Origin of the sequence: Arcicella rosea (assembly GCF_014204325.1) — a bacterium.
GTDB classification, from domain to species: Bacteria; Bacteroidota; Bacteroidia; order Cytophagales; family Spirosomataceae; genus Arcicella; species Arcicella rosea_A.
In genome coordinates this window covers 106,496-164,166 of record NZ_JACHKT010000004.1, presented here as the reverse complement: position 1 = coordinate 164,166, position 57,671 = coordinate 106,496, and the positions used below count along the sequence as shown (strand labels likewise).

The following is a 57,671-nucleotide window of genomic DNA, read 5'->3' as shown; positions in this document are numbered from 1 at the left end:
AAGCTAAAGATAAATTACGTAAATATGCTTTCCCAGGAAATATTCGGGAATTGCAACATGCTATCGAAAGAGCAGTAATTATGTCGGATGAACAAGTATTAACGGCTCGTGATTTGGATTTAAGTTCTTCTATTGAAAATCCTATTGCCATAAGTAATGAACCAAATACTTTGCGGATTGATGAAATGGAAAAATCAACTATTTTAAAAGCTATCGAACGGCACGAAGGAAATATCACAAAAGCTGCTCGTGAATTAGGTTTAACTCGCACTGCTTTATACAGACGTTTAGGGAAGTATGATATTTAATTAAATGTCAGCGATTAATGATGTTGGAAAAAATGAAGTGCCATGCACAATTAGACAAAAAACATGAATAAAAACGTAGAAAAACTTTATCAACTAGCTGGAAAAACATCTCGAAAAATTATTGGCTTAATGTCTGGTACTTCAATGGATGGACTTGATGTTGCTCTTTGTGAAATTTCAGGAAGTGGCGAAGATACCGTTGTTAAGCTATTGAATTTTGAAACGGTTGATTATTCAGAAGCCATCAAAACAGAAATTAGGAAAGTATTTGCCAAAAAAACGATTGATTTTCAACATTTAGCTTTACTGAACGAATGGATTGGCTTATTACATGCTGAAATGATTTTGGATTGTTTGAAAATGTGGAAAATTACTTCTGAAGAAATAGATTTAGTCGCTTCTCATGGACAAACAGTGATGCACGCTCCTAAGATTTTGCATCAGCAAGAAATGTTTCCGAATGCCACTTTACAAATTGGTGATGGCGACCATATTGCTGTAAAAACGGGTATTATTACGCTTTCTGATTTCAGACAAAAACATATTGCTGCTGGTGGCGAAGGTGCTCCTTTGGCGGTTTATGGAGATTACTTTATTTTCGGGAAAAAGGGTGAAAATCGTATTATGCTCAACATGGGCGGTATCGCCAATTTCACTTTTTTACCTGCAAGTATGAATCCAGAAGAAGTATTTGTAACGGATACAGGAACTGGAAATACGTTGATTGATGCTTTTACAAGAGTCTATTTTCCTGAATTGGCTTATGATAAAGATGCAGCCATTGCTAAACAAGGAATTGTCAATGCAAGATTGTTAGAAGTATTAAAAGCAGATAATTTCTTTTTTGCACCTTTTCCAAAAACAACTGGGCCAGAATTATTCAGTATTGATTATGTCAGAAATGCACAAGTAATCAGTAAAACAGAAAATATTACTGTGAATGATTTATTGGCGACACTTACTCGATTCAGTGCAGAAACCATTTCAGAAGCTATTCATTGGGCAGTTGGTTCGCAATCGTTAGCAGATTTTAATATTTATCTTTCGGGCGGAGGAATGCACAATCCATTGTTGGTTCAATGGTTGAAAGAATTAATTCCTGCTAATTTCTTTAAAACAGATGATTTAGGAATTTCTGGCGATGCCAAGGAAGCTGTACTTTTCGCCATTTTAGCCAATGAAACTGTTGCGGGAGGAGATTCAGATTTTGGAACAAGAAAAGGAATTCCTTCGGTAGCAATGGGAAAAATTTCTTTTCCAAGCTAGTGCAACCTTTAATTACTCCCTTGCATCTAATGAAATAGTTGCAGGATGTCGGATTTCGGTGGTTTTTAGTTAATTTCAAAAAAGTTATTCACTTAATCACTAACTCGCTCATTCACAATTAGATAATTATCACAATTAGACAATAGGTATCATGAAAAACATCGCTAAATCTCTTTCAATCGTATTTATTACCCTCTTTTCAGTAGTAACTACTTTTGCTCAACTTACTAAAGAAAACCGTTCGGTTGCTGGTTTTAAAACTATTCGTGTAACGAGTGGTATTGATTTGTATATCAAACAAGGAAATACACAATCAGTTACCGTTAATGCAGACAAAGATAAAATCAACGACATCGTTACAGAAGTAAAAGATGGGAGTTTGAGTATCTATGTTGAAAACTCTAAATGGGGTTGGTTCAATTGGAATTCTAAACCTGTAAAAGTGTATGTTACGATAAAAGATTTAGCGGGGATTTCTGCTACAGGCGGTTCGGATGTTTATTCAGAAAATAAATTAGATTTAATTAAACTTAACGTAAGTGCTACAGGTGGTTCGGATGTTAAATTAGAACTAGATGCCGACGAACTTACTTGCCAAACAACTGGAGGTTCTGATGTTACTTTGGTTGGAACAGCTACTGTTTTTAAAGCATCATCAACAGGCGGAAGTGATTTGAAAGCTTCTGATTTAAAAACAAGTTTCTGTAGTGTTTCGTCAACGGGTGGTTCTGATGCTTATGTTTGGGCTGAAAAAGAAATTAGTATTACTGCCACTGGCGGTAGCGACGTTTATCATAAAGGCAATGCAAGAGTTGTGAAATCAAGCTCTTCGGGCGGTTCGGATATTCATAAACGATAGATTTTGACTAAATTAAACATGAGTCATTTCGAATTTTTTCTATGAATAATGAGGTTTAGGACAATTTGAACGGTTTTTATATTTATTATTGTATAGTCCTTACTTTTCTTGTCTTGAAACAAGAAAAGTAACAAAAGAAATTCAAGAATTCCTAAACTCGCTTCGCTCAAACAGTAGGAATTCGTTGTCCATCAATCATAAAAAAGCGGTCGAAAAACTAATTTCGACCGCTTTTTTATGATTTTAAAATTCGGGATGACTCATGTTTTTAATTTTCTTCTTCATCCTCACTTTTCTTTTTCGCTTTGGGAGCTTCGTAAATGATTTTTCCTTTGTTGTCTCGCTCTTGTAACACAACTGTTGCAGAAGTATCAAATTTGTCTTTTGGGTAGAGCGTTTCTTTTTTTAAACGTCCCATTGCTCCAAATTGATGATACTCTCGCCAACGACCTATTTTTACGCTATCATCAAATTTTCCTTCTTCTTTTAGCTGTCCGCCTTCATAAAATGAGCGATATTCTCCCGTTACTTTATTGTATTTTACAGGAATTACTTCTTTGATTTTGGTTTCAGCTTTGTCGTGATAACTAATTTTTGAATCAGCAAAAAAACCTTTTTTATACTTTTCTTTTGTTAGTAGAATATACTCTTGATTGTAAGTTTCCCAACGTCCATCTTTTACTCCAACATAAAAAAAACCTTCTTCTACCAACTCATCGTTTACATATTTTTTATAAGGGCCATGACAAATTTCTCCGTAATTCTTATCTTTTCTAGGAACATTGGTTACTCTTCTAAGTTTTGGGTCGTACCACCAAATTTCCTTGGCATAAATACTTGGTTCAGCTTCGTCTGGGTTTCTCAGTACATGAATTTCTTCAACGGTAAGCCTTACTCCAGAGCCATATTCACCAATGCGTAATTCAAATTTTATATCTTCGTAGCTATCTTTAGGTTGTTTTTTTATTTTACTTTTCTTTTTAGATTTGCTGATTCTCAAACCTAAATCAGCCGTTAAATCATTAACATCGTTACTTAGTCTTTTAAATTCATCTTGATTATTTTTGATGGTTTTCTTCGCATTTTTTACATTATCTAATAAATCAGACTGGATTAATCCGCCTAAAATTCCACCTTTTTTCTTGGCAGAAGTATCAGTTTGTGGTTTGGCATTCGTCTTGAATTCATCATTTTGAGCAAATGAGTATTGCGAAACGAGCGAAAATATAAGTATTAAAAAGAAAACGATAGACTTCATTTTTATAGACGAAAAGATATTATGGAATCGAAAGAATCGAAAATCAGTAGGTTTGCCATCTCAGATTTTCCTGTTATCAACTTGAAATGGTTACCTTTGTGAACGAAAATACGAATAATTTATTTTTATAAGTAAAGATAAGGAATTTCGTTCTATCACAAGAACAGAGTAATTTATACGATACATATCTTGGAAAAAGACGCAAAAATTTACATCGCTGGCCACAGAGGAATGGTGGGTTCGGCAATTCATAGAAAACTACAGGAAAAAGGTTTCACCAATTTTGTATTGAAAACCTCTAAAGAACTTGACCTTCGCAATCAGCAAGCCGTTGCCGATTTTTTTGAAAACGAAAAACCTGAATATGTATTTCTGGCTGCGGCGAAAGTAGGAGGAATTATCGCTAACAATACTTACAGAGCAGTTTTTTTGTATGAAAACTTGTCTATTCAAAACAATGTTATTCATAGCTCCTTTGTGAACAAAGTGAAAAAATTGATGTTTCTGGGTTCTTCGTGCATTTATCCAAAATTAGCTCCACAACCTTTAAAAGAAGAGTATTTGTTGACAGGCTTGTTGGAAGAAACCAATGAACCTTATGCCATTGCCAAAATTGCAGGCATTAAAATGTGTGAGTCGTACAGAAAACAATACGGCTGTGATTTTATTTCGGTAATGCCAACGAATCTTTATGGACCAAATGATAATTATGATTTACAAAAATCGCACGTAATGCCTGCGATGATTCGTAAATTTCATGAGGCTAAATTAGCTGGGAATGAAGCTGTGACACTTTGGGGAACGGGTTCACCAATGAGAGAGTTCTTGCATGCTGATGATTTAGCGGAGGCTTGTGTTTTCTTGATGGAAAATTATAGTGAAGAAGAGTTTATCAATGTTGGAACTGGAACAGATGTAACGATTAAGGAATTGGCAGAAACGGTAAAAAAAGTAGTTGGTTTCACTGGTGAATTGATTTGGGATACTGCTAAACCAGATGGTACACCGAGAAAATTAATGGATGTATCGAAACTTCATGCGAAAGGTTGGAAGCACACAATAGCCCTAGAACAAGGAATTGCTTTGGCATATCAAGATTTTTTAGTTCATCATGATACTTTGAGATTGTAATGAATTCTTCTCTATTTAGGAAATAAATTTTTCCTAAATAGAGAAGAAGAAAATTATACTTTCTTCGCTGGGTTTCCGAAAACTGTTTCACGAGCTTTCACACTTTCAACAACTACCGAACCTGCTCCAATTCTTGCTCCTTTTCCGATTTTCACACCTGAAACAATTGTTACGCCTGAACCGATAAAAACGTTATCGTCTATAGAAACGCCTGCTCCGATGATACTTCCTGCTCCGATTTGTACGAAATCTCCTACTTTGGCATCATAATCCACAATCACACGGCTGTGAAGTAAATTATGGCTTCCGATTTCGGCACGTGCGTTAATAATTGTTCCTGCTGAAATCAAATTTCCATGTCCGATAGTGGCTGTGGCGGCTATGGCAGTTTGTTCGTGAATAGCATTGACAGGTTGTACTTTTTTATCGTTATGCAAAGTTTCTACCAAATTCTGACGCACTTTCAATTCGTCGATAGCGATAAATACTTCACATCTTTTCCCGATTAATTTGGTATAATCATCGTCGTCGGTACTTCCCATCACGATTACATCGTCGATTTCAGTATTATGTAATTCTTTGTTGTCGTCTAAAAAAGCATAAACGACCACATTATTTGTTTTGAAAATATCAAGGGCGACAGCTCCTAAACCGCCTGCACCTAAAATCATTACTGGATTCTCCATACATTTTTCCTGATTCACTGAATCAAGTTACAATTTTACTCCGTTATTAATTTTATAAATTACTTTTCCGTCTTGTACTAATTCAAAATCAGCTTTTTGCCCTAAACCAATTTCTTTTTCTGCATTAAATGTCAAGCCTGTGGCATCAATTTCGTCTGTACCAAAAAACACCGACATATCGCCAATTTCCTCAATTACAGAACTTTGTGTAAAATAGTCTCTACCTTTTACAGCTCTTTCATTTCTATTAATGGCAATATCGGCTTGATAAGTACTATTTCCTTTTTTGATAGTGGCATTTCTGATGATTAAATCAAAAATCACTTTATCGTTTACAGGAATTGTATCGTACTCTTTGATATTTTCTTTTTCGTAAGATTTATCCGAAATCATTTTCAAACCTGTAAGTATCGAAACAAAATTCAGTTTTCGGATGTACTGCTTTTCTGGGTCGCCTTTGAAACCACCCGATTCTATCAAAATCAAGGTAGAACCCCATTTTTGAATATTATCGCCAAAAGCTCGTGGTTCAAAATCAGAAGGCCATTTGCCAATAGCATTCGGAATAAAAGGCTGTAAAGCATGATTCATTCCGACGATAATCAACATGGATTTTTTTCGAGTCTCGTTTACTTCTTGAGCTTCGTTATAAGCCGTTGCTAAAAAAGAAATAGTGGCTAAATTTCCCGTTTTACCAGCCGAGTAACGTCTGCCTTTGTCGTGAAGATTGAATGAAAAATCAGGTTTTAAATCAAAAACTAATTTTTTCAATAAACGTCCTTCTGGACTTTGCAAAGCCAGAGCATCACGATTCATATCAATTCCCAAAGCCGTGTAGCGTGTCCAAGCTTCTGCCCCGTCAGGATTCAACATCGGAACAAAATAAAAAGTGCATTCTTTCAGCAAATCTGTTCGCAATTGCGTCAGGCTTTGGTCTTCGTTGGCAGTACTTTTTTTATTTTCCAAGAAACTAAAAATGTCCATCAAAGCCATTGTTGCCGTAGCTTCATCGCCGTGCATTTGTGACCAAAGCAGTACTTTGGTTTTTCCTGTTCCACATTTTATCAAGAAAATATCTCTTCCTTCACTCGACTGCGTAGCTTTTGACACTTCAAACAAAGAATCTTTCTTCATTTGTTCAATTCGATTTACCAAAGTTTGGTATCCAAATCTACGTTTTGTAACCGTTGATTCACGGAAAATATCGTGATTTTCGTGAAGTACTTTTCCTAAATCTTGAGCGTAATTTTCTGATATTGCATTCATCATAAACAACAATGTAATTAATATAATCTTTTTCATTGGCTTGGAGTTGAAAAGGTTTATAAAAACTTTTCGTCGGGTTCTTCGTATTTTTTCACGGCAATTTTCTGAGCTGAATAAATCCCCGCATGACCCGAAAATGCGTAAGCCATCACGCAAGCCAAAGCCAAATAAATAGCGGCATCTGCCCCAAACAATTCTATGCCCATCAAAGTACAAGCAATTGGCGTGTTGGAAGCTCCTGCAAAAACGCCAACAAAGCCCATTCCAGCCAAAAGAGCTATCGGAAGCGGAATAAAATTCGTCAAGGCATTTCCCATCGTTGCTCCGATATAAAACAAGGGCGTTACTTCGCCACCTTTGAATCCTGAACCTAAAGTAAGCGATGTAAAAAATATTTTTGCTATAAAATCGTAAAAAGGTAATTTTTCGCTAAACGCTTCTACAATTACTGACACGCCCAAACCATTATATTTGGAAGTACCCACTGCAAAAAACAAAATGGCTAAAAGTACGCCACCGACTACGGGTCGTAAAGGTGGATAAGTAATTTTACTTTTGAATAAATTACTCCAAAAATGAGTGCTTTTGGCAAATAACATTCCGACTAAACCAAACAAAATACCTGCAAGCATCGCCCACGAAATTGCTGAAATAGCCAAATGTGGTACTTCTGGAATGGCATAATGTGTATGACCAACATGCCAAAGTTCCTGACAAGTATAATCCGCAGCCAAAGCTGAAAAGAGACTTGGCAAAATGGCTTCGTAACGTACTTTTCCGATAAAAGCCACTTCTAAAGCAAAAATTGTTCCTGCGAGAGGAGTACCAAAAACCGAAGCAAAACCAGCACTTATGCCCATCATCAACAATATCTTTCGGTCTAAGTCGTTGAATTTTAAAGGTTTTGTAAAAAAATCAGCGATTGCTCCGCCCATTTGTACAGCCGTTCCTTCTCTTCCTGCCGAACCACCAAACAAATGCGTCAACAAAGTAGTAATTAAAATCAACGGCATCATTTTAAAAGGAATAGTTTTTTCAGGATGTTGAATTTCTTCAATCAATTGATTATTTCCTTTTGCTACGTCTTGTCCGAAATAATGATAAATAGCACCAACCGCCAAACCACCCAATGGCAAAAACCAAATCAACCAAGGATGATTTTCACGGAAGTGGGTCGTCCAATCGAGTGAAACTAAAAAGAAAGCCGAAGCAGAACCCGTTGCCAAACCGACAAGTACTGCCATTAAAAGCCACGTCAACATGAATTTCAGCACAAAGATTTGTTGATTTATCATTTGTATTTTATTGTTGATTTCAGGTTTCGGCTTTATTAAACGATTTCAGGTTTGTGTATTTTATTAACATAAAGTCGTTTTACTTATTTCAGAAATCTCAAAATACCAAAAATAGCCTTTCAACTTTTGTACACAATCTGTATTGGTGAATTAATCAAACAAAATTACGGAATGTATTTCAATATAATAAGCGTAATGAATGGCGGATTGGAGATTTGGGATTTTGGATGTGAGAATGGGTCGCATTTTATTTTTTTATTATTTTTTCAAGATAAATATAAAACTCTTGAACCTAATTTGCGTTTTAATGTTTTAACATTAAATGTATATACATTAATTAATTTAAAAAGCTTTTAAACTAAAAAGACAATGACAAATGCAACTTGGGCAATCGACCCTTCGCACTCAGAAATTCAATTTAAAGTAAAACACTTAGTGATTACTACGGTAACAGGAAATTTCAAAGAATTCAGCGGTTCAGTAGAAGCTGGAGATGATTTTGATGGTGCTTCTATCGCATTTGAAGCAAATATAGCTTCAATCAATACCAACAGCGAACAACGTGACGGTCACTTGAAAAGTGCAGATTTCTTTGATGCTGAAAAATTCCCAACTTTATCTTTCAAATCTACTTCTTTCACAAAAGATGGTGACGATTTTGAATTAGTGGGCAATTTAACCATCAAAGGTGTTACTTTACCAGTAACCCTAGAAGTAGAATATAACGGAACTGCTACTGACCCTTGGGGAAATGTAAAAGCAGGTTTTGAATTGAAAGGTAAAATCAATCGTAAAGATTTTGGTTTAGCTTGGAACGCAATCACAGAAGCAGGAAGTGCCTTGGTAAGTGAAGAAGTAAAATTGATTGCGAATATTCAGTTGGTGAAACAAGCGTAATTTGAGTTTTGAATGTGGAGTGACGAATGAGGAGTAAGAAGAGTTTTGAAGAGTGAATTTTGAGAGAGGAGAATTTTTTAAATTACTCCTCTCCTCACTCAACATTCACAACTCACTTTACTCCTCATTCGTCACTCAATATTCATCATTCTATTGATGTTCGTCTCTTAATAAATCGTTCACTGTTTTTACAGGATTGAAAGTAATTAAAGGGACTTCTACAAAAATCGTATTCCAATCAGCCATTGCACCATTCCAAAGTCCTGGTAATTCTTGTGCTTTCAAGTCTTTACCATCTTTAGATTTTTGCGTTACAAAGCCAGTTTTAGGGTCACGGAATTTCAATAAATCGAATTTCTCGCCTTTGTTATTTTTCAAAGAACAAATCAAATCAACTGGATTGAAGTGTGTTGAATTATTGAAAATCGCTTTTTGGTCTTCATCGTTTAAATCAACTTGAGCAGATTCTACAATTTGTAAAGAAGTAGTTCCATCTGAATTCTTGCACCAGAATGGTCCTCCACCTGGCTCTCCAGTATTTTTTACCACACCACAAACACGCAATGGACGATTTAGCTTTTTCAGAAAGTATGTTACTTTTTCGTTGTGAGGTAAGTCTGTAAACGCTGAATTCTGCAACACACAAAGTTCTTTTTCAAAGAATTCTGTCAATTCATTAATCAAAGGTTGTGAAGCCCATTCTGTTAATTGATGTTGATAATCAAAAATCTTATCTTGATAATAAAGTAAAACGCCCGCCAAAGCTTTCTTATAATCATAAGTAGTTTGTTTGATGCGGTCTGGCACTACATTGTCGATGTTTTTAATGAACACGATATTGGCATCAATATCATTCAAATTAGCCAACAAAGCTCCATGACCCGCAGGGCGGAACAGTAAAGAACCATCTTTTTCACGGAATGGCGTATTGTCCAAATTCACGGCAATGGTATCCGTAGATTTTCTTTGTTCAGAAAAAGTAATGTCATATTTTACACCGTAGTCTGTTTCATAAGTAGGCAATACTTCATCTAAAAGTGCCTTGAAGCGACTCAAATGCTCTGGAGAAACGGTAAAATGTAATTTCACAATTCCGTCTGTATTCGCATAATTTGCTCCTTCTACTAAATGCTCTTCAATGGCGGTTCTGTTGGCTTTTTCGTATTTATGAAACTTCAAAAGTCCTTTTGGTAAAGTACCGTATTCTAAACCTTTGCTCGTTAAATAGTAGTCTGCAATGGTTTTTTCATCGGCATTTTCAGGGAGAACTTTTTGTAAATCTTCATAAAACGCAAACTCAGATAATCGCTCAAAAAATTGAACTGTTGATTTGTCGGATTTACCTTCTTCTAAAAAAGCAAATAAAGATTTAAACATTCTTGAGGCTGCACCAGAAGCAGGCACAAATTTCAAAGGCGTAATGCTTTTTACTTTACTTTCATAAAGAGCTACAAACTCTTCTAGTTTTTCTTCAGAAAGTTGTGTTACACCATTTTCAGGAGTTGCTGCTTTTTGAAGCTGCATGAATGGAAATCCATCTGTAAAGTCTTGAATTTGTTGCTCAACCGTTGCTAAGTCAATGCCTAATTCTTGAATTTGATTGAGGTCGTTTTTAGTAAACATAGTAATTTGGTTTGCGGTAATCAATTATAATCGATTATTCTTTGTTACAAATATATAAGTAAATCGTTGTCTTCGGCAGTTAGCATTTATTTTTTGTAGATAATACCATTTTTCATGACAAATATCACATTTTTCAGCGTTGAGATTTGCTTTTCGGGTTCTCCTTGAACGGCAATAATATCGGCTAAATAGCCTGCTTTGATATTTCCCAAATCTTTTAGTTTAAATACCTCTGCGTTTACTGAAGTACTCGACTGTAAAACATTTATCGCTTTCATGCCATACTCTACCATCATTTCCATTTCACGAGCGTTTTCTCCGTGTGGAAATACGCCCACATCACCACCCATACAAATTTTCACGCCAGAGGCTAAGGCTTCTTTAAAGCTTTTACGTTTTAGTTGAATGCGTTCAGGCTCTGGCTCTTGTCCTTTTTTCCAGCCTTTGTATTGTGAAGTAGCATCGCCTGCCGCCAAAGTCGGACAAAAGCAAACGTCTTTTTCTTTCATTAACTTAAAAATCTCGGCGGTTGCACCATCGCCGTGTTCGATTGTTTTTACGCCTGCCATAATTGCTCTACGCATTCCTTCTTCGGTGGAAGCATGAGCAACCACATCACGACCAGAACTTTTAGCAATATCTACAACCAGTTTTAACTCTGATGCTAAAAAAGTTGGTTGTGCATCTTTAAAAAGTCCCCAGCGATAATCAGCATAAACTTTTATCACATCTACACCTTTCCCGATTTGGGTTCTCACTGCTTTTGATAAATTATCTGTGCCATCGGCTTCCTCCGCACCTTGAACGACCGTCACGTCCGACTGAAAACCTTTAGGCCCATAGCTACCTGTAACAACCAAAGCACGCCCAGCGACTAACATTCTTGGGCCAGGAATAATACCTTTTTCGATAGATTGTTTTAAACCAATATCGTCATAATCTGCTCCTTCAGTTCCTAAATCTCTGACGGTGGTAAAACCTGCCATCAAAGTATTTTTAGCGTGAACTGTGGCTCTAACGATACGTTCTGCCCTAGATTCTTTTAAAACTTGGTCGTCCCAAGTGGTTTCGTTGTATGGATGAAGTAATAAATGTGAATGTCCTTCAATCAATCCGGGTAATAAAGTAGTATTAGGCAAATTGATAATTTCTGTGTTTTGAGGAATCTTTAGATTCTCTCCGACAGCTATATTTTTTTCTTTTTGAACCAATACTTGCCAATTTTCATGGATACTTTCTCCATCAAAAATTCGGGCAGGTTTGAGTAAATAAATTCCTTGTTGGGCAAAGATTGGGACATTAAAGAATAAAAGGAGACTTAATTTTAGTAAGGATACTTTCATGTTTGTTGAAGAAATTTTGTTGATAAACAAAAATAGCACGATTCCGCAGAGTCGTGCTATTAATTGGGGAAATTGTTTATCTACTAGAACCAAGATGCAAGAAACAAGATGTAAGACTTTAATTACTCATCATGACTTTATCATTTTCTTATATCTCTCATCTTGTTTCTTTTGTCTTACTTCTTGTTTCTTTCTTCTTAGTCCTATTTTATTCTAAAAACGGCTTTTACTTCGTATCTCACTTTTATCTTCTGAACGTCGATAGTACTTTCAGGCATTGCATCGGCAGATTCCATTCTTGCTGATTTTAACATCATATTTGAATACATTGGTGCTGGTGAATAACCATTGTCGATTTCGTAAATCTCTAATGCTTCTCCCAATTGCTCGCCAATTCCTTCTAATAAGTATTTCGCTTTTTCTTTAGCCGCTTGTAAAGCTTTAATTTTCACTTCTTTTCTCAATGCTTCTATTTTAGAGTATTCAAAACGGCTAATGTTTGTTGAAGCAACGCCTTTATCATCTACACGAGCAACGATTCCATCAATTTTGTACAAATTGGCTACTTTCACGATATAAGTTTTACTTTCTAAAAAAGTCGTTGGCTTTTTCTTGCCAAACCATTCACGATAACCATTGATATCGCCCACACTGAAATTTTCTTTGGCAATGCCAGCTTCTTCAACTGCTTTTTGAAGTTGTTTTTCTAAAACCATAATATCAACTTTATTCTTGTTGTTATTATCCTTAAAATATTCTCTTAAAGTAATAGAAACATAGATTTCATCGGGCAATACTTCTTGTTCGGCACTTCCTGTTACTTCAATTTTTTTGGGTTGAGGTTTCTCTACGATTACTTGTTGTGCAGTACTTGCAAAAGCTCCTAATCCGAATGGGATAACAAGCATTAACATTTTAGCTAATTTTTTCATTTGATTGTTTAATTTGATTTGACTGAGAAACGAGGCTTTACTTTTAAAAGTATGGTATTAACAAAAGATTAACATTGAAATAGAAATATGTTTTTCTAGTCGAGTATATTTAAAAATCTATTCCAAACGCAATCTAAACAAAAAAGCCATCATTTAGGAATTACCTAAATGATGGCTTTTCAGAATGTTTTTAAAATAGAGTGAAATTAAATTAATGAAAGCCCAATTTTGTAGATTACTCACTAAATCACTCATTCACTAACTCACTAACTGACTAACTCTCAAAATTATTTATTATACTGCAAAGCACTATCATTCATAGAATACTTTCCAGATTTCATCAATTTCAACATTTCTGCTCCCGCTAATAAAACTGGGCCATAACCGTGAGCAGCCAATACATTCACTGGACGATAATAATAAAAAGCGGGGTCAAAAGCCATTCCTGTTCCTACACAAACGCCTTCTACTTGTCCGCCAGCATTTACTTTGGTTGCTACGGCATTCCAAGCCAATAAAGTAGCGGGGCCATACGCTTTAGCATCAAGCCAACCTTTGTTGATAGCTCTTGCAAAAGAGTAAGCATAAATCGCCGTCGCCGAAGTTTCAAGATATGAATCTGAACGGTCTAATAATTGATGCCAGAAACCGCTTCCTGTTTGGTATGAAGCCAAGCCTTTTGCATGAGCTTTTAATAAAGAAAGTACTTCTGCACGACCAGCATGATTTTCAGGTAAAACATCCAATAATTCAACCATCGTCAACACTGCCCAGCCATTTGCACGAGCCCAGTGAAATTCTGGATGTGTTTCCATATCAGCTACCCAACCGTGCATAAATATGTTTTTCTGACTATTAAACATTCTTTTTGAAAACTGCGAAATCTGTTTTACCGCATCATCAAAATAACGATTATCGCCCGTCAGTTTTCCCATTTGTGCCAAAGCAGGTACGCCCATGAATAAATCATCTAACCAAAGTGTATTCGCTTGTGGGCGATTTCTTGCCAAAGTACCATCCGAAAAACGAAACTCTTTTGTACTGATATAATTTATGTAATTATCAATCAATGGACGTAAATCTGTTTTTACGACATTACTTCTTGTTGCTTTAATCATAGCCGAACAAACAGCACCGCAGTCGTCCAAAGCATGGGGTAAAATTACTTGGCGAAGTCCTTTACTTTTTGGATTTTGCTTCAATACTTCTTTGAAATAAGGCACTTTATCAGCCAAGAAAGTCATTCGTTTACGGGTATAATCATTGAAGCGTTCATCGCCAGTGGCTTCACTAGCGGCTAACATTCCTGAATAAGTTACGCCCCATTCGTAGCTTGTTAAGCTGAATGTTCCTCTTTCTACAACCGCACTGGTATCTATTTTACTAAAGTTGGTAATTTCTTTTTTTGTCGTGTTGCTAATTACTTTCATTGGCGTAACAGCATCTAAATATTTGTGGACTCTATTAAGTACTTGTGTTACTTCTTCCACTTTTGGTGTAGTATAAGCCACTGGATAATCAGGTTGTGCGGTATGCAACATTTCTGAATGAAGCGATGGCTTTTTTTGTTGTGCCAGCGACGGCAAAGTAACTGCCAAACATAACAACGAGATGAAATAGATTTGATTAATTTTTTTCATGCTTTAATTTTATTAAGAGTGATGAAAACATAAAGACAATACTGTCCGAAATCTAATCAATTCATGATAAGATTGGTTATTAAACTTGGTAAAAAGACTTATTTTGGCATAGATAATCTAATAATTTAATAAACAGCCAATGTCCAATTACTCTCAAAAAATCTTCTATGTTATTTTAGGAATCTTTTGCATCAGCTTCGGTATCAATGCCCAAAAGCTGATTACCATTCCTATCGAAACGTCACAAAATGCTTTGGTCTTTCAAACCGATAAAGACAACCGTTTAGGAACTGTTTTTTTCGGAAAAAAGCTAGTTCAATCTTCAGACTACGGCTTTATTTCCAAAGAGTACAAAATCAATGATGAAAATTCAGGAATTTTTAATTCGGTTTACACGCCAAGTGGTACTTGGAATTTGGTAGAACCAGCCATCGAAGTAAAACACGCCGATGGAAATTCTTCTTTGGAACTGAAATATGTTAGTCACGAAGTAAAGAAAATTGATGACAATGTTTCTGAAACCGTAATTGTATTAAAAGACCCAGTTTATGCCCTTGAAGTACGACTTTTCTATAAAGTTTATTATAAAGAGAACGTCATTGAACAATGGTCAGTCATAAAACATCAAGAAGCCAAAAATATTACTTTACAGAAATATGCTTCTGCTAATTTGTATTTTATGGCAGACGATTATTACCTCAATCATTATCACGGTGGTTGGGCAAAAGAAATGAAGCCCGAAGAAACTAAACTGACGGCTGGTATTAAAACGCTAGATTCTAAACTAGGAACAAGGGCGAATTTGTTTCAACCGCCAACCTTTATGTTGTCGTTCGATAAACCAGCTACCGAAGATGCTGGGAAAGTATTATTAGGAACGTTGGCTTGGTCGGGAAATTTTAAGATAGATTTTGAATTGGATACTTATCATAATCTTCGCTTGTTGGCAGGAATCAATTCACATGCTTCGGAGTATTCATTGGCAAGTAATCAAGATTTTAAAACGCCTTCTTTTATTTTTACTTTCTCTGAAAACGGAAAAGGAGAAGCCAGTAGAAATATGCACAATTGGGCAAGAAAGTATAGAATTTTGGATGGCGAAGGCTCAAGACTTACTTTATTGAACAACTGGGAAGCGACCTATTTTGACTTTGACGAAGCTAAATTGACTGAACTTTTTAAAGACGGGAAAAAATTAGGTGTCGATATGTTTTTATTGGATGATGGTTGGTTTGCCAATAAATATCCAAGAAATGGCGATGTTGCTGGTTTAGGAGATTGGCAAGAAAATCGTAAAAAATTACCAAACGGCATTGGTTACTTGGTAAAAGAAGCAACAAAAGCAGGGATTAAATTTGGCATTTGGGTTGAACCAGAAATGGTAAATCCTAAATCTGAATTATACGAAAAACACCTTGATTGGGTAATTCGTGAACCTCAACGACCAGAACATTATTTCAGAAATCAATTGCCTTTAGATTTGTCGAATCCAGAAGTACAAGATTTTGTGTATGGTGTTATTGATAATCTTTTTACCAAAAATCCTGAAATTTCCTTTATAAAATGGGATTGTAATGCGGTTGTCTATAATGCTCATTCTGCTTATTTAGAGAAAAAAGGTTTGCCACAAACGCATCTTTACGTAGAATATGTGCGAGGCTTGTATAAAGTATTAGAAAAAATCAGAGCGAAATATCCTAAAGTACCGATGATGTTATGTTCTGGCGGAGGTGGTAGAGTCGATTATGAAGCCTTGAAATACTTCACTGAATTTTGGGTAAGTGATAATACCGACCCGCTTGAAAGAGTATTTATGCAGTGGGAATATTCCTATTTTTATCCTGCCATTGCTCAGTGTAATCACATCACTGATTGGAGTAAAGTTGGTATCAAATATCGCACTGACGTTGCGATGATGGGTAAAATGGGTTACGATATTGTAGTCAGTCATTTATCTGAAAAGGAATTACAATTTAGTCAGCAAGCATTGGCGAATTACAAAAAAATCAGCGATGTTGTTTGGCATGGTGATTTGTATCGTCTGAAAAATCCTTGGGAAAATCCGTATGCTTCTTTGATGTTTAGCAATGCCACACAAGACCACGCCGTGATGTTTTCTTATTTAACAACCAACCGTTACGACGGTGTGTACAGTGTGACTCCTGTAAAACTGAAAGGATTAGACCCAAAAAAGAAATATAAAATTCAAGAAATAAATGTCTATCCAGATGCAAAATCAAGCATTGCCAAAGACCTTGTGTACTCTGGCGACTATTTGATGAACATCGGTTTGAACCCAGATATTACTTTAAGAAGAACAAGTGTAGTGTTGGAATTGACAGAAGTGAAATAATTTTGTATTTTGAGTAATGAGCTAAAAATCATAGATTCACAATTGGATTAAGAGTAGTTATCTTTTGCGGTTGCGGTTTGATGTGAAAGCAACCGCAAAAGTTACTTACAACAATTAGAAAAAATATCCATTAATCCATTATTTAAACTGAATCGGCAGTTCGTTCACAACTCATCATTCACAATTCACAACTTCTAAATCACGTATGTTAAAACTCAATCGCTATGAAGTCAGTCTGACGTTAAGGGTACTTTTACTTTTGGGAAGTATTACTTTGGCGGCTTTTTGTATCGTAAACAGTAAGTTTACTTTACTCTTTTTTATCGGATTGGTACTGTTTTTTCAGATTTTGAGTTTTGTTCAATTCATCAATAAAACTAATACCGAATTGACTCAATTTATTGAAGCAGTTCAGTATAGAGATTTTTCCCTACAATTTGCCGAAAAAAATGCACCTGTCTCGGTTCGGCAATTGCGAAGAGCTTTCAACCAAATCAATGGTACTTTCAAACAGCTTTCTTCCGAACGAGAAGAACAATATCAATACCTTCAAAAAATATTAGAGCTGGTGGATACTGGAATACTGTCTTACGACCAAAATGGAGAAGTAGGCTGGATGAACGAAGCCTTTAAAAAGATGTTGGGTATTCCTTATTTAAGAAATATTTCTTCTTTAGAAAAACGTAATCTCTTTGTTTTTCAAGCAATTAGTTCTTTAAAAAGTGGCGAAAATCAATTGGTAAAAATAGACCATAAACAGGTTTTATTAGCCAAAACTACCTTTATGAACGAAGGGAAATTAACACATCTAATCGCCTTCCAAAATGTAAATGAAGCCATTGAAGACACCGAAGCACAAGCCTATCAGAAATTATTGAGAGTAATGACCCACGAAATCATGAACTCTGTTGCTCCGATTGCCTCTTTGGCTGAAACGATGGAGGGACGATTGAAGAGTGGCGAAAATCCAAATCCAGCCAATAAACAATTATTAGAAGACATTACTTTGGGTGTTTCAACCATCAAAAAACGAAGTGCCAATTTGTTGAAATTTGCCGATACTTATCGACAATTAGCAAAGGTTTCTATTACTTCTTTCTCTACTTTTTACATTAGAGATTTGTTTGAAAGTGTTGAAATACTGCTTGAAAATCAAATTGAACAAAAGAACATTGAATTGGATGTAATCCTGAAAGATTTTGATTTACAAATTGAAGGAGATTTGGCTTTGATAGAACAAGTAATTATCAATTTGATGATTAATGCGATAGATGCTGTGAAGGAATCTGATAAGCCACAGATTCAAATCGGAGCGTATTTAAACCCACAAGAAAAAGTAGTGATTGAAGTAAAAGACAATGGCATCGGTATGTCGGCAGAATTGATGGATAAGATTTTTGTGCCATTTTTTACTTCAAAAATCAATGGTTCGGGCATAGGTTTAAGTTTGTCAAAACAAATAATGGCATTGCATAAAGGTAGCATAACAGTCAATTCAGTAGAAGGGCAGGGGACTGTTTTTAGATTGGTGTTTTAATCAATAACACAAGGCAGTTTTGAGTTGTGAATGATGAATGCTGAGTGAGGAGTAATTTATGAAATTTCACTCCTCACTCAGCATTTGACACTTTGCATTCAAGAAAAAACTCATCAGTCATTACTCACAATTCATAATTCACAATTCATCACTATTACTTATCATCATCATCCATGAAACGCTACTTTTTACTTATTTTATTATCCCTCAATGTTTTAACGATTTTTGCTCAAAGTACTTTAGTCGATAAAACCCGTTCATTTCGTCAAGCAAATGAACATCAACTTCTTCAAGAATTCATGGGATTGTTGTCTATTCCCAATGTCGTGTATGATACTATCGGTATTCAAAAAACGGCAAATTATATCGTAAAAATGATGGAGGAAAGAGGCATTAAAACACAAAAATTAGATGCTACAACCAAAGGTGTTCCTCCAGCTATTTATGGAGAAGTAATTGTGCCAAATGCTACAAAAACCTTAGTATTTTATGCCCATTACGATGGTCAGCCAGTAAATCCTAATCAATGGGCAGAGGGAATAAAACCTTTTGAAGCCGTTTTCTTGGACGCTTCTTTAGAAAAAGGTGGTAAAATTATTGATGTACCAAAAGCTTCTGAAAGTATCAATCCTGAATGGAGAATTTATGGTAGAAGTGCTTCAGATGATAAGGCAGGCGTATTTACCATATTATCGGCTTATCAAGCCATAACTAAAATGGGCATCAAACCTTCGGTAAATTTAAAGTTCTTTTTTGAAGGCGAAGAAGAAGCTGGCTCTACTCATTTAGAAGAAATTCTAGCAAAACATAAAGACAAACTCAAAGCCGACCTTTGGGTAATTTGCGACGGTCCCGTTCATCAATCTGGACGAAAACAAGTTGTGTTTGGTGTACGTGGTGACGTAAATATGGAAGTAAAAGTATTTGCGTCGAAGCGTCCATTACATAGTGGGCATTATGGAAACTGGGCACCTAATCCCGCTAATTTATTGGTGAATTTATTGGCAACGATGAAGGATACCAAAGGCAAAGTATTGATTAAAGGTTTCTATGATGATGTTACTCCTTTAACGGCTTTAGAGAAACAAGCTTTAGCCAATATTCCTCCGCCCGACGAGCAAATGAGAAATGAATTAGGTTTTGTGCGTGCCGAAGGTGATGGTAAATCGCTTGCTGAATTAATTAGTTTGCCTTCTTTAAATATTAATGGAATTGCGAGTGCTAACGTGGGTAAAATGGTAGCGAATATCATCCCTACTTCTGCAACGGCGGCTTTAGATTTACGATTGGTATTAGGAAATGACGCTCAGCGACAAGTTCAAAAGGTAATCGAACACATCAAATCACAAGGTTATTATGTGACTACCAATGAGAGTATTACTGATGAAGAAAGATTAAAATATCCGCTCATTGCCCGTGTACAGGCCAAAGAAGGCTATAACGCACAACGTACTAAAATGGATTTGCCCATCGCACAGCTTATCATTAAAGCAGTACAGAGTACTTCTAAAGAAAACATCGTTTTGATGCCAAGTTCTGGGGGAAGTTTGCCTTTGTATTTGTTCGATAAACATTTATCAACACCAACGATTACAGTGCCAATTGCCAATCACGATAATAATCAGCACGCTGAAAATGAAAACATCAGAATCCAGAATTTATGGAGTGGGCTTGAAACGTACGTTGCTTTGATGAGTATTCAATAGGATAAGAATGATGATACAAAACGCATCATCATTGATATAAATTATATAAAGCTTTATGTGCTGAGTATCATCATTGATATAAATTACATAAAGCTTCATGTGCTGAGTATCATCATTGATATAAATTACATAAAGCTTTATGTGCTGAGTATCATCATTGATATAAATTACATAAAGCTTTATGTGCTGAGTATCATCATTGATATAAATTACATAAAGCTTCATGTGCTGAGTATCATCATTGATATAAATTATATAAAGCTTCATGTGTTGAGTATCATTAGTAATATGAAATTGTGTTTGGTTTAAATCATTACGATAGCATTTCCCCAAAAGAGTATTATCTTTAATCATCCAAAACCAAACCATCTAACAATGAAAAAACGTCACCAAGTACTGCTTGTACTTGCTATTCTTTCTGTCATCACTTTCCTCGACCGAATCGCATTTTCCACCGCTGGCGAGCGTATCACTAAAGAATTAGGATTAACTGCCGTACAATGGGGTTGGATTTTAGGCTCTTTTACTTTAGCTTATGCACTTTTTGAAATTCCGACTGGTTTATTGGGCGATAGAATCGGGGCAAAATCGGTATTGATTAGAGTCGTATTGTGATGGTCTTTTTTTACGATATTAACAGGATTCTCTACAGGATTTGCCATGCTTTTAGTGGTGAGATTTTTGTTTGGCATTGGCGAAGCAGGAGCATATCCGAATATTGCCATTGCTTTAGCAAAATGGTTTCCTGCCAACGAACGTGGACAAGCTCAAGCCATTATCTGGGGAGCTTCTCGCTTGGGTGCGGGCTTAACACCGCTGGTTGTTATTCCGATTCAGCAGAGCTATGGTTGGGAAGCCTCTTTTTATGTATTAGGTTTTGTAGGCGTAATTTGGGTAATCTTTTGGCAGTTCTGGCATAAGGAAGAACCCACAGAGGCAAAGGATATTTCAGCAAATGAATTAAAAGAAATTCTTGCCAAACGACAATTAGATAATCACGGAGCAAAGACTTCTATTTTTAAGTTATTACAGAACAAAAATCTAGGCTATTTAATGGCGATGTACGCCTGCTATGCCACAGGAGTATATTTCTTTCAAACTTGGTTGCCAAAATATTTACAACAAGGTAGAGGTGTCAGTGAAAATGAATTGAAACTCATCGGTTCGGCACCGTTTTTATTGGCGGCTTTGGGTTGCTTTTTAGGTGGTTTTTTTAGTGATATTGCGGTAAAAAAGTATGATAAAAAATGGGGGAGGAGGATTGTTCCCATTATCGGTTTAGGTATTTCGGGAATATGTTTGATAATTTCTGCTCTGACGATAAATAATACAGTTGCCATTATTTTACTCTCTTTGGGAATGGCTTTTATGGATGTTACCGCACCAGTTGCGTGGGCTGTTTCAATGGATATTGGAGGAACAAGAAGTGGCTCGATTTCTGGAGCAATGAATTCCGCAGGTTTACTTGCTGCTTATTTTAGTACAGTAAGTTTTGGTTATTTAGCGACTAATTTTGGCTATAATTTTCCTGTATTACTGTTAGGAATCATTGTAATGATTGGTGCTTTTTTATGGTTGAAAATTAATCCAGAAGAAACAATATAGCCTTGATTATGATTATAATCTAGTAGGAAAGCATTTCCAATATCAGTGTAGGTTTTCTCCGAAAATCAATAGATAAAAAAAGATTAGAAGCTAAATGCTAAAAAAATACTAACATGGAAAACGAACAAAACCAAGATAATAAACTTGACCGTATCATTGAGGCGAGAATGAAATTGAAGGCTCGTTTTGAAGAAAAAATGAAAGCGACGCCATCAATGTCTGATACAAAACCGCAAGGAAAAGGTGTAATCAATCGTCACGGAATGCCGACTACTCCTGTTGGACAAACTTTGACGACAAAATGGCCTGTTTTGGACTTGGGCTATCAACCAAAAATTCCATTAGACAAATGGCGTTTGATTATCGACGGAGAAGTAGAAAATCCTGTAATATTAACATGGGAAGATTTCATGGCTTTGCCACAAACAGAAGATGTTTCTGATTTTCATTGTGTAACTACTTGGTCGAAATTAGATATGGTTTGGCAAGGCATTCGCCTTTTAGACTTAGCCGCTTTAGTACAGCCCAAAGAAACCGCAACACATATTATGTGTTATGGCTACGATACTTATACCACCAATGTTTCGCTAGAAGAAGCTCTGAAACCAGATGTTTTGTTAGGTCATACTGTTGACGGACAACCATTAGCCGTAGAACATGGCGGTCCACTCCGCATGATTACGCCACAATTATATGCTTGGAAAGGCTCTAAATGGATAAAAAGAATAGAATTTATGCCTAAAAATAAATTAGGCTTTTGGGAAGAAAGAGGCTACTCCAATACCGCTTATCCTTGGAGAAATGATAGATATAGCTGAGAATTGTGAATTTTATTTGTCAAAGTTAGTATAATTATTCCAATCCCATAAAAACAAAAAAGCGAAAGCCTCTCGGTTTTCGCTTTTTTGCTGTGCAATATATTACTTATTCAAAAAAAGTTTAAATACAGTTACTTTGTTTTGATGTACTGAAACGGAAGATTGGTTATAATGATTTAGATCGTATTCTTCTCCATCTACATACATAAAATGTTCTTGAAATCGAGGTAATACATTTGATGACTTTATCTCTTTTTTATCTTTAATAATTATAGAAAGCGTATCAACAGACTCAATATTAGTAAAAATAACTTTAAAATAGTTTACTGCGTCAATACCAATTTTATTATTTAAAGGTTTTATTTCTTTGTTTTGTTCACAACTAATGAATAAAGAAAGAAAGATTAAAAATTGAAATGTATTTTTCATTTTTGTAGATTGGATTATCTGTAGCTAGTTACTCTGTATTATTTTAGACTTTAAGTAAAAGTATTGAAATTTACGTTGATTGCATTAGTTTTTAATAATTATTTCACCTCAATAAAACAAAAAAGCGAAAGCCTCTCGGTTTTCGCTTTTTTGCTGTGTGTATCTCGTTGTTGTTAATAATTGAATTAGAATCTGAAGTGAGAGAATGCTTTGTTAGCTTCTGCCATACGGTGCGTATCATCTTTCTTCTTCACTGCTGCACCTTCACCTTTAGCTGCTGCCATGATTTCGTTAGCAAGACGGTCAATCATCGTTTTATCTCCACGCTTACGAGCATAAAGAATTAACCATTTCATACCTACTGATAACTTACGGTCTGCACGTACTTCCGTTGGAACTTGGAAAGTAGCACCACCTACACGACGGCTTTTTACTTCTACCGTTGGCATAACGTTGTTTAATGCTTTTTTGAATAGCTCTAAACCGTTTTTCTCTTTGGTTCTATCTTCAACTTTGTCTAATGCACCGTAAAAAATCGTGAATGCTGTTGATTTTTTACCATCGTACATCAAGTTATTAACAAACTTGGTTACCATTACATCCCTAAATTTAGGATCAGGTAATACGTATCTCTTTTTTGGTTTTGACTTTCTCATTGGATTGTTAAGATTTTAAGTTTAGCCCATCTTCTGCCCTTAACTAAAGCATACTGGACTGTTTTTGTAATTTGATGATTTGAAAATTTGATGATTTGAAAATGTTATACTTTCAAATTTCTCAATTAACGAATGTCAAATTATTTTTTCTTACCGCCTTTTCCGCCTTTTACTGGAGCTACAACTTGACCTGGTTTAGGACGTTTAGCACCATATTTAGAACGACGTTGACGACGACCATTTACACCTGCGGTATCTAAAGCACCACGGATAATATGGTAACGTACCCCTGGTAAATCTTTCACACGACCACCACGAATCAATACGATTGAGTGTTCTTGCAAGTTGTGACCTTCACCTGGAATATAAGCATTTACTTCTTTGCCGTTTGTTAAACGTACACGGGCTACTTTACGCATAGCCGAGTTTGGCTTCTTAGGCGTAGTAGTATAAACCCTTGTACACACGCCACGACGTTGCGGACAAGAATCAAGAGCAGGAGATTTTGACTTCCAAGTCATTTGCTCCCTGCCATTTCTTACTAACTGTTGTATAGTTGGCATTTTGTGTTGTTTTAATAGAGATACACATGACTGATTTTTAAATACTTAACTAATCTCTCAAAGAAGAATAAATTCAAACTATGAACGACTTCGTATAATTACCTCAAAATCAGGGGTGCAAAATTACGTAAAGTATCTGAGATACAAAAGGTTTAATGAAATTTATTTAGCGTCTAAACCCCGCTCAATACCTAATTCTAATCCTCGTAACTCTGCCAAGCCTCTTAAACGACCAATAGCTGTATAACCTGGGTTAGTTCTTTTCTCTGGATTGAGGTCATCTAACATTCTATGTCCGTGGTCTGGACGGAATGGTAAACGGTAATCTTCTCTGCCAGTTTCGATTCTTTTTCGTTGTTCAATCACCAAGGCTTTCATTACTCCGTACATATCAACATCGCCTGCAAGGTGGTCTGCTTCGTGGAAATTTCCTTCTGCATCACGCTTGGTTGCTCTTAAATGGACAAAATTGATTCTGTCGCCCATTCTTTCTATCATGCCAACCAAATCGTTGTCTTCACGAACGCCATAACTTCCTGTACAGAAACACAAGCCATTATTTGGACTTTCGTAAGCTTCTAAAATTTGTTTTGCATCAGCTTCTGTGCTTACTACTCTTGGTAAACCTAAAATTGGATACGGTGGGTCGTCGGGGTGAATGGCTAAATTAATGCCTGCTTCTTCGGCTACGGGCGTGATTTCTCTTAAAAATTCATAAAGATTCGCTCTCAATTCTTTATCGCCTACTTCTTTATAACCTTCCAAAACGACTAAAAACTCTTCTACGGTAAAACTTTCTTCACTTCCCGGCAAACCTGCAATAATATTACGAGTAAGTTTTTCACGCTGTGCGTCGGTAGAATTTTCAAACCAAGTTTTGGCTTTTTCTAATTGAAGGGCTGTATAACTTGCTTCTGCATTTGGTCTTTTTAAGATATAAATTTCAAAAGCAGCAAACTCGGTAGCATCAAAACGCAAAGCTGTTGAACCGTCTGGCATTGGTGCATCTAAATCTGTACGAGTCCAGTCTAACACAGGCATGAAATTATAACAAACCGTATCAATTCCACACTTCCCAAGATTGATTAACGATTGCTTATAATTGTCGATGTACTCACGATAATTTCCTGTACGCTTTTTAATGTCTTCATGAACAGGTACACTTTCAATTACTGATAAGGTTAATCCAGCCGCTTCAATTTCAGCTTTACGTTTTTGAATTTCTTCAACCGTCCAGATTACTCCATTAGGTAAATGATGCAAAGCAGTAACGATACCCGTTGCTCCTGCTTGACGAATATGTGCTAATGGAACTGGGTCTTTTGTTCCAAACCAGCGAAATGTTTGTTCTAAAGGCATTTTATTCTGTTAAATATTACAATGATAGATTTTTATCTATTAAAGCTATTGAGGTGTTTTTTTTACCCATTATTGATAGCTATAGCTTACAATAGATTAAATTTGACTCTTTCCTAATAAGGAAATATTCTCATTCTAAGTCCTTACTTTTCTTGTCTTGATACAAGAAAAGTAACAAAAGAAAATCAAGAAATTCTAAACTCGCTAACGCTCAAACAGTAGAATTTCGGAAAATGCTTACGCCAGTATATTAAAAACTACGATTGCAGATAAAAATTAAATCTTATCCGCAATCGCTCTATCGTTTGATAATCTTGGTACTTTGTTTTGTCCTCCTAATTTCCCTTGCGATTTCATGTAATCAATAAAAGCATTTTTGGGTAATACTCTTATTTTCAAAGGTTGTAAAATACTTCCTGTCATCAAATCTTCGTAATAAACATTCAATTGAGCTAATTTATCATTGATGTCTTTGGCGAAAGCGTTTAAATTATTCGGTTCTTTAGAAAACTCAATCAGCCATTCATGGTATGGCAAACCTCCTTCTGGTGGTGTTACTTGTGGAGCAACCGTAAATTCTACTAATTCAACTTCTGGGTGACGTTGCATGGCAAATTGCATGGCTTTTTCTACTTCTTCGCCAATTACGTGTTCGCCAAAAGCTGAAATAAAGTGCTTGATTCTTCCAGAAACAATAATTCTGTAAGGATTCAACGAAACAAATTTCACGGTATCGCCAATAGAATATCCCCAAAGTCCAGCATTGGTATTCATCACTACGGCATAGTTTACGCCCAATTGTACTTCGCCAATGTGCAAACGGCGTGGATTTTCTTTGAAATAATCTTCTACTGGAATAAATTCATAGAAAACGCCAGAATTCAATAACAACAAAAGTCCTTCTGCTTCTTGTGAATCTTGATAAGCAATAAAACCTTCGGAAGCTGGATAAGTCTCGATAGCATCTATTTTCTTGCCAATTGATTCAAAAAGTTTAGCGCTGTAAGGTTCAAAATTTACACCACCATATACAAAGAGTGAAAAATCAGGAAAAACATCTTTAATTTTTTTCCCTGTCCTAGCCTGAATATGGTCGAAGTACATTTGTACCCAAGGCGGAATTCCAGAAATCAAAGACATTGGTTTGTCGATGGTTTCATCTATAATTTTCTCCAATTTTGTTTCCCAATCTTCAATGCAATTGGTTTCATAACTTGGCAATTGATTACTTCTTAAATAACCTGGCACATGATGATTCACAATGCCTGAAAGTCTCCCTGTGAATACGCCATTCTTTTTAATCATTTCTGGCGAACCCGACAAAAAGATTAGATTTTTATCCAGAAACTTAGCATTTCCAGTTTCATGAACATAACTCAACAAAGCGTCTCTCGCTCCGTTGATATGAAAACCGATTGATTCTTTTGAAATAGGAATATACTTTACACCAGAGGTTGTACCTGAAGTTTTCGCAAAATAAAGCGGTTTATCTTTCCATAAAATATCACTTTCGCCAGCGACTACCTTTTCTATATAAGGTTTTAGGTTTTCATAATCTTGTACAGGAATAGCCTCTTTGAAACTTTGATAATCTGAAATATCTGAAAAGCGATGGTCTTTCCCAAAAAGTGTGTGTGAAGCATCAGCAACTAAACTTTTCATTAAAGTTAGCTGTGTTTCCACAGCTTGTTTTTCCCACTTTTGGCGGTTTTGTACTACGAAAGAAGCAAATGGTTTTGCCAGAATTGAACGAAAGCCCATGAAGTACTAAGTTTTACAATTTAATTTTAAAGCGTTAATCGAATGCAGGTAAAGTTAAAAACAATTTTCAGATGATTTACATCCTGAATGTTAAACGATGATGAATCGTTACACCAAATTCTTTGATGGCTTTTCGGTGTTTGGGCGTTGGATAACCCGCATTATGTTCCCAACCATATTCTGGGAATGCCAAGGCTAGTTCTTCCATTAAATCATCTCTATAGGTTTTGGCTAGGATGGAAGCCGCCGCAATGGATAAAAATTTTGAATCCCCTTTTACAATACAAGTATGCGGAATTAGTGGATAATTCGGAAAACGATTGCCATCAATTAATAAATGTTCTGGGCGAACTTTCAACTTATCCGTAGCCAAGTGCATGGCTTTCATGCTTGCTTTTAGGATATTAATTTCATCAATTTCTTGGTTTGAAACCTCTGCTATTTCCCAAGCGAGGGCATCTTGTAAAATATCTTTTCTAAGAATTTCTCGTTGATTTTTACTCAATTGCTTTGAATCATTCAATAAAGAATGTGTGTAATATTTTGGTAAAATCACCGCTGAGGCAACAACTGGTCCAGCTAAACAACCACGTCCTGCTTCGTCTAAACCTGCTTCAATCAGATTTTCGTTATAAAAACTTTTTAACATTTTTTTGATTTATAAACTGCAAAAACCTTTAATTTTTATATTTTGAATGTTCGTTCGAGGTGAATTTTATTCAAAATATTCCGTTTTTTTATTAAATAATATGCATTTTAAATGATTAACAAATGTTAATATTAAGTAATATATTTCTACTTTTCAGTCAGTTTTTGGCATGATTTATGTTGCATTTTTAACATTAAATTACCATTAAACCAACTTATAAAGTCCAAAAATTATAAGGTATCACACTGAAATTTGAAATCAATTTTTACGAGAATATTCTTAAATAACAAAATGCTTAGACTCAAAAGAAATGCTCTTCTCTTCTTTTTGATTGTTATGTCAAATTGTTATTTGGCTGCCCAAAATGTTGAAACTCCTCTCGATAATGCTATTCGTTTTTACGAATTACAACAATATCCCAAAGCGATTCAGGCTTTTAATCAGCTTTTAAAAAGTGGTTATGCTACGCTTTCTGCTAAAAATAAATTGTCTATTTTGCTAAAACTCGCTTATAGTTATAAACAAAATAAAGATGAAGTAAACGCTGAACGCCTTTATAGACAAGCATTTAGCACTTTCCCGAAACTTATTAGCGACGATGCCAAAGCTTATGTGAATTTTGCTCAGGTTTTAGCCAATAATGGAAAATTCCAAGAAGCACAAGAATACTTGTCTCTATCAGAAAACATCCAAAGTACTAAAAATCAAACGGCAAATATGCCACAAAACATTAGTAGCCCAACTTCGCAAAAATCGGTTGCTATTGTGAGTAATACCAATAATTATAAAATTGAATATCTGGATATTAATACTTCTGGTCCCGAATTTAGCCCAATGTATTACAAAGATGGTATTGTTTTTTGTTCGGAGAAAGAATCTTCTACCAAATTAATAAATGATAAAGGTAGCTTACTGGATTTGTATTACCTTGACGATTTAAAGAAAGTACAACAAAGCGACGAGCCAAATTCTGACAAGAGAAAACGCAAAAGTACTACCAAAAACTCAAAAGCATTGGGCGACGATTATTATTCAAGACAGACTTCTAACGATACCAAAACCCTTAATTACTTTAGTGGAGAAGATGAAACACAGAGGAATCAATCCGCTAATTCTGAAAGTTTCAGCAAAGCCCTAAATTCTAAATTTCATGAAGGACCAGCTACTTTCAATCATGATTTTTCTAAAATTATTTTTACTCGCAATAATTCAATAGGCAATAAAAAAGGACTCAGCGAAGACAATATCAGTAAACTAAAATTGTACATCTCTGAAAATATCAACAATAATTGGAAAGAGGCTCTAGAATTACCTTTTAATGATAATGAATACTCAACGGCACATCCTGCTTGGTCTAAGAATGAAAAAATACTTTACTTTGCTTCTGACCGACCGGGCGGTTTTGGCGGAATGGATATTTGGGCGATAAGCTACAACAATGGGCAATGGGATGTGCCAAAAAATCTTGGTAAAAACATTAATTCAAAAGGCTCTGAAGTATTTCCATTTGTAGATGAAAATGGAAATTTATATTTCTCTTCAAACGGACAAGGTGGCGAAGGTGATTTGGATATTTTCTTTGCAGAAATGAATGCTGGACAAAGTATTTCCAAAGCTTCAAATCTAGGAAAACCTTTCAATTCACCTTTTGACGATTTTGGAATTATAAGCGATGGCAATAGGCAAATTGGTTATTTTAGCTCTAACCGAAAATTGGGCGAAGATGATGATATTTATCGCTTTTCAGTTGAAAAAGCAATAAATGATTGTCGAGAAATGACAATTACTGTATTGGATGCTAAGACTAAAAAAGTAATCAGTAATGCCGTCGTAGTGATTACTTCAGCTGATAATCATTTAGAAACAAAAAAGACAGATGCCAATGGTAACATTACTTTTTGCACGATTCAAGACACTGATTATTCTTTCAAAATAGAAAAGGAAGGCTTCATCGTTAAAACAATTGGCTATTCCACCAAAGGTGAAATTGATACAGAATCATCAACATTAGAAGTAAATTTAATCAAACAAGAACCTGTTGAATTACAAATTTCAACGACTAAAAGTAGTACTTCCACTAAAAAAAGCCCAAATCCTGCTAATCTTAAAAATAAATCTATGCTTACGGGTTTTGTGAAAAGTGAAATAGACCAAAAACCAATGGAAGGAGTTTTGGTTTCTTTCATCAATGTTTGTGATAACAGTATTCAGCAAATCACAACGGGTGCCGACGGTAGTTATACTTTTTACATGAATGAAGATTGCGATTATACCATTGAAGTTTCAAAAAACGGTTATGGCAAAAATGTTAATAAAATTAAGAAAGTAAAAAAGGGAAATACCAAAGTGATTTCACAGGATTTGAGTCTATTTAAAGAAGGTGATTTAATCACGATGAATAATATTTATTACGATTCAGGCAGTGCTACTCTACGCAAAGATGCCATGCGTGAATTAAATAAGTTGACGATTACGCTTCAAAAAACACCCACAATGGTGATAGAACTGGGCTCACATACTGATAGTCGTGGCGATGCACAAGTCAATTTGAATTTATCAACCAAAAGAGCTCAAGCCGCTGTTGATTATATCGTTAGTAAAGGAATTAGTCGTAACAGAATTTTAGCCAAAGGTTATGGCGAAAGCGAATTGGTGAATAGTTGTGCCGATGGTGTAAGTTGTACTGAAATTGAACATCAGCAAAACCGCAGAACAACGGTGAAAATCATAAAGATTAAGTAGTTTCAACGCTTTCAAGACTATGTTAATTACCACTTTTGTATGAATTATTTGTAATGGCTCAGGTAAAATCTGAGCTTTTTTCTTTGCTGAAGAAGTTAGAAACTTACTTGCTGTAAAAAACTTATTACCACTTTACTTCCACATAAATATCAGCATTCCGTCCTTTGTCGTCGCTACATGAAATTTTGATTTTGCCAGCTTCTGGTCTGAAAAATACTTCCGTATTCGGTGAAGCCTTTTGCAATAATTTATCATTGATGTACCAATAAACCGTTTTTACCTCATTATCTACCTGACAGTTCAGCATCAGTTTTTGGTTTTCATCTTTATCCAAAAAATACTCCGAACCATCCACAGGATACACAATTTGCGGAGCGTTGGTATTGAATACTCTTTCACATTTCGGATTATGCGGAGGCACTTTTTCGTAGAGAATATGCTTGCTTTCGTACCAACTCAATAATTCTGGAGCATAATTTGGGTAAAGTTTCTGCACTGTTCCACTTTCGGGCAAACAATGCGAACAGTAACTTATTTTTTCATCCGTACTTACATAAATGTACTTGGCGTGTTGGCATTTCGTCATTTTAGATACACTTGGAATATAATAATCCACCATCTGGTGCGTACAAAAATCATTCGGCACATCGCCACTTTCGGCACATACTTTTCGGTAAGCGATATTTTCGGGAGCTTTAAACCATTTAGAAGAAGAATTATAATCGACAGTATTGAAAATGTCAAAGAGTAAAGGCGTAGCAATATTTGCTCCCGAAAGTTCGGGAACGCCTTCGCCAGAAAAATTCCCAATCCAAACGCCAATGGTATAATGAGCATTGTAGCCAATACTCCAAGCATCTTTTTTGCCAAATGAAGTTCCCGTTTTCCAAGCAATTTTGGGCATTCTGTAAGTATAATCGTAATTATTGGGTAAATCTGGACGAGTAATTTGTGCCAAAATTTGGGTAATCAAATAACTGGATTCTTTAGAAATAATTTCGTTTTTTATCCGTGATTTTGTATCTGCTTTTAAAGTATAAGTAGCTTTCTGGAAATTTCCTTCTTGGGCAAAAGCCGCAAAAAGATTGGTCAATTCTTCTAAAGTAACACCACAACCGCCTAAAACTAAGGAAAGCCCAAGTTTTGAAGAATTCTTTTTGACCGTCTGGAAATCTGCCTTTTTGAGTTTATCCACCAAAACAGGCGTAGAAATTTCTTTTAAAATCTTTACCGCAGGAATATTCAGCGAGTTCGCCAAAGCGTACTCTATCGTGATTTTTCCATGAAAAAGTTTATCGAAATTTTCAGGTTCAAAACCGCCAAAATTAGTTGGCACGTCGTTGATAGCCGTTTTAGGCGTAGTAATTCCTTTGTCGAATGCCGTTGCGTAAAGTAAAGGTTTCAGCGTACTTCCCGGCGAACGAATGGCACGAATGCCATCAACTTGTCCGCCATCAATCGGATTATTAAAATCTGCCGAACCGATGTAAGCTTCCACTTGATGCGTTTTATTATTTATCACCATCACGGCAGCATTATGAATGTTCATAGCGTACAAGCGACTTACATAATTCTGCACAATGTTTTCAATCGTCAATTGTTTATGACGCACCAAAGCCGTTTTGATGATAGATTTCGTAGGGTTTTCTTGTTTCAAACGCAAAGAAAGATGCGGTGCTAAATGAGGTGCTTCGTGACGAACTACATTTAGTGGTTCGTTCATGGCATCTTCAATATCTTGTGCATTGAATACTTTTTCTTCCTTAAAATTCTGTAACCAACGATTTCTTTCTTGTAAAATATAAGGATTATTTACGCCCAAACGCAAGCTTGACGGTCGGTTTGGAATAATGGTTAAAGCCGTTACTTCTGCTAAACTCAATACATTTGGCGACTTCTGAAAGTACAAAATAGAAGCTGATTTTAAGCCTTCGATATTCGAGCCATAAGGTACAAGATTGATATAAAACTGTAAGATTTCGTCTTTAGAATAATGAAATTCTAATTGTATCGCCCGAAAAATTTCGATGAATTTATTGAAGTAAGTTCTTTTTTGAGGGTTCAGCAAACGGACTACTTGCATCGTAATCGTACTTGCTCCCGAGGTTCTTCTGCCTGTAAAAATATTTCTTACTCCTGCCCGCATCACGGCAAAGAGATTTACTCCGAAATGCCAACGAAACCAGCGGTCTTCTTTGAAAACGATGGCTTTTTCGAGTGTTGGCGTAATTTCGTTTAGCTCTGTTTCCATTCGCCATTTGTCGGTTTTATTCAAAAAAGCGTGCAGTAATTTTCCTTCTGAATCGGTAATGAGTGTAGAATAATTGGGGTTGATTCTGAACGGAAAAATCAAATCTAACAAAACAAAAAGGATGAAAAGGCTGGCTATTCCTTTAAAGTATTTGTTTTTGATGATTCCTTGAAAGGCTTTGATGAGTTTTTGCTTGAACATTGTAGCGAAAAGAGATTTTTGTAAAGATATGAATTCGGTTTTTACTTCGGCAACAATTTTAGGCTTTTCAATTTCATCATCAATTTTTACAAAATGAATGCCTACTTTTACCACATAACCAAATAAAAATAGCGAGGCTTGGGGCTTTGAATATCTTTGTTGGGACTTGAAGACTTGAAGACTTTAGGACTGTAGGACTTTATGACTTTAGGATTTTTTAGATTTTAGAGTTGGAGACTTTAGGACTGAAGGACTTTAGGATTTTAGAGAAAAGACGCACGATGCAAAACATAAGACTTTAGTTTTTTTGATTTTAGAATTAAATTATAAATATAAGAAGCAAAAAGCTCAAAGCTCACGACTCATAGCTCACATGTAACTCAACTAAACCCTCAAAAACAATGCAAAGATTAACTGTAGCGGGACGATTATTGATTACCGCAATCATCGTAGGAGCAATTTATTATGGCTTTACAAAATTTGGAGGACAAGAAGCACTCCAAAAATTAGCTCCAACAACAACAGCTTCTGCCACAAATACTGCTGATTCTAATGAATCTTCTTCTTCGGAAGAAAGTTCTTCGGCTACTGTTGAAGGCGAAAAAAAGAGTTTTGATTATACTCCTCCAGGCCCAATTGCAGGGAAATTGAAAGGAGTAGTTGAACTGGGTGCAAGTGGTTTCAATTCATTTATTATCAGAATTGATGCTGACAAACGTTGGAAGCTTGAAAAAGCAGAATTTGGAAACAGCTTGGTGATTGAAAACATGGCAAGTGATGATGACATCAGAGCTGGTTTGAAAAAATACATCGGTGGAATGTTGGATTATGGCGTAAGCGGAAAAGATATTCACTTTGTGGTAAGTTCTGGAGCGGTAAAAGCAGAAGGAACTCAGAAAATCATTAAAGTATTGAAATCTTTGAAATACTTTGTGAATACCGTAACGCCAGAACAAGAAGGAATTTTAGGTTTGAAATGTGTACAACCTGCCGAATATGCCGACAATTCATTTGTAGCGGATATTGGTTCGGGAAATACCAAAATCTCTTGGAAAGAAAATGGAAAATTAACTTCCGTAGAATCGTATGGAGCGAAGTATTTCCAGAATGGCGTAAGTGACGAAACTGTAAGCAAAGAAGTTGGAGAAAAGTCTAAAAAAATTCCAGAAGCCAATCGCAAAACTTGTTTTATCATCGGTGGCGTACCTTTTGAATTAGCGAAGAAAGTAAGAAAAGACAAAGAACGTTATACCGTGTTGGATGTGCCTTCGGCTTATCAATTAGACAACGCTAAATCTAAAGCTGGTTTAAATATCTATAAAGCCATTGCTGAATCAACAGGTTGTGAACAATTTGTATTCGACTGGGACGCAAACTTTACCATTGGGTTTTTACTTGATTTGCCATAAAAATAATTTTTTAATTGCTAAAAAGGACTGGTTCTTTAGAATCAGTCCTTTTTTTGTGCTAGATATTGTTATTTTTACATTGAATAGCATAAAAAAGTATTAATTCGCTTGTTAGTATTTATAAATTCATGATATTTATGGTTCTTGATTAGCATAATTTATCATGAAATACTTATTAGGCTTGGTTTTTGAAAGAAGCTTTATACAAAACAATAATAATTATTAGGCATCGTTATAACATTCGTATTGTTACCACCATTATGAAGCAGTTAATATATATATTTATTTTATCGTCTAGCTTTCAGTCATTATTGGCTCAGATTCAACCAATCCCTTTGGCTAGTACTAAAGAAGCTCCCAAAAAAGAACTTGCAGTCGATAGTCAAGATGTGAAGTATATCCCGCTTTTTGGAAGCAGAAAGACTGTGGATGAACAGATTTTGAAATCTAAAGAATTCTTTGCTCAATGTGAACAAAACTTCAAAGACCGTGCTGAAGCAAGTAAGTTTTTTGCAGAAAGAGGTTGGGAGTATTTGAGTGAAGGTTTATTGGATACTGCTACATACCGATTCAACCTTAGTTTTTTACTCGACCAGAATAATGTTGAAGCTTATTGGGGATTAGGTTCGATAAGTTATCAGAAAAAAAATTATGAGGAGTCAGCTAAATTATTGAGAAAAGGATTGGCTTTAGCACCCGAAAATCCAACCTTGATGATTGATGTAGCCACAGTGCAATTAGCTTGTTTTAAAGAACAAAAAAAATGTGATGATATCGACGACGCTTTAATGTTGTTGGAGAAATCATTGAAAATTGATTCAACCAATGCAAATGGTTGGTTAAAATATGCCATCGCCGAATTTCAATTAGAACATTTCGACAAAGCATGGGAATATTTTCATAAATGTAGAATACTAGATATTACTTTTCTGGATATGAATTTCCTACAAGAATTAATCGCTAAAAAAGAAGATCCATTAGGAGTTTTTAAATAAACAAAGACCTTTAAAACGCCTGTTTCTAGCATTAGAGACAGGCGTTTTTGTTTTATAATTTCTTCGTTCTGTAGCTAGTTCCTTAATCAGTTCACATTTATCAGCTACTAAATTACTACCAGATTTGTTGAAAAATCAATCTTGTTGGTAAGATTTAAAACGATTACGATAGATGGTTGCTTTATAATGTTTAGTCGAGTTGGAAACTCGAACTACTGATGATAACCGTTGATACTCACAGCACCAATTTGCTCTTTATTATCCTTCATTTTCAACAAAAAACACTAAAAAAACTTGCTTCACAAATATATTTATTACATTTTTGAGTCAATAATGTAGCTACGTAGTTCACCGACACCAAAATACCTATTTTGCCTGTCTTTTTATCCCCCTTTAAGTAAATTAATAAATTAATCATCAGCGGTTCAATACAGCTGATGAAAGAATCATTGTGTTTAATTTCTAACAATCTAAATGTTAACTTAACATGAAACGAAGAAAATTTCTTGGCACTTTGGGAATACTATCCCCTTTAATAATAGTGTCTTGTAAAAAAAATAACCTCCCCAGCTCTTCTACTATCATTATTGGTAAAGTAGTTGATGAGAAAGGTAATCCTATCGAAAATATTTCTTTTACCTTTTCTTGTAATCGCTATTACGGAGGGAGTATAGTTGGTGGAGGTGTGAAAAGAGAATCAATATTTACCCTAAAAAAACAATCTGACAAAAATGGCAATTTTAATTTTTCAGAAATTATACCTGAAAGAGCGACTGATTTATCCTTACGAATAGATATAGCACAAATGTCATACTATACAATACAAGCTAAAAAAGATGGGATTGACATTGGACGTGGAACGGAAAAAATTGCTATTTTCCCCGAGAGTGCAAATCCTATTAATTCTCTCGTTTTGGGGGAAACAAATGAATATGTAATAACACTTACAAAAAAATGATTAAAAATAATTAACCCCCAAATTCATTTTATAAAATGAATTTGGGGGTTAGGGAATAAACTGAAGGCAACCTATTTTAGGCAAGGACAAATAATAACTCCTCACTCAAAATTCACAACTCATCACTACTACAACGCTCCTGCTCCTTCTTTCAATTTCTCCGCATTTTCTGCAATTCTTAATTGTTCAATAAAATCACCAATTTCACCATCCATTACTACGGGTAAATTATAAACTGTATAACCAATACGGTGGTCGGTTACTCTACCTTGTGGATAATTATAAGTACGGATTTTATCTGAACGGTCGCCCGAACCAACCATCGAGCGACGGTCGCCAGCAATGGATTCTTGTTGCTTTGCTAATTCAATATCATAAAGTCTTGAACGTAAAACGGTCATCGCTTTTTCAAAGTTTTTAATCTGCGAACGCTCATCCTGACATTGTACTACCAAACCTGATGGTAAGTGAGTAACCCTAACGGCAGAATACGTAGTGTTTACAGACTGTCCACCCGCACCAGATGAACAGAAAGTATCTTTACGAATATCGTTCATATTAATCTGTACATCAACTTCATCCACCTCTGGCAAAACAGCCACAGTAGCCGCCGAAGTATGGATACGTCCTTGAGATTCTGTAGCAGGCACACGTTGTACACGGTGAACGCCAGATTCAAATTTCATTTTACCATACACATCTTCACCTTGAATATTGGCAATAATTTCTTTATAACCACCAGACGAAGCTTGTGTATAGTCCATCAATTGAAATTGCCAGCCTTGATTAGCACAGAAACGTTGGTACATTCTGAAAAGGTCGCCTGCAAAAATACCTGCTTCGTCACCACCTGTTCCAGCACGAATTTCCATGATGATGTTTTTAGAATCATTAGGGTCTTTCGGAATCAACATTTCTTTGATGATTTTTTCGTACTCTTCTTTTTGAGGTAATAATTCTTCTAATTCACCTTTTGCCAAAGCACGGAATTCTTCGTCTTTTTCAGTAGCTATTACTTCTTTTGCTCCTTCTATGTTTGATAGAATATTTTTGTATTCATTATATTTTAAAACAATCTTTTCAAGGTCTTTGTACTCCTTACTGATTGTTTTATATTTTTTCATATCCGATACTACTTCGGGCTGCGTCATTTGCTGGGCAACTTCTTCAAATCTTTCACGGATGGACTCTAATTGTTCTAACATATTTTTTCTTATTTCGGAAAGTTCAACAGTTTGATATTAGCGAGTATAGCCGAACATTTTGGCAAACTAAAAATCAGGGTGCAAAGATACAAAAATCTTTATATTCAATGGGGGTAAATGTTTATCGGATTGTCTTTTGCTTAGATACCCAAGTAAATAGCACTACACTTATTTTAAACCTTCTTCGTTATTTAATCTCCAAGTACCATATTTTTAAACTCCATACAACATGAAACAGCTAAAAATTCATAGAACATTTCAATTGCTTTTTTTATCATTAGCAATCATTCTACTGGTAGCGTCTTGTGGACCTTCTTATGTGAGAGTTGATAGTCGCCGCCCAAATCCATATAGATATGGATATTCATATCCTAGATACCGTTATGTTGTACCTCCGCCAAGAAGAGTAATCGTTGTGCCTAGATATGCTCCGCCAAAGCGTTATTATCATGGAAGAGGACGTAATGATGGTAGAAGAGGAAGAAACTAAATAATTGTATCAAAATAATGAAGGAAGTCGTGCTAAGTATCACGACTTTTTTCATGTTTCAGCCTATCTTTACACAAAAAAGCAGATTAGATTAAACAAAATATGAAACAGAACCCTTCATTTTTCGCTTCAATTACCCAATATTTTTCTTTACTACTTTTAGTAAATGTACTGTTGATAAGTTGCGATTTCAGCAAACGTATTGATACAACGGCAGCCGTGAAGGAATTGCACGAGCGAGAAGTAAAACGTATTACGCCAGCTCAATTTACAGCACAAGTAGATGAATGGGGAAGTATCATTGTAAAAAAACTCAATGCCGATTTATCAAAAAATCTTCAAGATAATACTTTGAAAGATTCTTTAGCAAAAGCTTACAGAGTAGAAATTGTTTCTGGTAGCCCGCTACAATTAAAAAATCCTGCTTGGGATAAAAAAATCAATGAAACATTGGATGCTTATCAATATAATGTTTTGCACAACATTCCACAAATTGACAATATCCAGAAATCAGAAGATGAAGCCTTTTTTTACTATACTTCACCAATCACAGCGAACAAGGATTTATTAAAACTGGATAAAAAACAGCTTAGTTCGATTGGTAAAAAAACAAAAATAGATAGTTTAGCATTCAAGAAAGATGGTTCTTTTCTAGGTTTATGGCTGATAAAATTCTCTAAAAAAGAAGTCGTAAGATTAGCCGATCCAAAACATTTAAAGATTTTGAGTGAAAAATAATTTATTTCATTTCATTAAAAAGGGATTTCAAAGCTGTTTGAAATCCCTTTTTAATATGTTATTATTATCTACGACGTCGCTTTTTACTTCTAGCCCTTGTCTTTGTTTTCTTTGTACTTTTTGCAACTCTTACAGGTTTCTGTCTAGTTTTTTCTTCTAATTCCATAATCACCGAAGCGGCATTTTCTTTGCTAGTTTCATAGGCTTCGTTCAATGATTTGTATGAGGTTTGTAATTTGGTATAATCATCCAATAAACGATTGTACTTCAATGACAATGCTTCAAAAGTTTCTTTGCTATCTTCTTGACATTTGAGATACTCTTCATTTTTCTTCTTAAACTGACTTTCTAAGCTAAAACGAAAACTACTTAATTCTGAATTTTCTTGTCGTTCTTTTGTAATTTGACTTTCTTGACGACGAATTTGATCTTGTAGTTCTGCGATTTTCTTGGTTTCAGTACAAGCAGATAAACTAATTGTTAGAAGAGCCATCAAGGCAAAGAAGCTTTGTTTCATTTTTTTTAGGGTTGTTTTAAGTCAAATACACTTACAAATATAGTATAATTCTTAGTGTATTTTAATCCTCATCCAAAGGCTATTTTAGCTAAAGTCCTTTCTGTCATATTTTTAAAAGCCAATAATTATGAAGGCTTTAGCAAAAAAAGCAAACATTTTTTTCTAAAAAAATCTTGCTTGCCGAACTTTCTTGATTAATTTTGCCTTAAATCTATATAATTAATAGAGTAATAGAAAAGCTTTTTGTGCTCCTCTGGAAAAGTAAAAAGCTAAAAAATATCAAGAAAATCATGCAAAGTTTCAGAACTGAACTCGAAAATCCACTTGTAGAGAAAGATATTATTGATTTAGCTCGCAAAATAGAATTATTCCGTGAAGGAAAAATTCACGAGGAAAAATTCCGTAGTCTTCGTTTGGCAAGAGGTGTATATGGTCAACGCCAACAAGGTGTACAAATGATTCGTATTAAGTTGCCTTATGGAAAAATGACTTTCAAACAGTGGAAACGTATTGCTGATATTTCAGACGAATATTCTACTGGAAACCTTCATTTAACGACTCGTCAAGACGTTCAAATTCACTTTGTTTCTTTAGATAGAACACCAGAATTATGGTCGAAATTAGAAGAAGATGATATTACGCTTCGTGAAGCTTGTGGAAATACTGTAAGAAACGTAACGGCTTCGCCTTCGGCAGGTATCGACCCTAACGAGCCTTTTGATGTTACTCCTTATGCAGATGCAACTTTCCGTTACTTCCTGAGAAATCCGATTTGTCAGGAAATGGGTAGAAAATTCAAAATAGCATTCTCAAATACTGATGAAGATACTGCCTTAACTTACATGCACGACATGGGTTTTATTCCTAAAATCCAAGATGGAAAGCGTGGTTTTAAAGTAGTATTAGGTGGAGGTTTGGGTGCTCAACCAATGTTAGCAAAAACCTCTTTCGACTTTTTAGCTGCCGACCAAATTATCCCTTTTTTAGAAGCAACATTAAGAGTATTCGACCGTCATGGCGAAAGAAACTCTCGTCATAAAGCACGTATTAAATTCTTGATTCAAAAAATTGGTTTTGAAAAACTAACAGAATTGATTCAAACAGAATGGAAAGCTTTAAAAAGCAAATCATTTGAAGTAGATACAACAACTGGAAAATGGAATGTAGAAGCTGATGCAATGCCTTCTAAAACTGCTTCTGTTGAAATCCCCAACCAAGAAGCTTTCGATTTGTGGAAAGCGACCAATACTTTCGAACAAAAGCAAGCTGGTTTTTATGGCGTATATGTTAGAATCTTGAACGGAAATATTCATTCAACGACTTCTCGTTCATTAATCGAACAATTAGAAGGCTATATTGGTGACGACGTTAGAGTAACCATTAACCAAGGTTTGATGTTGAAATTCGTTCCAGAAGCTAATTTACCTTATATCTATTCAGTATTAGAAGCACATGGTTTGGCTGCAGCAGGTGCTAATTCAATGGCAAACATTACTGCTTGTCCAGGAACAGATACTTGTAATTTAGCGATTTCAGATAGTACCAACATTACTTCAAAATTAGAAGCTGTTATTACTGAAGATTTCCCTGAATTGATTCATAATAGCGATATTAAAATCAAAATTTCAGGTTGTATGAACTCTTGCGGACAACACGGTATGGCAAATATCGGTTTCCACGGTTCGTCTCTGAAAGCGGCTGATAAGCGTGTTTTACCTGCGCTACAAGTATTATTGGGTGGTGGAACGGTAGGCGATGGCGTTGGTCGTGTGGCTGATAAAGTAATTAAAGTTCCATCAAAACGTGGTCCACAAGTATTAAGAGTAGTTTTGAATAATTATGAAGAAAACGCTAACGAAGGCGAATATTTCAATGATTATTATGACCGTCAAGGCGAAAAATACTTCTATAATTTATTAAAACCAGTAGCCGATTTAACTACTTTGAAAGAAGATGATTTTATCGACTGGGGTGCATCTGAACAATTCCAAACAGAAATTGGTGTTGGGGAATGTGCAAGCGTAATTATAGATTTAGTGGCTACTTTGTTGTTAGAATCTGTAGAAAAAATGGATTGGACGAAAGCTGCTTATGACGAAAACCGTTGGGCAGATTCAATCTATCATGCTTATAGCGTATTTGTAAGTGCAGCAAAAGCTTTGTTGTTAGATAAATCAGTAAGTGCTTCTACGCAAAGTGGCGTAATTGATAAATTCGACGAGCATTTTGTGGCAACTGGCGAAATTTCTTTAAGTGGCAAAACATTTAAAGAATTAGTTTTGCAAATCAACCAAAACGAGCCTTCACAAGAATTTGCTACAAAATATGTAGAAGATGCTGAGGCTTTCTTGGCATTGGCAAAGGCATATCGTGACCAATTAACGTTGGCATAATTTTCCTTTTATAATAGAAATCAATCATCAATGGTGAGTGAATAGGCTTTATTCTGAACCTATTTATTCACCATTTGTATTTATCAATAATTATGACTGGTTTAGAACATTTTAATACTTTAGACCCCAAACCAAAGCTAACAGTTGTTGGTGCTGGCCCAGGTGACCCTGATTTGATAACAGTAAAAGCCATAAAAGCATTGAAGGATGCTGATGTAGTACTTTACGACGCTTTAATTGCGAATGAATTATTAGATTATTGTAAGCCTGAAGCTGAAAAAATTTATGTTGGCAAACGTCCAGGGGAAAGTCATTCTCAAGATGCCATTAACTTTTTGATTGTTGAAAAAGCTTATATGTATGGTCATGTGGTACGCTTAAAAGGTGGTGACCCTTTCATTTTTGGGCGTGGTATGGAAGAGATAGAGTATGCTAAAGGCTTTGGTTTAGAAACAGCGTATGTTCCCGGCATTTCGTCTTCTGTTGCTGCTGCTGGTTATGCCAATATTCCACTGACAACTAGAGGAGTAAGCGAAAGTTTCTGGGTAATTACTGGTACAAAAACGGATGGTTCGCTTTCAAAAGATTTAGCAATGGCACTCCAAACCAGTGCCACCATTGTTGTTTTGATGGGAATGAATAAATTAAGCCAAATGGCTGAAATTTGTAAAGAGATTGGTAAAGAAAACTTACCTGTAGCCATTATCCAAAACGGTACGACGAGTCAACAAAAAGTAGGTGTTGGCATGGCAAAAGATTTGAAGGAAATTGCAGAAAATAACCAATTATCAAATCCTGCAGTAATTATTCTAGGCGAAGTAGTGAAATATGCTAATCTCACGGAGTTATCTGCTTTATCTAAAAATGCTGGAGGTAATCAGTAATACGTAATAAAATCATTTTAAGAATCTCTCAATTGACTATCTGTCATTGAGAGATTTTTGTTTTTAAAACCTATAAGGTTTCCGTTTAACCATTTGAATCCATTACTTTTGTACTTTAAAATAGACCTTATGGATTTTGATACTTTATCAACAACACGACAATCACAATTAATTGCTTTCGACCGTCTGCTTACGGTTATGGACGAACTCAGAGAGCAATGTCCTTGGGATAAAAAACAAACGATTGAATCGCTCAGACATTTAACGATTGAGGAAACTTATGAACTTTCAGACGCTATCATTGAGGGCGATATGAAGGAAATTAAGAAAGAGATTGGCGATGTAATGCTCCATTTGGTTTTCTATTCAAAAATTGCTTCTGAAACCAATACTTTTGATATTGCTGATGTAATCAATAGTCTTTGTGAAAAGTTAATTCATCGTCACCCACATATTTATGGTGATGTAAAAGTTGAAAACGAAGAGCAAGTAAAGCAAAATTGGGAAGCCCTAAAGCTCAAAGAAGGTAATAAATCAGTTTTAGAAGGAGTACCAAAATCTCTTCCAGCTTTGGTAAAAGCAATGCGAATTCAGGAGAAAGCAAGAGGTGCTGGTTTTGATTGGGAAGAGAAACATCAGGTATGGGAAAAGGTTGAAGAGGAAATGGATGAATTCAAGAATGAGTTTAACGTTGTTGACAACCAAGCAATTAACATTGAGAAAGCCGAAGCAGAATTTGGAGATTTACTATTTTCTTTGGTAAATTACGCAAGGTTTATCAACATCAATGTTGAAACAGCCCTAGAAAGAACTAATAAAAAATTTATCAAGCGTTTTCAGTATTTAGAATTACGAGCAAAAGAACAAGGCAAAGCCTTACAAGATATGACCTTAGCTGAAATGGATGTGTATTGGGAAGAAGCCAAACGCCTCTAAAAAGTGAAGGACGAAAAGTCAAAATTTAATTTTGAGAGTGAAACAAATAAACCCGTCAGTCTTTGACCGACGGGTTTTTATGTTACTGGTAATAAATAATTTTTAAAGCCTTTTCACTTACTAAAGTTTTATGCTTTAAAAAATCATTTTTTCAAAGCATAAATTCTCACATAATCGACTTCCATTCTTTGTGGAAAAATACCTTCATCAACACCTTTTGCTCCGCCCCAATTTCCACCAACAGCAAGGTTAAGTAATAAATGGAATTTTTTATCGAAAGGATATTCTTCAAAACCTTTACCCGTATTTTCAAAAGTAAAGTACAGTTTTGAGTCGATGTACATTTCTATTTTTTGTGGAGTCCAATCTAAACGATACTCATGGAATGCTTTATCAAAATCATTCACCATCATTTCCTTACCTTTTTGCGTTCCGATTACATGGTTAAAAGCTTTTGTATGTACCGTTGCATGTACATTACCTGGGTCATAACCGACGTGTTCCATGATGTCAATTTCACCATTATCTGGCCAATACTTATCGCTATAATTTTGTTCCGAAGCTAACATCCAAATGGCAGGCCAAGTACCTCTTCCGAAGGGAAGTTTAGCTTTTATTTCAAAACGTCCGTACAGAAAATCACCTTTCCCTTTCGTTACCAAACGAGCAGAAGTATAAGTATTTTTATCGAAATTCTCTTTGATGGCTTCGATGATGAGTTTGCCATTTTTTACGCTGGCGTTTTTCAGGTTTTCTTTGGTATAATACTGTAATTCATTGTTTCCCCAACCTCTTCCGCCAACATCATAATTCCATTTTGTAGGGTCGGGCAAGCCTTCATAATTAAATTCGTCTGACCAAATGGGTTTACTTTCGAAATGGTAAACAATTGGAAGAATTTCTTTTGGCGTTGAATGTTTGGCTAACTGTGCCATCGCACACTTTGAGTTGCTGAGAGAAAGCATTATCGAAATGCCAGCAAGTAGGCAGTACTTTAGTTTGTTCATGGTTAAATGTTTTGAGATTGAGCTTTAATTTACCAATAAACTATCAATTAACTATCTATGTTTGTTTTGTAAAGCTATCTTTTTTAGGTGCTTTTGTGTAATTTTAAGAATGCTTTTAAATAAGCTTTGAACTGCATTACTTCATCAAAAATCATATTATCCAACATTTATAGGAGAATAATTCATGGACTTTAAACTTGTCTCAGAATATAAGCCAACGGGCGACCAACCACAAGCGATTGTAAAATTGGTTGAAGGCGTGCAGAATGGCGAACAATCACAAACGCTTCTAGGAGTAACAGGTTCTGGAAAAACTTTTACGGTTGCCAATATGATTACGCAACTCAACCGACCGACGCTAATTTTAAGTCATAATAAAACATTAGCAGCACAGCTTTACGGAGAATTCAAACAGTTTTTTCCAGAAAATGCAGTAGAATACTTTGTGTCATACTACGATTATTATCAGCCCGAAGCTTTTATTGCTTCTACGAATACTTATATCGAAAAAGACCTTGCTATTAACGAAGAAATTGATAAACTCCGTTTGTCAACCACTTCCTCTTTGATGTCGGGGCGAAGAGATATTATTGTTATCGCTTCGGTTTCGTGTATTTATGGTATGGGAAATCCAGAGGAGTATCGTAAAAGTATTCTTCGTTTTGGTGTAGGCGAAATCATTTCTCGTAATCAATTTCTCTATCGTTTGGTCGAAATTTTGTACTCTCGTACCGAAGTAGAATTTACTCGTGGTACTTTCAGAGTAAAAGGCGATACCGTAGATATTTGCTTACCTTATGCTGATTTTGGCTATCGTGTGATTTTCTTCGGCGATGAAATTGAAGCCATTCAACGCATTAATCCACAAACGGGTAAAAAGCTTTCAGAAGAAAAAATGATTGCGATTTTCCCCGCCAATCTTTTTGTAACTGGTCGAGATGTGTTGATGAATGCCATCAATTATATTCAAGATGACTTGGTGGCACAAATCAAGTTTTTTGAAAGTGAAAATCGTTTACAAGAAGCTGAACGCATCAAACAAAGAACAGAATTTGATTTAGAAATGATGCGAGAATTAGGCTATTGCTCAGGCATTGAAAACTATTCTCGTTACTTCGACCAACGCAAGGCTGGGCAAAGACCTTTTTGTTTATTAGATTTCTTTCCAGAAGATTTTGTTTTGGTGGTCGATGAAAGTCATGCTACGATGCCACAAATTCGTGCCATGTGGGGAGGTGACCGTTCCAGAAAAGAAGCTTTGGTAGATTATGGTTTCCGCTTGCCTTCGGCGATGGACAACCGTCCGCTTACTTTTCAAGAATTTGAAAACATTACTGGTCAAACCGTATTCGTTTCAGCCACGCCAGCCGATTATGAATTAAGACGTTCGGAAGGTGTAGTGGTAGAACAAATCATTCGTCCGACAGGATTGCTCGACCCAGAAATTGAAGTGCGACCAAGCTTGAATCAGATTGATGATTTATTAGAAGAAATTTATCTCAGAATCGAACGCCAAGAAAGAGTATTAGTAACCACTCTGACCAAAAGAATGGCGGAGGAATTATCGAAATACTTGGATAAAGTAGGCGTAAAATGCCGATATATTCACTCGGAAGTAAAGACTTTAGATAGAGTAGAAATTTTGCGAGAACTCAGAATGGGCGTTTTTGATGTATTGGTTGGCGTAAACTTATTGCGTGAAGGCTTAGATTTACCAGAAGTATCTTTGGTAGCCATTATGGATGCCGACAAAGAAGGTTTCTTGCGTGATATTCGTTCTTTGATTCAAACAATAGGGCGTGCGGCTCGAAACGACCAAGGGAAAGTATTAATGTATGCCGACAGAATTACGGGTTCGATGGAAAAAGCCATTGATGAAACCAACCGCAGAAGGACGATTCAGATGGAGTATAATACATTTCATGGCATTACGCCAAAAACCATTTTGAAATCGAAAGAGAAAATTATGGAGCAGGCTTCTATTGCGGATGTGATGGGCAAACCTAAGAAAACCAATTACTATGGCGAAAACCAAGAAGTAGCCATGGCAGCCGACCCTGTAATGGCTTATATGAGTAAAGAGGAGTTACAAAAGCAACTGAAAAAAGTAAACGCCGAAATGGAAAAAGCTGCCAAAGAATTAGACTTCGTAATTGCTGCCAAACTGCGTGATGAAATGTTGGGATTGAAGAAAATGATAGCGGAGAAGAAATGATAATTATGAGTAATGAATTATTAAATTTTTAAGAAAAATATTCAATGGAAAAGTTACTTCCATTACCTGAAATTATTTTTACTACCGAGTAACTTGAGAATTCAGAAAAAAATCTTTGTCCAAAATGAGTTTAATATTAATCATCAACCAAAGCTAAACAATGAAAAAATCCTTACTCCTCCTCGTCGCTCTTTGTGTGTTTATGGGTCGCTTGGGTTTTGCCCAACAAGAAATTGTGAATGAACTCAACCAGAAGTATGCAAAATACACAGCTATTTCTGATAAAATTTGGCAATTGGCAGAACCGGGTTATTTGGAAGAAAAAACTTCTGAATTATTGATTTCAGAATTAACTAATGCTGGTTTTGAAGTACAAAGAGGTGTTGGCGAAATGAAAACCGCCTTTGTCGCCACTTATGGTTCGGGCTATCCGACGATAGGTATTTTGGCAGAAATGGATGCCTTGCCCGGTTTGTCGCAAGAAGCTGTTCCTTACAGAAAAGCCAAATACGTAAATGCCTATGGACATGGTTGCGGACATAATCTTTTTGGCGTAGGTTCGGTAGCAGCGGCGATTGCTACTAAAAACTGGATGGAAAAAGCCAAAATCAAAGGAACAATTCGCCTCATTGGTACGCCTGCCGAAGAAGGTGCTGGCGGAGGCAAAACTTATTTGGTAAAAGAAGGCGTATTCAAAGACATTGATGCGGTTTTGCATTGGCATCCGGGCGATAATAATAATGCAAGTCCGAATTCTTCATTAGCGTACAGAGTAGCCAATTTTAGTTTTTCTGGTTTAGCAGCACACGCTTCGGCAAGTCCTGAAAAAGGGCGTTCGGCTTTGGATGCCGTTGAAGCCATGAATTATATGGTAAACCTCATGCGTGAACATATTTCGCCCGAAACAAGGATTCATTATGTGATAAAAAATGGTGGACTTACTTCAAACATCGTTCCTGATTATGCCATGGTAGAATATACCATCAGAAATCCAACGGCACAAGGTTTGGAAGAAATCTGGAAAAGATTAATGAAAACCGCAGAAGCAGCCGCTTTGGGAACAGAAACAAAAATGAGTTATGAGATTTTGGCAGGTCTTTACAATTTATTGCCCAACGATATATTAGCCAAAGAAATGCAAAAGAGTTTAGAAAAAGTAGGTGGCGTAAAATATACACCCGAAGAAACAGCATTTGCAGAAAAAATTCGTTTGACCGTCAATTCACAAAGTCTTGCTCCACTCACAGAAGCACAAACAGTAAAACCTTATACATCTGGATTAGCATTTCCAGCTTCAACAGATGTAGGCGATGTTAGTTGGGTTACGCCAACAGCAGGCTTATCAACCGCTACTTGGGTTACAGGCGTACCTGCACACAGTTGGCAAGCTGTTGCTTGTAATGGCATGAGTATTGGGCATAAAGGAATGATGAATGCCGCTCAAACGATAGCTCAAACGGCTCAAAATCTCTTCAAAGACACTAAATTAATCGAACAATCGAAAGAAGAATTATACCAAAGACGTGGTACTAAAGTTTTTGAATACAAATCTTTAGCAGGCGATAGAAAACCACCATTGGATTATAGGAAGTAATTTTAACAAAATCACAATTCACTCACTCACAATTATAAAACATGTACAAAGTTTACGGCATTGCCAATTGCGACACCATGAAAAAAGCCATGACTTGGCTAAAAGAAAATGATATTCCTTTTGAATTTCATGATTATAAAAAGAAAGGAATTGAGAAAGAGAAAGTACAAGAATGGCTCACACAAAAGCCTTGGGATGTATTAATCAACCGTGCAGGAACTACTTGGAAAAAACTCAGCGAAGAAGAAAAAGCAACAGACGCAGCAACAGCAACGGAATTGATGTTGGCAAAACCTTCCATGATTAAACGACCAATTATTGAAGGCGATAATATTGTAATGATGGGCTTTAATGCTGATAATTATCAAGAAGTTTTTAAATGAAATACTTCCTTTTCAGCCATAAATCTGGAGTAAATAAACATGAGTCATCCCGAATTTTAAAATCATAAAAAAGCGGTCGAAATTAGTTTTTCGACCGCTTTTTTATGATTGATGGACAACGAATTCCTACTGTTTGAGCGAAGCGAGTTTAGGAATTCTTGAATTTCTTTTGCGGCCGCCGCTGCGGTTACTTTTCTTGTTTCAAGACAAGAAAAGTAAGGATTGTACAATAATAAAGATAAAAACCTCTCAAATCGTCCTAAACCTCACTATTCTAAGAAAAAGTTCGGGATGACTCATGTTTTTAATATTCAAAATCTTTAAATCAATTAGAGCGAACTTCTCCTCCTAAATTCGATTTAACGTTTCTTTGGGTAGGATTCCCTTTATAATTAATCGTTCCGCCCGTCCACGCAGAAGCATCTAATGTTTTGCTTGCACTTACTTGAGCAACGCCTCCAGTATTAGCTTTTATTTCTATGTCTTCGCTTACTAAATTATAGGCGTACAATTCGCCTCCTGTATTTACTCTTGTTTGCTGAAATTGAGCTTTACCTGCTAGGTTTACAATCGCACCTTGTACACTTGATAATTCTAAATTATTAACATTCATATTCAATTTCACCGTTGCCCCAGATGTTGCGTCTATCAATAAACGATTGCCAGATAATGTTTGTTGTGCTTCTAATTCTGCTCCACGACCTACCTTAATACTTGATAAATCACTGATATATTCTACTCTTACTTTAAATAACTTCTGCGTGTTGGCTTTCCTTTTGTTATTATCCTTATCGGTCAATTGTTTGAAGATTTTAGTTTTAACCGAAAGCTCATCTCCCGAAACAGCAACGGTTAAATCTTCAAGATTTGCTCCATTCAAGGCTTCTGTTGTTATTTTATTCACTTTGCCTTTTACCAATTCTACTTGCATAATGCCTTGCATATCTATTTTATTGAACGATTGCAAAGTAACATCCTGACTTTGTTGTGCTAAAACCATTGACGACACAGAAGTCAATAATAACACGAATACACTTCTTATTTTTCTCATCTCCTTAATTTGCTTATTGTGAATGATTTGTTGAAAACTATCACTTAGATGCAAAAAAGAACGTTGAGGTTGTATGGATTAGTACTTAAAGTTGGGTTAATTGTTGTTTGTTCGTAATTGACAGGTTTTTATTTACCGTTGATTAAGTATTTTGCGAAGTCCATAAAAAGTTCGTTCTAATAATCTCAAGTCTTCAGTAATAATTTCCAGAGAGCCTTCCATTTCTGTTCTGAAAGGCAGGATTTTATCATAATTTGTTTTCAGTCCTGTAGGTAACTTGATTTTTATTCTGTATTGATTTCCCATAGGCGTAGATTCAATTTCTTGAATATTGCCAGATAAACTTCCGTATTCTTCAAAAGGGTAATTAACTAATTTTATAATTACCTGCTGTCCAATTTTTACTTTCCCAAAACTCTGAGCTGAAACATTGGCAAAAGCAACTATGGCTTGTTGCTGAGGCAATACCGCCAATAGCGTATCACCAGCACGAATCATTTGGTTTTCAGTGAGATTTTTTAAGAAACTTAAAGAGCCATTTGAAGGTGCTGTAATTACATAATTCTGTTGCCAGTTTGCTAAAAGATTATCAATATTTTGGATTGATTGTTGAATATTGTCTCGATAGGTTCTTGTTTTTTGGAGATATTCAAAATCTAATTCTACCAATTGCTTTTGTCTTTCCGAGAGCGTCAAACTATTTTCTACCAATACTTTGGCATAGTTTTCATTGTCTTTCTTCTTTTGTAAAAAAGTGTTTTCAAAAGCTAGAAACTCTAATTTACCATATACTTTATCTTGATAAAGCTTTTTGTCTGCCACATATTTAGTCTCTACATTACTAAACTCCTCTTTATTGATTTCAACTTGTCGTTGATTGATAATTACTAACTTTTTATAATCATTAATCTGTTGTATTAATATATTCTTGCGTTGTAGATAGATAGCATCTCCCAAAAGTCTTTCGGATTCTTGGTAATTTTTCAGCAGGTTATTATACTCTATTTGTAAATCACCAAATGTGAATGTATTGGAAGGAAAAACTACTTTTAAAGACGTATTTTGTAAATACATCTTTAGTTGTTGAGACAGTGTTTGAAGAATGGGTAAGTTTTCAAGACGAGTAGTATTTTCTATTTCAGCAATAAAATCTCCTTGTTTTACCAATTGATTAGGTTTCACCAACAATCTTTGTAATCGCCCTGAAACTTTGGGAATCACTTTCAATGGTGGAATTTCAGTCGTAATCATCACATTTCCTTTGATGATTTCAGGATATTTAATGTACCATGAAGCTACCAAACCCAAGATGCCCAACAAAGCGATTATCGTTAACCCATACCGAATAATTGAAGCGGGTCGTTTACTCAAAATTTCATTGACTTCTTCTGAGCGAAGTTCAAGTTTTGGTCTTGGTGGGTCTGCTTTTTGGGGTTGTGAGCCGTTCAAATAGACCGTTGGAGGCTTTATGTCTTTAATATTAATTTCCATATATTCCGTAGCACAGGTTTCCAACCTGTGTTTCTTTCAGTATAACTAAGACAGGTTGGAAACCTATACTACTAATTTCCTAATTCTAATTGATTTTTTACTAAATTGAAATACTCTCCTCGCTTTATGGTCAAACTCTCGTGCGTACCAATTTCTGTTATTTCGCCATTATGAAGCACTACAATTTGGTCGGCATTTTTTACGGTACTTAGTCTGTGTGCCACAACAATAACCGTTCTTCCATTAAAAAATTCATCAAGGTTTTCTAAAATCTTCTTTTCGTTATTGGCATCAAGTGCATTAGTAGCCTCATCAAAAAACAAGTATTCTGGGTCTTTATAGACAGCTCTAGCAATCAACAAGCGTTGTTTTTGTCCTTGACTTATTCCATTGCCTTCCGAACCAATTTTGGTATTAAAGCCCAAAGGTAAACTTTCGATAAAGGGTAAAATATTAGCCACTTCGCAAGCATGGTATAGTTTTTCAAGGTTGGGTTGTTCGTCACCCAAAGCGATATTGCGAGCAACAGAGTCAGAAAAAATAAAGCCATCTTGCATCACAACCCCACATTTACTCCGCCAATCTCTTGCCCTAAAGCTATCAAAGGGAGCGTTTCCTATTTTGATTTCTCCTTTTATGTCATAAAACTTCAATAATAATTTTAGCAATGTCGTTTTTCCACTGCCACTCATGCCTACAATAGCCGTTATCTTTCCTTTCGGAATGCTCAGATGGATGTTTTTTAGTACAGGCTCATTTCCTGCTCCGGGGTAAGTAAAGCTGATATTCTTTAGGCTAATACTCGCTCCTTTTTCTCCCACATTTTTATAGGCTAATGTTTCTTTTTTCTCTTCATCTTCCAATTCATGGATTTCATTCAATCGTTCTAAGCTAATTTTAGCACTTTGAGCAGCTTGTACAAATTGAATTAACGATTCTATCGGTGCATTCAGTTGCCCGATAATATATTGGATTGCCAGCATTGTCCCCAAAGTTAGTTGACCATCAACGACGGCTTTGGCAGAGAAAAAAGTGATTAAGATATTTTTTCCTTCATTCAAGAAAAACGCTCCTGCTTGTTGGTACTGGTTTAAAGCCAATCCTTTTGTTTGAAATTGAAACATTCTGGTTTGAATACGCTCCCATTCCCAGCGTTTGAGGTGCTCGGCATTGGCTAATTTTATTTCTTGCATCCCTTGAATCAATTGTACCAATGAGCCTTGATTTTTGGCAGCGACATCAAACATTTTGAAATCTAATTTTCTCCTTTCTTTCAAGAAAAGTACAACCCAGCAGGCATACAAAACAGACCCAATCATAAAGATGGAAAAGATAGGAAAACTATACAAAGCCAACACACAACCAAATATCAGCAGGTTGACCATAGAGAAAAGCGTATTGAGCGTTTGACCCGTCATAAACTGCTCGATACGGCTGTGGTCGCCAATGCGTTGCATGATGTCGCCAAACATTTTTGTATCAAAAAATGACATGGGCAACTTCATCAGTTTTATCAGAAAATCAGAAAGGATTGAGAGATTGATACGGATACTAATATGCAGTAATATCCAAGAACGGATAAATTCAACAACGGTTCTACTGGCAAAAAGCATCAATTGTGCCGCCAACATGACATAAATAAAGTTTAGATTACGTGTTTGAATACCAACATCAACAATAGATTGCGTAAGGAAGGGAAAAACCAATTGCAAGCCACTACCGACCAACAAGCCAATGGCTAATTGTACTAATAATTTTTTATAAGACCAAAGATATTTAAGGAGATAAGAAAAATCTAAGCCTTGTTTTTTGTCGTCTTCTTGCTCATAAAAAGCAGGGGTTGGTTCTAACAGCAAGGCTACTCCAACAGGTTGACCATCTTCTTGCGTCGTAGCCCAATGCTCGCAAAAATCATCTTTAGGCATTTTGCGTAAACCTTTGGCTGGGTCAGCTAACAAAACAGCATTTTTTTGTACTTCTACCAAAACCACAAAGTGATTTTGTTGCCAGTGAATAATACAAGGAAAGGGGGCATCTTTGATTAATTTATCAATAGTAACTTTTACAGCAATGGTTCTAAAACCCACACTCTCAGCCGCCTCGGCTATACCCAATAATGAAACTCCTTCTCTACTAAAACCCGAAGCATCTCGAAGCCTTTGAATATTAAGACTAAGCCCATAATGTTTCGCTATCATGCGTAAACAAGTAGGGCCGCAATCCATTTGGTCGAGTTGTTGGTAGAAGGGGAATTGGGGCATGATTTAGGGATTATATTGAACACATCTAAATCTCTAAACATAAAATATTTGGCGATTTAGATGTGATTAAAAGAGTTTTTAAATAATTGAATATCCATTAACTTTGCATATACAAGCATGTAAGAATACAGTTCATTTGGTGAATTTTTTGCAAAAGATAAATTTTGAGTAGAGGTCAATGACAAACAAAATTACCAATAAAGAGAAGTATGTACAATTTAGTTTATTATTCTATCTAAGTCATTTAAAATTTTTTGTGATGTATATTTTTTTTTAACCATTTCATTTAATTTAGATATATTTTGCTTATAGATTTCATTCTTTAAAACTTCTTCAACTTTTTCCAAAATTTGATATGGTTCATCTTCCCGAAGATTTCCACGAAGCCCAATACCATGATAAAATACTTTTAAAGAGTTGCCACATTGATCCCAGTTGAGATCTAAAGGAAACACTATTAATGGTACTTCAAAATAAATAGCCTCTTTTATAGAACCTAAACCTCCATGAGTTATAAATATATCCGATAATTTAAGTACCTCTAATTGGGGGACGTTACTGAAAAAATAAAAATTACTTGGAATATTGATTTGTTGAGTGATAATTTTACTAATACTATCACTTACCGAAATCAAGACTATTAATGAGCTATTATTTTTTAATGCCTCAATAAATGCAAATAAAAAATTGGTAATTTCTTTATACTCCTCTACTGTTGAAAAGAAAGTGCCAAAACTACAATACAAGATTTTTTTTGAGTGAGCATATTTAAAGTTTTTGATTTTGTGAAATTCATCAATAAACTTTGTATCAATCAATTTTTCTTTTCGGTCAATGTCGATACATAATCCTAAATAATATTGATTTTTTTTAATTATCTGTGATGAGAATTCCAATTCAATTGGAGATAGAAATATCTCCTTAACATTCTTAAATGTCATTAGATATGGATTGTCCACTGAAATTTTATTGGACATAAACATTAACTGCCTCCAATAGTTATATTTAATCTGAAAAACAGGGTTATTTCCCACCAAAAAATTGGAAATTTTGGTCAGTAAGTTTGGCTTTTCTGATATAATTGGAAGCATGGTTGTACTATTCCACTCGCCATTTGTAACGAGAGGGAAATTTCCAAGTTCATAAGTTGAGAGCATTGGACTAAAAAATGATAGCGAAATAGTTTTGCGATACTTGTACAAAACAATATAATCTGTTGACGAAAATATATCGATAAAAATTGCTTTGGGCTTAATTTCAAAGATTATTTTATCTAATTCCATTTGTCGTCTTTTGAAAAGAGAATTTTTTAAATAAAATTTAGTAGCCGCTAAGAATGAAATAGCATTGTTGCTACTATTTTTTAGTTCATCATATAACAAAAAAGCATCCGTCCCATTACCAAATCTTGGATTATTCATTATAAATGCTTTATGTCCGTTCTCTTCAACTAATTTTTTATTGGGTTCGTTGTGAACACAATAGTAGATGTTATATTGTGAAGATAGTATTTTAGCAATTTCTAATGTCGGAATTATGTGACTAAAAATTGGAGTAGTTATGAATAAAATATTTTCTTTCATTTTAAAGGTTTAAAAGTCAATCTACAAAACTGATTGACATATCTTTTATGAGAATCTTTTTATACTCATTCTCTTCGTTAATATGCACGACATAATATCCATTTGGTACCTTTAAATTTATCATGGTTTCAATACCATAATACGAAAAACAAGGTAATACATTCTTACTTTTTTTATATTCCTCCCAAATAAATATTTGTATTAGGTTTTTGGTTTTCTTTGCTTTTGTGAAATCATGCAGGCTTAATTTCAAATGTGGACAATCCTCATAAGTTAAAATGTGGTTGTAGCCATTATAGTTATTTAGGAGAAAAATATCATTTTTAACGGTATCCTTTTTGTTTGTTGCGTTCAAAAATACAATCGGAAAAGCGTCTATGACGTTATTCGTTTTAATTTCATTTAATCTTGTTTGATTAATTGTTAGTGGATTTATATTTGATATTTTTTTGAAAAATTCAGCCATCCATTTGTGTTCAGCTACACTATTTTCATCTATGTGAGAACCTCCAGCTAAAACAATTAATTTTGAAGTTGAATCTTTCTTTATTGTCTTGCTAAATAAGTTTTGAGCTTGATTATATTCTCGATTCCCTTCTTCATAGTCTTCATAATCAACAAGTATAAATCCTAACTTAAGTGCATGTCTTATAAGGTTTGCCATCTGGTATTCTCGTGTATAAAAGCCTGTATCTATAGTTGGATACCCCCTTTTCATCAAAACTCTGGCATCTTCATTTATTCCTTCAAGTGCTAAATATTTAAATCCTTTTTCTTTTAAAAGAGGCAACATTTTTGAAATTACATATCTATTCATTGGGTGTATATGAGATTCATTAAACATAATCACCTGATTACTACTTAACATTTCAGCATAAACTTTTTCTTCAGTGATATAGTTTTCTTTAAAATCTATACCACTTAGTCTATCTTGCCAAGGATTTTCATTTCCATAAAACTCTTTTTTATATAATTCTGTCATTTCTCTGTCACCAAGAAACGTATAATAAGTTATTATACTTTGAAAAAATAAATCTCTGTATGTTGAATCCAATTTATATTTTTCTTCGTTTGCTTTTAAATTGGTTATTGGATTAATGTAATTTCCCCTTTTGAGAGATTTGAAGGACTTTTCTGCCAACTTGAAAGGATTTTCTAAGTTATTCATTGTATCTAACGATAGTAAAATAGCACTTGAAGTAATTTCTTCAAATTCTTTTTGTAAAATATTAGATATAAAATCTATTGTATAGTTTTCATTAATATTTTCCGCTAAACTACCACTTGTTTGTAAACAAAGGTCATAATTCTTACATGATATAATCCAAGGCAGAAATACATTTTCCTTTGTCTTTTTGATACTTCCGATTAAAATATTTTTTTTATATGTTTTAAAACCATGCGATTTGTAAAAAATGGAGTCATTTTTATTTAAAACAAATCCATAACAATGGAAAAATGGAGATGTGGTAGTTTTTGTATAAAATAAATTTGTTATTCGCTTATTACTTAAAAAGTTATCATGTTCTTCAATTTTAAGTGGCTTTATTTTTTTTTCAAACACATAATCTCCATAAAATGAAATTTTGGTATCAAGAATTGAATTTGAAAAGTACGTATAATAATCATTGTCAATTTTATTAGCTTTCACCAACAATTTATTGAATCTACAAGATTCAATAATAAAAGAAAACATTAAAGAAACAATGACATAAAGTTTTTTAACTCCAAGCTGCTTCATAGGGGTTGTAATTACATTTAGCTGGTTTTGAAAGTATATTTTTCTCATCCTTAATATATGCTCTACAATCTTGACACATAAATCGATGTTCACAAATTTTACAATCATCAATCATTTCTTTATTAATATTCCATAAATATTTTGATTGCTCTAAGTTAAGAGCATCCTGTAATGAAATATCGCCAAATTTCCCAAAATCTTCTTTACAACTTGGACAGTTTCTAATGAAACCATTTTTGTCAATAGAAATTTTCTTATTCAAACACGAATTATACTTAATTGCCTCAGCGAAAAGTGGAAGGTTTGCAGAGAAAAAACCTTTTGAAATGACTCCACAATGACTTTCTGAATCAATAATATCCGTAACATATATAATTATCTTACCATTAACATCTAATTCAAAAATATAATTATCAACTGCTGAATGGAGAGTAAGTTTTAACAATCTATTGCACCTTTTAAACAATAGTAGAAGTTTATCCTTAGTATGTAATTCTTCATTATATTTTACTAATACTTCAATAGATCGAAAAGTACTATCATTTGATGATTCGAGAATATCCGAAATATTTTCAACCGTTTCACTATGAAAAAACCTAAGTTCAACTGACTCACATAATAATTGTGATAATTGGCTAAAAATTTCACTTGTATCATGATTGGAACATGGAGAAAAATCAATAATT

Annotated in this window: 46 protein-coding genes and 1 pseudogene (2 of these 47 running past the window's edge); 22 read left to right on the top strand and 25 right to left on the bottom strand. The window is 35.1% G+C overall.

The window, feature by feature from the left end:
- The 3 genes from HNP25_RS04450 to HNP25_RS04440 form a co-directional block, all read left to right on the top strand.
- A protein-coding gene (locus HNP25_RS04450; protein ID WP_184130918.1) for a sigma-54-dependent transcriptional regulator crosses the window boundary here: on the top strand, window positions 1-308 show its final stretch. Its footprint begins 1,060 nt before the window's first position; 308 of the gene's 1,368 nt are visible here — the last part of the coding sequence; its start codon lies beyond the left edge, outside the window; its stop codon occupies window positions 306-308.
- Between the two features lie 63 nt (window positions 309-371).
- Window positions 372-1,574: an anhydro-N-acetylmuramic acid kinase gene (locus tag HNP25_RS04445; protein WP_184130916.1), complete on the top strand. Its 1,203-nt coding sequence runs from the start codon at window positions 372-374 to the stop codon at window positions 1,572-1,574.
- A 151-nt stretch (window positions 1,575-1,725) separates the two neighbouring features.
- Window positions 1,726-2,433 carry a head GIN domain-containing protein gene (locus tag HNP25_RS04440; protein WP_184130914.1) on the top strand — a complete coding sequence of 236 codons (708 nt, stop codon included), beginning with the start codon at window positions 1,726-1,728 and terminating at the stop codon, window positions 2,431-2,433.
- 268 nt (window positions 2,434-2,701) lie between these two features.
- On the opposite strand, the gene HNP25_RS04435 is transcribed toward HNP25_RS04440, so the two are convergent.
- Window positions 2,702-3,691 (bottom strand): toxin-antitoxin system YwqK family antitoxin, encoded by a 990-nt coding sequence (locus HNP25_RS04435; protein ID WP_184130912.1) that lies wholly within the window; start codon window positions 3,689-3,691, stop codon window positions 2,702-2,704.
- A gap of 189 nt (window positions 3,692-3,880) precedes the next feature.
- Here HNP25_RS04435 and fcl point away from each other — a divergent pair, with 189 nt between their 5' ends.
- Window positions 3,881-4,822: a GDP-L-fucose synthase gene (fcl, locus tag HNP25_RS04430; protein WP_184130910.1), complete on the top strand. Its 942-nt coding sequence runs from the start codon at window positions 3,881-3,883 to the stop codon at window positions 4,820-4,822.
- Between the two features lie 53 nt (window positions 4,823-4,875).
- Here fcl and HNP25_RS04425 read toward each other — a convergent pair whose 3' ends face one another.
- Genes HNP25_RS04425 through HNP25_RS04415 form a run of 3 tightly spaced genes read right to left on the bottom strand, consistent with a single transcriptional unit; the run spans window position 4,876 to window position 8,069 of the window.
- Entirely contained in the window at window positions 4,876-5,508 is a 633-nt protein-coding gene (locus HNP25_RS04425; protein ID WP_184130908.1) for a NeuD/PglB/VioB family sugar acetyltransferase, read from the bottom strand.
- A 27-nt stretch (window positions 5,509-5,535) separates the two neighbouring features.
- Window positions 5,536-6,810 carry a M14 family zinc carboxypeptidase gene (locus tag HNP25_RS04420; protein WP_184130906.1) on the bottom strand — a complete coding sequence of 425 codons (1,275 nt, stop codon included), beginning with the start codon at window positions 6,808-6,810 and terminating at the stop codon, window positions 5,536-5,538.
- Between the two features lie 20 nt (window positions 6,811-6,830).
- A complete protein-coding gene (locus HNP25_RS04415) occupies window positions 6,831-8,069 on the bottom strand; it encodes a voltage-gated chloride channel family protein (RefSeq protein ID WP_184130904.1) in 1,239 nt (412 codons plus the stop codon).
- A 369-nt stretch (window positions 8,070-8,438) separates the two neighbouring features.
- On the opposite strand from HNP25_RS04415, the gene HNP25_RS04410 reads away from it, so the two are divergent.
- Window positions 8,439-8,966, top strand: a complete 528-nt coding sequence (locus tag HNP25_RS04410; RefSeq protein ID WP_184130902.1) for a YceI family protein — start codon at window positions 8,439-8,441, stop codon at window positions 8,964-8,966.
- Window positions 8,967-9,116: 150 nt separating this feature from the next.
- On the opposite strand, the gene HNP25_RS04405 is transcribed toward HNP25_RS04410, so the two are convergent.
- The 4 genes from HNP25_RS04405 to HNP25_RS04390 all read right to left on the bottom strand — a co-directional run bounded on the left by HNP25_RS04405 (window position 9,117) and on the right by HNP25_RS04390 (window position 14,504).
- The gene (locus HNP25_RS04405; RefSeq protein WP_184130899.1) at window positions 9,117-10,589 is read right to left on the bottom strand and encodes a DUF4301 family protein; all 1,473 of its coding nucleotides are present in this window, start codon (window positions 10,587-10,589) and stop codon (window positions 9,117-9,119) included.
- An 86-nt stretch (window positions 10,590-10,675) separates the two neighbouring features.
- Window positions 10,676-11,932 (bottom strand): metal-dependent hydrolase family protein, encoded by a 1,257-nt coding sequence (locus HNP25_RS04400; RefSeq protein WP_184130896.1) that lies wholly within the window; start codon window positions 11,930-11,932, stop codon window positions 10,676-10,678.
- A 203-nt stretch (window positions 11,933-12,135) separates the two neighbouring features.
- A complete protein-coding gene (locus HNP25_RS04395; RefSeq protein ID WP_184130894.1) occupies window positions 12,136-12,864 on the bottom strand; it encodes an SIMPL domain-containing protein in 729 nt (242 codons plus the stop codon).
- Window positions 12,865-13,151: 287 nt separating this feature from the next.
- A complete protein-coding gene (locus HNP25_RS04390; protein WP_184130891.1) occupies window positions 13,152-14,504 on the bottom strand; it encodes a glycoside hydrolase family 88/105 protein in 1,353 nt (450 codons plus the stop codon).
- 139 nt (window positions 14,505-14,643) lie between these two features.
- On the opposite strand from HNP25_RS04390, the gene HNP25_RS04385 reads away from it, so the two are divergent.
- From HNP25_RS04385 to HNP25_RS04375, 3 genes are all read left to right on the top strand, one after another.
- A complete protein-coding gene (locus HNP25_RS04385; protein ID WP_184130888.1) occupies window positions 14,644-16,857 on the top strand; it encodes an alpha-galactosidase in 2,214 nt (737 codons plus the stop codon).
- A 205-nt stretch (window positions 16,858-17,062) separates the two neighbouring features.
- Window positions 17,063-18,394, top strand: a complete 1,332-nt coding sequence (locus tag HNP25_RS04380) for a sensor histidine kinase (protein ID WP_184130885.1) — start codon at window positions 17,063-17,065, stop codon at window positions 18,392-18,394.
- Window positions 18,395-18,567: 173 nt separating this feature from the next.
- Window positions 18,568-20,100, top strand: a complete 1,533-nt coding sequence (locus tag HNP25_RS04375; protein WP_184130882.1) for a M20/M25/M40 family metallo-hydrolase — start codon at window positions 18,568-18,570, stop codon at window positions 20,098-20,100.
- On the opposite strand, the gene HNP25_RS04370 is transcribed toward HNP25_RS04375, so the two are convergent.
- Complete coding sequence (locus tag HNP25_RS04370; protein WP_184130879.1) at window positions 20,053-20,367, bottom strand: hypothetical protein; 315 nt, start codon at window positions 20,365-20,367, stop codon at window positions 20,053-20,055. The two genes, HNP25_RS04375 and HNP25_RS04370, sit on opposite strands and share 48 nt — an antisense overlap.
- A 108-nt stretch (window positions 20,368-20,475) precedes the next feature.
- On the opposite strand from HNP25_RS04370, the pseudogene HNP25_RS04360 reads away from it, so the two are divergent.
- Window positions 20,476-21,705 (top strand): annotated as a pseudogene (locus tag HNP25_RS04360) (MFS transporter).
- Window positions 21,706-21,818: 113 nt separating this feature from the next.
- Window positions 21,819-22,523 (top strand): sulfite oxidase-like oxidoreductase, encoded by a 705-nt coding sequence (locus tag HNP25_RS04355; RefSeq protein ID WP_184130871.1) that lies wholly within the window; start codon window positions 21,819-21,821, stop codon window positions 22,521-22,523.
- A 102-nt stretch (window positions 22,524-22,625) separates the two neighbouring features.
- Here HNP25_RS04355 and HNP25_RS04350 read toward each other — a convergent pair whose 3' ends face one another.
- The 6 genes from HNP25_RS04350 to HNP25_RS04325 form a co-directional block, all read right to left on the bottom strand.
- Entirely contained in the window at window positions 22,626-22,952 is a 327-nt protein-coding gene (locus HNP25_RS04350) for a hypothetical protein (RefSeq protein WP_184130868.1), read from the bottom strand.
- Between the two features lie 185 nt (window positions 22,953-23,137).
- The gene (gene rpsG / locus HNP25_RS04345) at window positions 23,138-23,608 is read right to left on the bottom strand and encodes a 30S ribosomal protein S7 (RefSeq protein WP_184130865.1); all 471 of its coding nucleotides are present in this window, start codon (window positions 23,606-23,608) and stop codon (window positions 23,138-23,140) included.
- A gap of 140 nt (window positions 23,609-23,748) precedes the next feature.
- Window positions 23,749-24,171 (bottom strand): 30S ribosomal protein S12, encoded by a 423-nt coding sequence (gene rpsL / locus HNP25_RS04340; RefSeq protein WP_184130862.1) that lies wholly within the window; start codon window positions 24,169-24,171, stop codon window positions 23,749-23,751.
- A gap of 162 nt (window positions 24,172-24,333) precedes the next feature.
- On the bottom strand, window positions 24,334-25,530 hold the full coding sequence (gene uxuA / locus HNP25_RS04335) for a mannonate dehydratase (protein ID WP_184130860.1): 1,197 nt from the start codon (window positions 25,528-25,530) through the stop codon (window positions 24,334-24,336).
- A gap of 276 nt (window positions 25,531-25,806) precedes the next feature.
- A complete protein-coding gene (locus HNP25_RS04330) occupies window positions 25,807-27,291 on the bottom strand; it encodes a GH3 auxin-responsive promoter family protein (RefSeq protein ID WP_184130857.1) in 1,485 nt (494 codons plus the stop codon).
- 76 nt (window positions 27,292-27,367) lie between these two features.
- Entirely contained in the window at window positions 27,368-27,940 is a 573-nt protein-coding gene (locus tag HNP25_RS04325) for a ribonuclease HII (RefSeq protein ID WP_184130854.1), read from the bottom strand.
- A 291-nt stretch (window positions 27,941-28,231) separates the two neighbouring features.
- On the opposite strand from HNP25_RS04325, the gene HNP25_RS21960 reads away from it, so the two are divergent.
- Window positions 28,232-30,682: a carboxypeptidase regulatory-like domain-containing protein gene (locus HNP25_RS21960; protein ID WP_184130851.1), complete on the top strand. Its 2,451-nt coding sequence runs from the start codon at window positions 28,232-28,234 to the stop codon at window positions 30,680-30,682.
- A 124-nt stretch (window positions 30,683-30,806) separates the two neighbouring features.
- On the opposite strand, the gene pbpC is transcribed toward HNP25_RS21960, so the two are convergent.
- Window positions 30,807-33,248: a penicillin-binding protein 1C gene (gene pbpC / locus HNP25_RS04315; RefSeq protein ID WP_310587154.1), complete on the bottom strand. Its 2,442-nt coding sequence runs from the start codon at window positions 33,246-33,248 to the stop codon at window positions 30,807-30,809.
- Window positions 33,249-33,535: 287 nt separating this feature from the next.
- On the opposite strand from pbpC, the gene HNP25_RS04310 reads away from it, so the two are divergent.
- The 3 genes from HNP25_RS04310 to HNP25_RS04300 all read left to right on the top strand — a co-directional run bounded on the left by HNP25_RS04310 (window position 33,536) and on the right by HNP25_RS04300 (window position 36,496).
- The gene (locus HNP25_RS04310; protein ID WP_184130848.1) at window positions 33,536-34,543 is read left to right on the top strand and encodes a hypothetical protein; all 1,008 of its coding nucleotides are present in this window, start codon (window positions 33,536-33,538) and stop codon (window positions 34,541-34,543) included.
- Window positions 34,544-34,803: 260 nt separating this feature from the next.
- Window positions 34,804-35,538, top strand: coding sequence for a tetratricopeptide repeat protein (locus HNP25_RS04305; RefSeq protein WP_184130845.1), 735 nt, complete (start codon window positions 34,804-34,806; stop codon window positions 35,536-35,538).
- Between the two features lie 487 nt (window positions 35,539-36,025).
- Window positions 36,026-36,496: a hypothetical protein gene (locus HNP25_RS04300; protein ID WP_184130842.1), complete on the top strand. Its 471-nt coding sequence runs from the start codon at window positions 36,026-36,028 to the stop codon at window positions 36,494-36,496.
- A 128-nt stretch (window positions 36,497-36,624) separates the two neighbouring features.
- Here HNP25_RS04300 and prfA read toward each other — a convergent pair whose 3' ends face one another.
- Window positions 36,625-37,701: a peptide chain release factor 1 gene (prfA, locus tag HNP25_RS04295; protein ID WP_184130839.1), complete on the bottom strand. Its 1,077-nt coding sequence runs from the start codon at window positions 37,699-37,701 to the stop codon at window positions 36,625-36,627.
- A gap of 229 nt (window positions 37,702-37,930) precedes the next feature.
- Here prfA and HNP25_RS04290 point away from each other — a divergent pair, with 229 nt between their 5' ends.
- Window positions 37,931-38,191 carry a hypothetical protein gene (locus tag HNP25_RS04290; protein ID WP_184130836.1) on the top strand — a complete coding sequence of 87 codons (261 nt, stop codon included), beginning with the start codon at window positions 37,931-37,933 and terminating at the stop codon, window positions 38,189-38,191.
- Window positions 38,192-38,293: 102 nt separating this feature from the next.
- A complete protein-coding gene (locus HNP25_RS04285) occupies window positions 38,294-38,929 on the top strand; it encodes a hypothetical protein (protein WP_184130833.1) in 636 nt (211 codons plus the stop codon).
- Window positions 38,930-38,993: 64 nt separating this feature from the next.
- Here HNP25_RS04285 and HNP25_RS04280 read toward each other — a convergent pair whose 3' ends face one another.
- Window positions 38,994-39,446 carry a hypothetical protein gene (locus HNP25_RS04280; RefSeq protein ID WP_184130830.1) on the bottom strand — a complete coding sequence of 151 codons (453 nt, stop codon included), beginning with the start codon at window positions 39,444-39,446 and terminating at the stop codon, window positions 38,994-38,996.
- 290 nt (window positions 39,447-39,736) lie between these two features.
- Here HNP25_RS04280 and HNP25_RS04275 point away from each other — a divergent pair, with 290 nt between their 5' ends.
- The 3 genes from HNP25_RS04275 (at window position 39,737) to mazG (ending at window position 43,659) form a co-directional block, all read left to right on the top strand.
- On the top strand, window positions 39,737-41,839 hold the full coding sequence (locus tag HNP25_RS04275; protein ID WP_184130828.1) for a nitrite reductase: 2,103 nt from the start codon (window positions 39,737-39,739) through the stop codon (window positions 41,837-41,839).
- A gap of 92 nt (window positions 41,840-41,931) precedes the next feature.
- Window positions 41,932-42,723, top strand: coding sequence for a uroporphyrinogen-III C-methyltransferase (cobA, locus tag HNP25_RS04270; protein ID WP_184130825.1), 792 nt, complete (start codon window positions 41,932-41,934; stop codon window positions 42,721-42,723).
- Between the two features lie 129 nt (window positions 42,724-42,852).
- Window positions 42,853-43,659, top strand: coding sequence for a nucleoside triphosphate pyrophosphohydrolase (mazG, locus tag HNP25_RS04265; protein ID WP_184130822.1), 807 nt, complete (start codon window positions 42,853-42,855; stop codon window positions 43,657-43,659).
- Window positions 43,660-43,802: 143 nt separating this feature from the next.
- Here mazG and HNP25_RS04260 read toward each other — a convergent pair whose 3' ends face one another.
- Window positions 43,803-44,666: a glycoside hydrolase family 16 protein gene (locus HNP25_RS04260; RefSeq protein ID WP_184130819.1), complete on the bottom strand. Its 864-nt coding sequence runs from the start codon at window positions 44,664-44,666 to the stop codon at window positions 43,803-43,805.
- Window positions 44,667-44,850: 184 nt separating this feature from the next.
- Between HNP25_RS04260 and uvrB the strand changes: the two genes are divergently transcribed.
- The 3 genes from uvrB (at window position 44,851) to HNP25_RS04245 (ending at window position 48,858) form a co-directional block, all read left to right on the top strand.
- Entirely contained in the window at window positions 44,851-46,881 is a 2,031-nt protein-coding gene (gene uvrB, locus HNP25_RS04255) for an excinuclease ABC subunit UvrB (protein WP_184130816.1), read from the top strand.
- Window positions 46,882-47,041: 160 nt separating this feature from the next.
- Window positions 47,042-48,475, top strand: a complete 1,434-nt coding sequence (locus HNP25_RS04250) for an amidohydrolase (RefSeq protein WP_184130813.1) — start codon at window positions 47,042-47,044, stop codon at window positions 48,473-48,475.
- A 41-nt stretch (window positions 48,476-48,516) separates the two neighbouring features.
- Window positions 48,517-48,858 carry an ArsC family reductase gene (locus tag HNP25_RS04245; RefSeq protein WP_184130810.1) on the top strand — a complete coding sequence of 114 codons (342 nt, stop codon included), beginning with the start codon at window positions 48,517-48,519 and terminating at the stop codon, window positions 48,856-48,858.
- Window positions 48,859-49,183: 325 nt separating this feature from the next.
- Here the strand turns inward: HNP25_RS04245 and HNP25_RS04240 are convergent, their stop codons facing one another.
- The 6 genes from HNP25_RS04240 to gwsS all read right to left on the bottom strand — a co-directional run.
- Window positions 49,184-49,909, bottom strand: coding sequence for a head GIN domain-containing protein (locus HNP25_RS04240; RefSeq protein ID WP_184130807.1), 726 nt, complete (start codon window positions 49,907-49,909; stop codon window positions 49,184-49,186).
- A gap of 132 nt (window positions 49,910-50,041) precedes the next feature.
- The gene (locus tag HNP25_RS04235) at window positions 50,042-51,400 is read right to left on the bottom strand and encodes an HlyD family secretion protein (RefSeq protein WP_184130804.1); all 1,359 of its coding nucleotides are present in this window, start codon (window positions 51,398-51,400) and stop codon (window positions 50,042-50,044) included.
- 71 nt (window positions 51,401-51,471) lie between these two features.
- Complete coding sequence (locus tag HNP25_RS04230; RefSeq protein WP_184130801.1) at window positions 51,472-53,661, bottom strand: peptidase domain-containing ABC transporter; 2,190 nt, start codon at window positions 53,659-53,661, stop codon at window positions 51,472-51,474.
- Window positions 53,662-53,879: 218 nt separating this feature from the next.
- Window positions 53,880-55,244: a glycosyltransferase gene (locus tag HNP25_RS04225; protein WP_184130798.1), complete on the bottom strand. Its 1,365-nt coding sequence runs from the start codon at window positions 55,242-55,244 to the stop codon at window positions 53,880-53,882.
- A 16-nt stretch (window positions 55,245-55,260) separates the two neighbouring features.
- Window positions 55,261-56,985: a hypothetical protein gene (locus HNP25_RS04220; protein ID WP_184130795.1), complete on the bottom strand. Its 1,725-nt coding sequence runs from the start codon at window positions 56,983-56,985 to the stop codon at window positions 55,261-55,263.
- Window positions 56,966-57,671: the 3' portion of a grasp-with-spasm system SPASM domain peptide maturase gene (gene gwsS, locus HNP25_RS04215; RefSeq protein WP_184130792.1), read on the bottom strand. Its footprint extends 299 nt past the window's final position; the window shows 706 of its 1,005 coding nt (coding positions 300-1,005); its start codon lies off the right edge, out of view; the stop codon is at window positions 56,966-56,968. The genes HNP25_RS04220 and gwsS overlap by 20 nt, the downstream gene beginning before the upstream one ends.

Excerpts from the sequence above, each read along its gene's own strand:
- HNP25_RS04330 (WP_184130857.1), bottom strand. The coding sequence starts at position 27,291 with ATGGGCTTTCGTTCAATTCTGGCAAAACCATTTGCTTCTTTCGTAGTA.
- HNP25_RS04405 (WP_184130899.1), bottom strand. The coding sequence starts at position 10,589 with ATGTTTACTAAAAACGACCTCAATCAAATTCAAGAATTAGGCATTGAC.
- HNP25_RS04375 (WP_184130882.1), top strand. The coding sequence starts at position 18,568 with ATGAAACGCTACTTTTTACTTATTTTATTATCCCTCAATGTTTTAACG.
- HNP25_RS04415 (WP_184130904.1), bottom strand. The coding sequence starts at position 8,069 with ATGATAAATCAACAAATCTTTGTGCTGAAATTCATGTTGACGTGGCTT.
- rpsL (WP_184130862.1), bottom strand. The coding sequence starts at position 24,171 with ATGCCAACTATACAACAGTTAGTAAGAAATGGCAGGGAGCAAATGACT.
- cobA (WP_184130825.1), top strand. The coding sequence starts at position 41,932 with ATGACTGGTTTAGAACATTTTAATACTTTAGACCCCAAACCAAAGCTA.
- HNP25_RS04420 (WP_184130906.1), bottom strand. The coding sequence starts at position 6,810 with ATGAAAAAGATTATATTAATTACATTGTTGTTTATGATGAATGCAATA.
- HNP25_RS04225 (WP_184130798.1), bottom strand. The coding sequence starts at position 55,244 with ATGAAAGAAAATATTTTATTCATAACTACTCCAATTTTTAGTCACATA.
- HNP25_RS04395 (WP_184130894.1), bottom strand. The coding sequence starts at position 12,864 with ATGAAAAAATTAGCTAAAATGTTAATGCTTGTTATCCCATTCGGATTA.
- rpsG (WP_184130865.1), bottom strand. The coding sequence starts at position 23,608 with ATGAGAAAGTCAAAACCAAAAAAGAGATACGTATTACCTGATCCTAAA.
- HNP25_RS04435 (WP_184130912.1), bottom strand. The coding sequence starts at position 3,691 with ATGAAGTCTATCGTTTTCTTTTTAATACTTATATTTTCGCTCGTTTCG.
- HNP25_RS04390 (WP_184130891.1), bottom strand. The coding sequence starts at position 14,504 with ATGAAAAAAATTAATCAAATCTATTTCATCTCGTTGTTATGTTTGGCA.
- HNP25_RS04440 (WP_184130914.1), top strand. The coding sequence starts at position 1,726 with ATGAAAAACATCGCTAAATCTCTTTCAATCGTATTTATTACCCTCTTT.
- HNP25_RS04240 (WP_184130807.1), bottom strand. The coding sequence starts at position 49,909 with ATGAGAAAAATAAGAAGTGTATTCGTGTTATTATTGACTTCTGTGTCG.
- HNP25_RS04280 (WP_184130830.1), bottom strand. The coding sequence starts at position 39,446 with ATGAAACAAAGCTTCTTTGCCTTGATGGCTCTTCTAACAATTAGTTTA.
- HNP25_RS04245 (WP_184130810.1), top strand. The coding sequence starts at position 48,517 with ATGTACAAAGTTTACGGCATTGCCAATTGCGACACCATGAAAAAAGCC.
- HNP25_RS04350 (WP_184130868.1), bottom strand. The coding sequence starts at position 22,952 with ATGAAAAATACATTTCAATTTTTAATCTTTCTTTCTTTATTCATTAGT.
- uvrB (WP_184130816.1), top strand. The coding sequence starts at position 44,851 with ATGGACTTTAAACTTGTCTCAGAATATAAGCCAACGGGCGACCAACCA.
- HNP25_RS04230 (WP_184130801.1), bottom strand. The coding sequence starts at position 53,661 with ATGCCCCAATTCCCCTTCTACCAACAACTCGACCAAATGGATTGCGGC.
- uxuA (WP_184130860.1), bottom strand. The coding sequence starts at position 25,530 with ATGCCTTTAGAACAAACATTTCGCTGGTTTGGAACAAAAGACCCAGTT.
- HNP25_RS04325 (WP_184130854.1), bottom strand. The coding sequence starts at position 27,940 with ATGTTAAAAAGTTTTTATAACGAAAATCTGATTGAAGCAGGTTTAGAC.
- HNP25_RS04290 (WP_184130836.1), top strand. The coding sequence starts at position 37,931 with ATGAAACAGCTAAAAATTCATAGAACATTTCAATTGCTTTTTTTATCA.
- HNP25_RS04275 (WP_184130828.1), top strand. The coding sequence starts at position 39,737 with ATGCAAAGTTTCAGAACTGAACTCGAAAATCCACTTGTAGAGAAAGAT.
- HNP25_RS04285 (WP_184130833.1), top strand. The coding sequence starts at position 38,294 with ATGAAACAGAACCCTTCATTTTTCGCTTCAATTACCCAATATTTTTCT.
- HNP25_RS04425 (WP_184130908.1), bottom strand. The coding sequence starts at position 5,508 with ATGGAGAATCCAGTAATGATTTTAGGTGCAGGCGGTTTAGGAGCTGTC.
- HNP25_RS04410 (WP_184130902.1), top strand. The coding sequence starts at position 8,439 with ATGACAAATGCAACTTGGGCAATCGACCCTTCGCACTCAGAAATTCAA.
- HNP25_RS04260 (WP_184130819.1), bottom strand. The coding sequence starts at position 44,666 with ATGAACAAACTAAAGTACTGCCTACTTGCTGGCATTTCGATAATGCTT.
- HNP25_RS04445 (WP_184130916.1), top strand. The coding sequence starts at position 372 with ATGAATAAAAACGTAGAAAAACTTTATCAACTAGCTGGAAAAACATCT.
- HNP25_RS04355 (WP_184130871.1), top strand. The coding sequence starts at position 21,819 with ATGGAAAACGAACAAAACCAAGATAATAAACTTGACCGTATCATTGAG.
- HNP25_RS04300 (WP_184130842.1), top strand. The coding sequence starts at position 36,026 with ATGAAACGAAGAAAATTTCTTGGCACTTTGGGAATACTATCCCCTTTA.
- HNP25_RS04305 (WP_184130845.1), top strand. The coding sequence starts at position 34,804 with ATGAAGCAGTTAATATATATATTTATTTTATCGTCTAGCTTTCAGTCA.
- HNP25_RS04235 (WP_184130804.1), bottom strand. The coding sequence starts at position 51,400 with ATGGAAATTAATATTAAAGACATAAAGCCTCCAACGGTCTATTTGAAC.
- HNP25_RS04370 (WP_184130879.1), bottom strand. The coding sequence starts at position 20,367 with ATGAAGCTTTATATAATTTATATCAATGATGATACTCAGCACATGAAG.
- prfA (WP_184130839.1), bottom strand. The coding sequence starts at position 37,701 with ATGTTAGAACAATTAGAGTCCATCCGTGAAAGATTTGAAGAAGTTGCC.
- HNP25_RS04250 (WP_184130813.1), top strand. The coding sequence starts at position 47,042 with ATGAAAAAATCCTTACTCCTCCTCGTCGCTCTTTGTGTGTTTATGGGT.
- HNP25_RS04380 (WP_184130885.1), top strand. The coding sequence starts at position 17,063 with ATGTTAAAACTCAATCGCTATGAAGTCAGTCTGACGTTAAGGGTACTT.
- HNP25_RS04220 (WP_184130795.1), bottom strand. The coding sequence starts at position 56,985 with ATGAAGCAGCTTGGAGTTAAAAAACTTTATGTCATTGTTTCTTTAATG.
- HNP25_RS21960 (WP_184130851.1), top strand. The coding sequence starts at position 28,232 with ATGCTTAGACTCAAAAGAAATGCTCTTCTCTTCTTTTTGATTGTTATG.
- mazG (WP_184130822.1), top strand. The coding sequence starts at position 42,853 with ATGGATTTTGATACTTTATCAACAACACGACAATCACAATTAATTGCT.
- HNP25_RS04385 (WP_184130888.1), top strand. The coding sequence starts at position 14,644 with ATGTCCAATTACTCTCAAAAAATCTTCTATGTTATTTTAGGAATCTTT.
- HNP25_RS04310 (WP_184130848.1), top strand. The coding sequence starts at position 33,536 with ATGCAAAGATTAACTGTAGCGGGACGATTATTGATTACCGCAATCATC.
- HNP25_RS04400 (WP_184130896.1), bottom strand. The coding sequence starts at position 11,932 with ATGAAAGTATCCTTACTAAAATTAAGTCTCCTTTTATTCTTTAATGTC.